Here is a 57,671-nt window from a genome sequence, read left to right as displayed (position 1 = left end):
GGCTAATTTCTACATCTGGCACCTGTATTCAGGAAAAGGTTTTCCTGACCCGCGTATTCGCTACTACATGTACCGTCAAACGCTGACCAACACCACGACAACGAATGAATTGAGCTGTATCAATAATCAAAAGCCTGCTCATTATGCAAATGACATGGTATACTGTGTGCCTACATCGGTTGGCTACTGGGGACGCGATCACCTGAGCAACGAGGGTATTCCGCCAGATGGATTGCGTCGTACCGCATGGGGACTATACCCAATTGGTGGATTATATGATAACGATGCCGGCAGACCGGTAACCCAGGGCGGTGGAGCAGGCGGAGCTGGAATTCATCCAATCATGATGTCATCTTTTGTAGACTTTATGCTAGCCGAATCTGCTCTGACGATTAATACAACCGGAGCGCCTCGTGCCTTGCTGGAATCGGGGATCAGGAAATCGATGGCGGATGTTCGCAGCTTTGCTACAGCAACCATTGAAAATGCTTCCATCACTGCTTTTGAAACAAATAAAGCTATTGTGTGGTCCCAGGAAGTGGAAAAATATGTAACCAAAGTTTTGGAGCTTTATGATGCTGCGGCAACCAATGATGCCAAACTGGATGTGATCGCAAGAGAATACTGGTTGGCGCTTTATGGAAATGGCATTGAAGCTTACAATATGTACCGCAGAACGGGTAAGCCATCCAAAATGCAGCCTGCTTTGGAAGTGAATCCTGGTGCATTTGTTCGCTCACTTTACTATCCGGCAGCTGTTGTAAACCGTAATAATGCAGTTGTTCAGAAACCAAGTATTGCACAACCTGTATTCTGGGACAACAACCCTGCAACCCTGACTTTTTAAACCTGTTTAACATAGATCATTATGAAAAAGATAATCATAGCATTCATGTTACTGGGTGTGTTATCCTGCAAAACGGAGCTGATTGACAAAATAGACGTTTTTGCGCTTGAAACCGGTGCCTACATGCGCACCGTAGCACCCTGGCCATTAAACATTGCCAATGGTATTGTATATTCCAAAGCAGCATTAGGCGACGGAAATGTGAAAATGACGATTGAAGCGGTGGATCCTAAACAAGGCACTTTATTCACTTCTTACGACCTCACGGTGCGTTTTGTGGACAATTCAACTGCCAACGGTAATATGTCGAAACCTTACACAGCTTTGGAATCCCTTCCTGCATCAAGCTTCACCAAGGATGCGACGACGGGTTATCCAAGAAGAGAGATGACCCTGCCTGCGAGCACAATCCTGACTAAACTAGGGCTAACGGCAGCCGACGTATCTGCGGGAGACTACTTTGAAGTTCACGCAGTGATGCAATTGTCCGATGGCCGAAGCTTTACCGATGTCAATTCCGGAGGAGAAATTAAAGGTGGTGCTTATTATAAATCACCATTTTTCTACCGCATCACCGTAAATCCCTGACCTTATAATACCTCATACTCGTATTTATTAAATCGCCCTGGTTTTTTACCGGGGCATTTTTTTTGTGTTGGAATAAATAAACTTCACTCAAACCGCACCTGAGCGCCTTTCAACTCCTCATGCGAACTGATTGCAACAGCGGTGTACAATGCCACAATGGCCAGAAGAAACAGCAGATTAACAAACCAGCGATTGATGTTAAGTCCCCGATTTGTAAAAACAGGTTGGAATTTTCGGATCAGAAAATAAATTGCAATGATGTTGACAATGTAGAGGTATTGTTCCAGTCTGTAAATACTCAGAAATGCACCGGTGATCAAAATGCTCAAAAATGCATATAGGCTCAGGTGACCGAACAAAAAGTTGTGTATGTTACTGTAAGTAAGATTAACAGGTTTGTTTTTCTGTTTGAAATAAAAATAATAGAACCAGAATCCGGCGGAGATAGGAACAGCAAACAATGCAATCCATTGTACATTTTTGGTGACCGAAATGGCATCAATTGTTGGGCTAATTGCCGTGAGCATTTCGAAAATACGCTTTGTTTCAAAAGTCTGATCCCAGACAATAAATGGAATGATCAGTACCAGAATGGCAAGCGGAGCAATGAGTTTATTTCGGTTGATAGTCGCTTCGGATTTTGGCCAGTTGGATGTGAAAGTGCCATAAGCCATGCCTGCTCCTCCAAAGAAGCCAATGGAATATTCCATCACATTCCAGAAATTGAAGTGGATACCCGAAACATTTCCCATTACCTGCAAAAAGTTTCCAAACGAGAAACCGAAACCACCGCCTAATCCTGCAAAAATGGCTACACGGATGGCGCTATATTGTTGGTTTCGGATCATGAACCAAAACAGCGCGATCATCATCCCAAAACATGCCGCCCATGCTTCGGAGCGGGGAGGCGTCATGAGCCAGCCGAATTCTTCGATTAGCAGGTAATAAAAAATAACAGCAGATGCGGTCATTTCAGTCAGCAAACGGTGCCATTTCACCGGTTTCGTGGGTGTCTCAGCGAGCATCAGCCCAAACATTCCGCCTCCCAGTAAACCGAATAACCCGCCGATTACAAACAACATTAAACAGCCATAATACACATTGCCAAAATCGGAACCACGACCATAACCCACCACGATACCGTAACTGATGATCCCGCCAATTCCCCAGCCTGCCGCCGAAGCAAGAGCGAGTTGCAATGTCTTAGAATACCAGTCGGGGCGCTTTGCCAGGAGAACAATGCTAACGGCAATAATGCTTCCCGCCCAGGCAGCTCCCTGCTCATGCCCGAACTGGCCACGAATAGCCCATGCTGTACCGAACGATGCTCCGGCGATGATGAGGGAATAAATCAATTGTCTGTTCATAGTGAAAAGGGATTTGATGTATTACTTTTTGAGTACAAAATCGGACTATATTGGTAGCTCTCAGGCAGTAGTCTTATTTCAAATTTTCCAGTAATAACATTTAGAGAAAACACGTGAACCACAAATAGCAATGATTCAAAAACTCGCAATAAACGGAGGAGAGAAGAGTGTTAACAAAAGCTTTCCCTGGCCAATACACGAAGAAACCGAAGCAGATGCAGTTGCTGAAATTGTGCGTAGCGGAAAGTGGGGAAATCCGGATTGTGGAGATGAGGTAGAGAAATTTGAGAAGGAATTTGCAGCTTTTTGTGGTTCAAAATATGCAATCACCTGCGTAAACGGTTCCGTGTCGCTTCGACTCGCACTGATCGCCTGCGGTGTGAAGCCGGGTGATGAAGTTATCGTCCCACCTTATACGTTTATTACAACCGCCTCTTCCGTTATTGAATGCAACTGTGTTCCGGTTTTTGTTGATATTGATCCAGAGACTTATAACATAGACCCCAAAGCAATAGAAGCAGCGATTACGGTACGGACCAAGGCGATTATTCCCGTACATTTTGGTGGACTTGCCTGTGACATGGATGCAATTTTGGACATTGCCAAAAGATATAATTTACGTGTCATTGAGGATGCTGCACATGCGCATGGAGCAGAATACAAAGGCAAAAAACTTGGTTCAATAGGAGATGTGGGTAGTTTCAGTTTTCAGTCATCCAAAAATCTCACTGCCGGTGAAGGTGGTGTTGTCATTACGGATGACGATGAACTGTATGCCATGATGCGTTCGCTGAGAAATGTCGGGAGAATAGAAGGCGGACAGTGGTATGATCATTACAATCCGGGTTGCAATTACCGAATTACACAAATGCAGGCCGTTTTACTCTCTTGTCAGCTGAAACGTTTGGCTGAACAGACGAAAAGAAGGAATGAAAATGGGTTATATTTGAATACGTTACTTGCGGAAATAGATGGAATTATGCCATTGAAACGAGGTGAAGAAATCACCATGCATAGTTATCATATCTATATTTTTAAATACGATGCATCCAAATTCGGCGACCTGACCAAAGATCAGTTTGCTGAGCTATTGGCCGCCGAGGGAGTGCCCTGTTTCAAGGGCTATCCGCATCCGTTATACAAACAGCCCCTTTTTCAAAACAAAAACTTCATGTGTTACGCCATTCCCGAAACGGTTGACTACACCTCGGTGAACTGCCCCGTAGCGGAACAGGCATGTGCAACTGATGCTGTATGGATTTTACAGCATGCCATGCTAGGCGAGCCGGGAGATATGGTAGCGTTTGCGGGGGCGATACGGAAGATTCAGGAAGCTTCAATATAACCTTAGATCTTTGCCCTTCAGCCTCTAAACACCAAACTGCGTTAAATGATGGTTCAGGTGTTTGTAAAACATGTTATTCCATTCTGTTGCGTTTAGCGGACCGAAGGAGTGAGACTCTTTGCCATCGAAATGTTTTTCGCCCAATGCCTGTGTACGGCTGATGTATTCCGTCAGTCTGGCTTTTTCTTTATCAAAATCCCGTGCGTCGGACACCAGAAAAGCGGGAGCAGTACGTGAATTCCGGCTATAAGGAGTCTCGCTGGTAACTGTATTTTTAATGAAAGATTTTAGAATGAACTTCATCAGGAAATTGGGCTTTGGGTGAATGTCTTCATAAATCATTTCGTATGTAACGTTGCAATGGGCCAGCATTTGTGAAACACTCATTTTACCCCATGCAGGTTGTGTTTCTTGGTTTAACTTGTTAATCCGGCTTATTACTTCGTCGGAAACGGGTTTGGTGAAAATGTTGGCAAGTGCCATAGGAGTGTTTAGTTATTGTTGATATAAGTGGAAATATTACTCTTTAAATTTAAAGAAATATTTATCTAAAATAAACTTTCACTAATTATTGAAAGTTTAAAAACTTGTTTACATTTGTCTATGGAATTGAACGAAGCAAAGCAAAAATTCATAGAGGCCTGGGGCAAATTGGGGTCGGAGTGGGGGATAAACCGCACGATGGCTCAGATCCACGCTTTGCTGCTCATTTCACCGGATGCTCTGACAACCGAGGAGATCATGGAAACGCTGAGTATTTCCCGAGGAAACGCGAACATGACACTCCGGGATTTGATCGGCTGGGGGTTGATTGAAAAACAACATCGGGCCGGAGAGCGGAAAGAATATTTTTATGCTGATAAGGATACGTGGAATATTGCCCGACAAGTAGCAAAAGAAAGGCGTAAGCGAGAACTGGATCCTGTATTAAAGGTTTTGGATGAAATAAGCAAGGTGGAAGGAGATCTCAAAGATCCTGAATTTGCGACGTTTTATAAATCTGTGACGGATATTAACAAGCTAGCCAAAAATGTAGATAAAACGCTTGATACGATGCTGAAAGCTGAGGAAAGCTGGTTTTGGGGATCCATTTTTAAAATGTTTAAATAGGACCTATTTTTTTATTTAAAAGTTTCATTATTTTCTGAAAGTTCAATAACTGAAATCATGAAAATGTTAAAAGATCATCAGATACTTTTTGATGCCGAATGCCCTATGTGCAAACTGTACACGAAAGCGATTGTAAACGCCGGAATTTTGGATGGCGATGGCCGGATTGCTTACCAGGAAGTAACAGAGCAAGCATGCCCGATGGTGGATTGGCAACGGGCAGTAAACGAAATTGCGTTGATCAATCACCAAACCGGAGAAGTTACGTATGGAATTGAGAGCCTGTTTAAAGTGATGTCTGCGGTTGTACCCGGTTTGCATTTTCTGTTTTCCTTTAAACCGTTTGTCTGGCTCATGGCGAAAGTGTATGCTTTCATTTCCTACAACCGAAGGGTAATCATTCCTCCTCATACCAACTCAGACCATTTTCAACTCCAACCCACATTTCGATTGTACTATCGTATAGCCTATATCGTTTTCACCTGGTTCGTTGTCGGATTCATACTTTCGGCCTATGCGCCACTGTTGACCGGAGTAATTCCGGAGGGTGAAAGTTATCGTGAATATATCATTTGTGGTGGCCAGATACTGTTTCAGGGATTGGTGATTTTAGTAGTAAACAAAGAGAAAATTTGGAGTTATCTGGGCAACATGATGACGATCTCTTTGGCCGGTGGATTGCTTTTGCTACCCGTTATCTGGATGTCGAACTGGCTTACAATTGATCCGCTAATTTGTACGATCTGGTTTATAATCGTAGCTGGTTTGATGCTTTTGGAACACATCAGAAGATGCAGACTATTGGAAGTTGGGTGGGTTTTGAGTGCTGGCTGGGTTGCATATCGCTTGTTGATTTTAGTGGTGCTTTATCTTAGAATACTATGAAATACGGAAAAATAATTCTGGCAGGAGGTAACGGATACCTCGGTCGGGTACTGGCTGATTATTACAGGAATATTGCAGATGAGATTATCATATTGAGCCGGAAAAGCTTTGCAACTCAGGGGAATGTGAAGGTTAAATTGTGGGACGGTTGCACGGAGGCTGACTGGGTCGAAACGCTTGAAAACGCAGACCTGCTTGTTAATCTTTGTGGCAAAAATGTGAACTGCCGATACAACGAAGCCAATCGGAAAGAAATCGTTAATTCAAGAGTTGTACCTACACGACAGCTTGGTCAAGCCCTTCAAAAACTAAACAATCCGCCCAGACTCTGGATTAATATCACATCTGCAACCATTTACAGACATGCGGAGGATAGAGCTCAGGATGAAGAAACGGGAGATATCGGGTATGGCTTTTCTATTGATGTATGCAGGATTTGGGAAAAGACGTTTTTTGAAACCGATACGCCAAATACCAGAAAAATTGCCTTGCGAATGGGCATCGTGCTGGGAAGATCTGACGGCGCCTTTCCTCGTTTTCTCAATCTGGTGCGGTTTGGATTGGGAGGACATCAGGGAGATGGTGAACAATATGTTTCCTGGATTCACGAACAGGACGCGGCCAAATGTACAGAATGGCTTCTGGATCACGAAAGTATGGATGGTGTGATCAATTGCACGGCGCCTCATCCCTTGAAAAATAGAGATTTTATGAAATCAATTCGGGCCGCATATGGAGTTCCTTTTGGATTGCCTTCGCCTGCCTGGTTGTTGGAAATAGGCGCAAAAATAATCGGTACCGAAACCGAACTGATTCTGAAAAGCAGATGGGTTGTTCCGACCCGACTTCTGGCTAGTGGATTTAATTTTCAGTTTGCAAAAGCGGAGCATGCAGTAAAGGATATTTTAAGCTTACGGATCTGATGGACATCTATCAATATCTCCCCGAGTGCCTCTTTCTAGCCGGATTGGCTCAGTTGGTCCTGGCAGCGGGAAGTCTCGCTATTCCCAAAGTATTGGGCTGGAAACTGGAATTAGCCAAGGTGCAGCCCTTGATCCGGCAAATGTTCTGGACTTATGCAGCATATATTCTGGTGATCAATATCTGTTTTGGTATGCTCACTATTTTCGGTATAAATGAGTTAACCGACAGCTCGTTTCTGGCAAAGGTTGTCACGGGTTTTATAGCGGTTTACTGGATTTCGAGAGTACTGGTGCAGTTCTTCTATTTTGACCGTTCCGGATTTCCTTCCGGAGTTTTAAACCGATTGGCAGAAGTTGTACTCACTGTGTTGTTCATAGTTCTGAGTGTGATTTACAGTCTGACGTTTTACCTGAATTACATCTGATGATGGACAATCTGATTTATCTGGCAATTGTAAATCTGCTGATAACCTGTATCGGATATTGGTTTGTCGGCAAAAAAATGATCTTTCCAAGCTGGTTGTTGTGCTTGCTCAGCGTACTGCTTATTCACTATATATTTCTGGCCGAAATACCGATAATCCGCATGTTTGCACTCATCAGTACTGCATTTACCGGAATGAAAGTCATTACAACCACGACTGTTTACAGAGACAAATTATCAATTCTGACTTTTACACAATGGCTCTATTTTGTTTTCGCATGGGCTGGAATGAGGGCTGAAATTTTCGAACAGCCAGGATCCCAACCATTACCAGGCGCAAAACGGATGATTTTGAACGGACTGTCCAAAATTGTGATCGGGCTATTGTTGATTTTCGCTTCTCACCAATTGATTATGGTTGAGATGAATACCCAAATGCAATATATTCTGATCACATCGTTGTTGCTGATTGCATTCAGCCTGATCCTGCATTTCGGTTTGTTGGCCATTTGCGCGGGAATCTGGCGATACTTCGGTGTGGACGCCTATTATTTATTTAAAGAACCATTCAAATCCAAAACACTCAATGAGTTTTGGAGTAAGCGATGGAATATTGCATTTAGTGAAATGACATCCATCGCTGTATTTCGTCCCTTAAAACAAAAAATAAACAATCCGGCTGCATTTTTGATCGCTTTTATTTTCTCAGGATTTTTACATGAACTCGCAATCAGTGTCCCCGTTAATAGCGGATATGGGTTGCCGATGACCTATTTCATTGTTCAGGGATTGGCGGTACTCTTGGAAAAATTATTACTCCGAAATAACCTTCGCATTCTGAACCATGCTGTTCTCAGTAAGATATGGCTTTTATTTTGGCTCGTTACGCCGCTGCTGCTTCTTTTCCATAAAACATTCGTGACGGAGATCATCTGGCCGCTTGCCGGTTTGCATTGAATTTACAATCCGTCCGAAGCCTGTTTTAGTTTTGCTGATAACAGATCGTAATCCACTTCCATGCCTTGTTTTATAGCTGCCGTTTTCCGATCCGGACTAGTTGTCGAATTGAAAAAACCCTTAATATCTTCCAATTCAGTAGCGTTGAAAACCATGAAAGAAACTTTATCTTTTGCAGCATGGATGACAGCCGCATAATGCCCGTCTTTGAGATAATGTGGTTTGCCATACTGTATCCGCTCCTGAATCGAAGGAATCGTTTCAAAGATCATTTTTCGCAGTTTTTCACTGATGGCAATTTGCCAGTCGGGTAGTTTTTGGATGTATTGAGTTACTTCTTCGTTCATTGCTGTGGTTGTTTAAAAATGTGATTTTTGAAAAATATATTCAGCAATTTCATTTGGTAAACACTTTTAGCCACAATGACTCAAAGCCACCAAGATGTTTGGGAATATCAGTTTGTGTTTTTTTAATGTGCAAATGTCCTTCGATTCATTCAGATTTACGGGTGGAAGTTATGACAAATTAGGGGTGTGGTTGGGACAAACGAATCTTTTACTTCTTATCGAATTTTGTTTTAATAAGCCCGCTTGAAAAAATGTATAAGGTTTTTATCTTAACTTTTTTTGTTGGGATTGGAACGCCGCCGATATGAGAACCCTCGGAAACAGGATCATGTACAAAATGAATGTTTAGAGAATCCTGCGAATCTGTGCCAAGATGCCACTCCTTAAAACCACGGTCATATAATGAATTTACCGCGTTTTTATTGTTGGCCATTAAATCCTGCTCCGACTTGGGCCAGAATCCATTTTTGGCTTTGTATTCCATCACCACTTTACTGAATTCGTAAGTAGGCTGCACCTTCTTTTTAAGTTTCCTGGTATTTAACGGAGGAAACTTGGCTCCCAGTTTATCCAAACAGGAAATTTGGGAGAAACTGAGAATTAAGAACATCATAGAAATTGTTAATCTTTTGATCATCATGGTTGTCAATATAGCAATTGCCAATTTTCTAACGCTTACAATTAGCTTCCAGTGCTTTCGTAAATGTTGGTTTTATGGGATTACCACCAAGTTTTGAGCATATTTCGTAAAATTTCCAGGCATTGTCGCAGTCTTTAATATTATAATATGCCACTGCAAGTTTATAAGTTGTATTCTGATTTGTGCTGTCTATCGCGTAGGACTCGGAGAATAGGTTAATAGCCGTTTTGATGGCACCCGAGTCATTCTTGTCATAGTAGTTACCCATGTAAATTGTAGCTTTGTCAGTCAGTAGACGCGGATTTGTAGGATTTAACAAAAGACCCTCATTATATTGTTCTAATGCTTTTTGGTAATCATTGAAATGAAAGTAGACAGAGCCCCATCCCCAAAATACATCTTCGTTGTTTGGATCAAGTAGCCATGCTTGGTTGAACCTATACATGGCTGTCTTGATTTCTCCACGGTTTAAATATTCAAAACCAATTTCAATTAATACTTCGGATGCTTTACGTCTTGTTCCTTCCTGAGCGATGTAATTATCTATCAATTCCTGATCGGCTGCCTTTTGCTTATCAGTCTTTGCTTGGTGGCCGTATTTAGGCAGTAATCTTATGTTCGTTTTTGCTTCCTTTTTCCATTCTGGATACTTTATTGTTTGAGAAAAAGAGATAGTTGCCCAAAGAGAAAAAGCAGCTATTAAAAAAGATTTCATGTTGCTGGGGGAGGTATATATTAAAGTAAAATGAATCGGGTTAAGAAAATCCGTCTCTTGTTTAAAGTATTTTCAGTATCAGGTCCGCTTCGTAACTTTCCTCTTTTGTACACCAAATTGGAATGGCGTCTATTGCGCTTTTGACTCTTGACTTTTGTTTATCACTAAGACTAATAGTCGAGTTTATGTTCCTAATTTCAAAAATTCCGCTATCATTTAATTTAAGATTTATAATTAACTCACCTGATTTAAGTTCCTTTCTGATTCCTTGAAAATCAACACAATAAGAAAAGTAGTCATTGAATGACTCGGGCATAAAGAATTTTGGTGGGTCGATAGTTTGCCAGTTAAGAGAAAGCGAATATTTGGACCGGTATGTTTTGGTTATAGCGTTCGATGACATACCGATCAAACTCACACTGCCGGGAGATATCAGATCCATAATTCCCAGTTCATAGACTCTATCCAAATCAAATTCGTCCGGCATTTGGCTTACAAGTTTATCAATTAACTTCAATGTTGCATTTCCCCGGTCAGTGAATATTTTGGAGGAAGCCTTGCCAAAATGGTGAATTCCATTTTGTGTTCTTACCGTTAACACAACAGTTGGATTGTCTGCGGGATATTGGTAAATGAAGGCATCTATGAAAAGCAGATCTGCGTTATTACCTTTCTGAGAATAAACCCTGTTGATACCCATCCGTTTAAGCTCATCATGAATAAGGGATTCTGCGCTCAGAGGATCAACGTTTGAAGTAACTAAACTTTCACCCCTGAGCACATTTACTTTAATAATTGCTTTTCTTTCTTTTGCATATATGTTAATATGAATAAGACTTATAATTACGAAGAGGCCAAGTTTTTGAATAATTTTCATAACTATTATTGTGGTAGTTTAGCCAAACGTAACAAGAATTGCTTATCCTATCTTTAAAATAATGCTAATATTCATCTCGTACCTACTAATGCAACTTGATTTATGTAGATAAAAGAAAAACCTCACTTCACCTCAATCCTCACTCCCTCACTGTGCGCTGTGAACTCCGGCGCATACATACACTGCACGGTGGTGATTCCATTGCTAAAATTACCTTCATGCGTTACGAAAAGCGGGTATTCAAATACGTAAGTTCCTTTTCGCAATGTGCTGAAAAAGAAATTGGTAGCTGCATCTTTTGTGCTTTCGTAATACCCAAGTCCGCCCTGCCATTTGTATCCACTCAATACATTCACTGGTTCCAGAGACGACGCCCGCATGTCTTTCATGTGCACATATTCCATTTCTCTGTCCACACGAAGCACGATTCTTACCTTTATTTTATCTCCAACCTTCAATGCTGTGCTTTTTTCAACAGGCGTAAGTACCGGACCAGTATCCGAATTTTTCTCTACAAATAACTTTTTCTCAATCTTTAGAGGCGTTTCAGCAAAAGTGATTTTGTCCAGATCTTCAAAATATTGCCAGTAAACTGCTCCCCAGCTGGTATTTAATTTGCCTTTATCAACTGAAGCAAGGTTTACTTTGATATTTCCCATCGCTGGTGTCACGTCTTCCGCTTTAATCGTCTTCTTGAAATAACCCGTTCCTGCCTGCTGTTTTTCATCTGTGGATTTTACCGTCGTAGTGCCAAGTTGTATGGTCGTCTCAGGGCTTGCCGAAAGCCATTCTGTTCCCTGTAACAGTAGCGCATAACACGCTTCCGCAGTTGCTTTTGTACTTTCCCAGCGATTGGTCTGTTTGTTTTTCAGTAGCCAGGTTCGCAAATCGTCTACCGTTTTGGTATCATTGCCAGCTTCCTGGAATGCTTCAATCAGCAAAGCCTGGCGTTCGATCGGGTTTTCGTGCCACCACCAGCTTTGTGCGCTTTTCCAGTACATACCCAACTCTGGATTGCGAACCGCAGTTTCACTTAGTGATTTCAAAATCGCTTTGGGCGTAGCAATGTCCTTCGCACGGTGTGAGGCAAGGGCGATCATTCCCTGCATGTACTTATTCTGCCAGGTCCACGTTTTTCGTGAACGTTCGGTGAAAAAATCAACTGCCTTTTGCGATGCTGTCGCTATTTTGTAATCAGGGAAAAAGCTGCGCATATACAGGTACTGGATTGCCGTAGAGCCAGGAGCATAATCCTTTAAGTTTGCTTTGTTCCTGATCAACTCGTCATAATCATTTTTGATTTTCAGGTCCAGATAGGGGATGGCTTTGTCCAGTATTTGTTTCAGAGCGATCGACTGATCTTTTGTTACCGCTTTTAGTTTTTGCAAATGACCTATTCCCGAAACAATGTATTGCGTCATATAACGATCATCCGGTCCGCCTTTAAACCATACAAAACCGCCATTCGAACTTTGCATTTGCTTCACTTTTTCAAGATTCACATTCATTTCTTTACCCATCCGCACAAGATCAAATAGCATCGCAACATTCCGCTTTTGTTCTGCTTCCGATTTGCCCTGCAAAACCCAGGGAGTTTCTTCCAGTAAGACTGATTTCAACTCCTCATTTTTTTGAAGGTTGCTAAGCAACGCCGTAGTGTCTGCGGTTCGCCAGCTTTCGAAAACTTTTGCAATTCTTGGCGAACTGTTAGCGATGTTGGAGGCAAGCGCATTTGCATAATACCTGTTCCAGGTTTGTTCTGCACAATCGTATGGATATTCCATCAGATAAGGCAGTGACTGGATGGCATACCAAACCGGATTACTGGTATATTCAATCGTCAGGGAATGATTGGTCAGTGTAGCTGATTTTTCGGAATTGATCAGTTTCTCGAATTTGAAGGACTTGCTTTCCGTTCCCCGCATGGTCAATGGCAAACTTTCTGTAACCAGCATTCTGTTTGGGAGTATCGGTAAAATATTCTCCTCTCCATCCGACACTGCACCCGCTTTGGCGGTAATGCGCCAGGTAATGGTTTTGGTAAAATTCTTCGGAATTGCAATCGGGAATTTCACCGTGGCACTCTGTTTTGCCTGGGTCGTAAAAGGTACATCTTTGACAGAATTGCCAAACAGGTCATCAATTGGAGAATTGGTTTCCGTATCAAACAATTGGAATGTAACTGTTCCGCTTAGCGGCTTGTCAGTAAGGTTTGCGATTTTAGAGCTGAACTCAATTTTATCACCTTCCCTCAAAAACCTTGGCGCATTGGGTTGCACCATCAGGTCTTTTTGCGTCACAATCTCTTTGCTGCTGTAACCAAATGCAAGCTCCTTGGTATGTGCCAAAGCCTGGAATTTCCAACGTGTCAAAGCTTCCGGCATCGTGAATGAAAACTCAATTTCTCCGGCTTCATTCGTATGCAAATCGGGTAACCAGAACGCCGTTTCATTAAAGTTCTTACGGATTTGAGGAGTTTTGATTGTTGGATCCGATTGATCTGTTTCAGGAGCTTCTTCATTTTTTATTACACCTACGGCACCGGTCATCATTTTCTTTGCCTGTTGTCCGTAACCCACCACTACCACTTCATTCAGTGCCGCTTCATCTCTTCCTAAGCCAGCCGGAGCAGCTGCGGATTCCACGATCGTACCTTTTGATACGCCGCTTGCCCGACCTCGCATCTGTAAGTTGACATAATTACTTTCCGGCTGTATCAGCTGGTCATATATTTTGTCGTAGTTTTTGTATTTAAAACTTTCCATTGGAAACTGGTTTCCAAATTTGTTTCCAAAATTTGCGTTTGTACTCCATGGATTAGCATTGTTGTAGGTAGACCAAACCGCCGGCTTATTCCACTTGTGTTCATAAAATTGATCAAGAGAAGCGTCGTACATGCTGGCAAGCATTTCGGCGGCCACTTTGTCTTTTTTGTATCCACTGATCTTGACCTTCCACTTTTCATCACTTCCTGGAAGCGTTTTGTCTCTGAAAGTTGCGTATTCAATTTTCAGATCTTTATTCGTCCATGGTACGTCAATTACATCACTGAATTCATAGGTGCGATTATGCTTTACGAATATGTAAGTAACGCCGTATCCGCCTCTGTCCGCTTCTTTCGCTGTATGTTCAAAACTGCGTTTTTCGTTGTTAAGCTTTAAATAAGAATATTCCGGATTGAGTTCTTTCGACTTTTTGATGACGCCATGTACCACAAAAAGATTATCCGCCGAGGAGCCCAGTTTTACCGTTGTTTTCTGTCCGGGTTCAATAGGACGGCTTCCTTCGCTCCATAAATATTTAGTATTTGCAAGTTGTTTACTGTTCGGGTCGGTGAGTTCGATATTGGTCAAAAGTTTTACTTCTGCACCGTTTTTGTCTTTGGTCAGTATTTCTATCTGATAAAAACCCGGGGTCAGTTTACTATCTAAGTTAAACTTTTTACCCAGCGTCACGGAGTCACTTTTTTCAAAGACCAATTTTTCAACTGCCCAAGTAGCAGGATCCGTTTCGTTGTCATATTCATCAAACGGGAAGTTTTTGATATACTCCGCTTTGGTCAGCACAAACTGATCCGGACGAGCCCAGTAACGCTTACGAATCAATCGCTGTTCGGCTCTGAGCTTATTGATCTTAACAGAAACGTAAGCCGGAGCAAATTCTCCGTTTGTGTTTTCTGGTCTGATATCAAGCGTTTTCAGACTGTCTGCGGCAAGTGTTTTTGGTAAATCAAGTTGTAATAAAATGGACTTGTAGCTAACCGAAACCGACTTTTCTGCACTTCTTGTTTCCCCGTTCAAATCCGTCACATCCGCATAAACGGTGTAGTTAAATACAGGATCCAGTTTTTTGTCAATCGTCAGGTCTGGAATGGCAGGGAATGTGATTTTGAATTTGCCATTTACATCTGTGGTGATTTCGCCATGTGCTATTTCCATTGGCGACTGCTGCGGGAAATATCCTCTTTTGAACAACCATGGATATAAAAATCTTGGCGTACGTACCACACGGTATTTCACAGTAGCTCCACTGATCGTGTTCCCGGCATAAGCATTCGCATTCCCGCTGATCTGAATACTATCGTTGACCTGATACGTGTTTTTTACAGGCTCGTAGTCGACATAAAATTTGGGACGTTTGTATTCTTCCACCCGGAAGCTAAAATGGTGCCTCTGGTCAACCACGATAACAAACTCTCCATTGAGCACCCCTTGTGGTAACTGGAATTTATCCGAAAAAGTACCGTATTCATTGGAAATTAATGATGCTTTCGAAACTTCTTCTCCATTGGTATTTTGAAGAATAATACTCAGCTTTTTATCGCCAATAACTTGATCTTTTCCGGCTACAATACCTTTGTAATGGACAGTTTGTCCTGGTCGGTAAATGCTTCTGTCCGTGAAAACAAAAACTCTGTCTTCGTTTGTCTCCGTTTCAGGATCATAGCTGTAATACCTGTATAAGATCTCGTCGTTGAAAAGTCTGTCCTTTTTATGACTAATCTCAATGCGGAAATTTTGATTTCGCTTTTGATCAGTTCCGTCATCTTTTTTGAAATAGCCATTCTTATCGGCGACGTAAGCGCTGCCCTTCTGAAACGTATATTTATAGGTTGCGTTATTGTATGTCTGATCCCAAAACTGAACGGTTGCTCCTGACAACGGTTGTCCGCTGGTTCTATCCAATACAAAATAATAATTTCCGCGGTTGATGTAGCTGATGTTGGATACATGGAACAATGTAGATCCGATTCTCGACTTGCTATCATTGAAGTTTTCCGAGGTGCTTCCTACCAAAAAGTACTCACCAATCGGTAGCGCATCCACTTTTATTTCTACTTCGTGTTTCTGATGGTCTTTCGTATCTGGTAAAGTCTGTTGCCAGTTGCGTACGGCAGGAGCGCTGGTCAGTAGAGAACGGAAAGTGTTGTTACGATCATTTTGAAGCTCTGTTTTTAACTTATCAGTGGCTTTGACCAATCGGAAAAAGACCTTGCCGGTATTGGAGTATTCAACAAAAACGCGAAACGGAGTGTCCGGCACATTTACTTTTTCCACCTGAAAACTGAATGTTTTTTCCTGGATGATGTGCAGCATGTTGTACGCGTTCGAACCGCCTTCGGTATTTGGATTTTCCTTCACAACCTTTTCGAAAATGGTGGTTGCTTTCAACCTGCCAAGACGATTGCTGGTATCGGCGTGCACGTCATATTTTCTTCCTTTTTCCTCATGCCACAAACCAGTCAGGTACCAGGCCTGTGCAGCAGCGGGAGTAGAAGCATACTGTTCAGCCAAATGATTCATTGACATGAAATACAATTGGTCTGCATCCGGGTGTACCGACTTTCCCTTCACAAATTGCAATCGGCTTATATCCGCGTCAATCAATGCATCCGGTTCTTTATCTTCGGCATGGAAAGCGAGCAGTTTTTGATAGATGATCAATGCTTTGTATTCCAGAGACGCCGAATCTTTGGTTTCAAATTTGCGATGGACAAAATCTGCTACGGGATCAAATGCCGATGCGGTGTTTATTTCAAATGCGTAGGCTGGTTTTTTAATATCACGTTCATTTGAGGAGAAATATTCCAAAGCTTTAAAGGCAAGCAGATCAAATAGTGTTGGCCTCAACTTCCTGACATTCCCTTTCGTAATTATCGCATCGTAAGTGTCCAGTTTCGTTTGCTTTAACAGCTTTTCATCCTGTAATGAGCGCAGGTACAGCTGCCCGATTTTGGCATGAAAATCTTCTGCTCCCCAGGTTTTGAGATCATCTTTTTTGAAATCAACTGTTTGGGTACGTTGGTATAGTTTCCAGCGATTATTTTGGTAGAATTGATAGTAAGAAGTAGCAAGCAGGCTGGTCAATATCGATTTTGCAGGTTCGGCGCTCTCCTGTATTTCCTTTTCAAGTTCCAGAATGGATAAGGCGGCATTATCTTCCCTATTTTGGTTTTGAAGGTTCGCCATGTAGACAGTTGCCTTGATCAGCTGCGCCTGATCATTCTCCTTTTTGGCAGATTGATATATTTTTTTAACCTCTTCCAGTGCTGATGCGGGAAGGTTTTTACTTAAATGGTCTTCTACCAGTTTCCATTGTTTACTATACGGAGTAGCCAAATTCTGAGCATTTATATTGGTTGATATGAAGTGAAGCAGTAAGAAAATTGCCAGGGCAACGTAAAGTGGTCTTAATTTCATGGTTTATGGATGATGTATCTGTTGGGTTGAAGAGTCTTTTCTGAACCAAATGGTTGAAATATAGTGAAAATAAATACAGGATATTTTCAACCTGCTGACTGTGAGAAACGAATATTAAACAGAAATTAATAAATATTAAAAGTAAAAAAGTAACCCGTTGCCGCTTTGTTCAATAAGACCTATCTTTAAATAGCACATTTGTAAAATATAATTTATACAAATACTAATTGAACAGAATTTAGTTTTAAATCTTTATGCGTACAATATTGTTGATCGGGGTGGTCATTCTTGCGTTGGTACTTGGTAAACTTTATGTTTTTCCAAAATCCGAGGCAGGTAAGGCCGAAGGTAGTGCGGGTGGAACCGGTAAGGTAAAGGCGGCGAGTGGCATACCTGTCGATGTATACGTTGTAGGGCGGGAGTCGCTTGAAAACCAGATTTTTGCTTCCGGTACGGTTTTGCCCAACGAAGAGGTAAATCTGATGGCAGAGATTTCCGGGCGGCTTGTCAAGCTTGATATTCAGGAAGGTGCATATGTTCAAAAAGGCCAGCTCATTGCAAAAATTAACGATCGTGAGCTGAAAGCGCAGCTACAAAAAATAGAATACAACCAGGAATTGGCGAGGAAAGTAGAGGAGCGTCAGAAAAAGCTGCTCAATGTGGAAGCCATTAATCTGGAAGAATATGATATTACCAATAACAACATTCGTGTGCTGGATGCTGATAAGGAAGTAATTCAATCACAGCTTGAAAAAACGGAGATTCGGGCGCCATTTGGTGGACGTATTGGTCTCAAAAATATAAGTGTGGGAGCCTTTGTCGCACCCGGAACACCCATAGCGACACTTGTTCAAAGCAACCCTGTAAAAATTGATTTTGCAGTTCCTGAAAAATATTCACCGAATATCAGGAATGGAAATGTCGTAAAATTCAATCTTGACAATGACCCGGCAACTTACAATGCGCGAGTGATTGCCATTGATCCGAAGGTGGATGAAAATCTAAGAACCTTGCGTGTGCGAGCAAGTGCTCCAAATCCTGCCGGCAGATTTATTCCGGGAATGTTTGTCAAAATTATGGCAAATCTGGAAGCGAATAATTCGGCTATGATGATCCCGACAGAAGCGATTGTTCCTGTTCTGAAAGGGAAAAAAGTATACATCGTGAAAAACGGTAAAGCCACAGAAGTAATGGTGCAAACCGGCGTACGTACGGATAAAAAAATACAGATTATGGACGGTTTGCAGCCAGGTGACTCTCTTATTGTCTCAGGTATTATAGCGCTGAAACACAATGCCGCAGTCAGCGTAAATTAGTTAAGGGCAATTTCTTAACTTCTCCTAACTACTTAACTTCTCCTTTACGGAATGAGCATTTCAACACTTTCTATAAAGCGCCCGGTACTTGCCATTGTGATGAACCTGCTCATCATTTTATTTGGCTTTTTGGGTTACACATATTTGGGAATGAGGGAGTTTCCCTCTATTGACCCTCCGGTGGTTTCCATCCGAACCAGTTATGCCGGTGCGAATGCAGACATCATCGAATCCCAGATTACGGAACCTCTTGAAAAGCAATTAAATAGTATTGAGGGCATCAAGTCCATCAATTCTACCAGCAGCCAGGGAGCCAGTCAAATCACTGTTGAGTTTGATATCGGTGTAGATATGGAGAGGGCGGCGAATGATGTGAGGGACAAGGTAGGTTCAGCTTCCCGGTCGCTTCCACTTGATATTGACGGACCTCCGGCAGTAAGTAAAGCGGACGCCAATTCGGAGCCAATTATTGTGCTCACCTTTAAAAGTGATTCCCGTTCCCACCTGGAAGTAAGTGATTACGCCGAAAATGTAATTGCGCAACGCTTGCAAACCATTGAGGGTGTAAGTGAGATCAGGATATTCGGACAAAAAAAATATTCCATGCGGATATGGATGGATCCGGTAAAAATGGCATCACTGGGTATTACTTCACAGGATGTGAAGGCGGCTTTGGACAAAGAAAATATAGAGTTGCCAAGTGGTAAACTAGCCGGAGACAACACTGAATTGACGGTAAAAACAATGGGCCGTTTCCGTAGTGAGGAGGATTTCAATGAAATGATCGTTAAAAATTCCACTACCCAGACTATTCATTTGAAGGATATCGGTTTTGCGCAGTTGGGTCCTGAAAATGAAGAAACGATCCTGAGACTTGATAATGTTCCGATGATTGGACTCGCCATTTCGCCAATGCCGGGTGCCAATTACATCAACATTGCGGAGGAGGTGAACAAGCGGATGGCAGATATTAAGAAGGAGCTGCCCAAAGATTACGAGCTTGACACACTTATCGACAACACGATTTTCGTGGAGCGATCCATTGAGGAAGTAGGAGAAACCCTGCTCATTGCAATTGTACTGGTGGTTTTGATCATTTACCTGTTTTTCCGGGATTGGCTCATCGCATTCCGACCTTTGATAGATATTCCGGTTTCGTTAATCGGGACGTTTTTTGTGATGTACATTATGGGTTTTTCTATCAATGTGCTTACGTTATTGGCGATCGTGCTTGCGACGGGATTGGTGGTGGATGACGGGATTGTGGTTACGGAGAATATTTTCAAGAAAATAGAGCAGGGAATGAAACCCGTGGAGGCGGCAATTAAAGGGTCGAACGAGATTATTTTTGCAGTTCTTTCCACTTCAATAACGCTGGCCTCCGTATTTCTTCCGGTGATATTCATGCAAGGATTTGTCGGGAAACTTTTCAGGGAATTCGGGATTGTGATTTCAGCTGCCGTATTGATTTCGGCATTTGTATCTCTTACACTTACACCAATGCTGAATGCTTATCTGGTTCGTAAAACACATAAGAAAAGCTGGTTTTATGAAAAGACCGAACCGTTTTTTGAGAGGATAACGGATAATTACGGCCAGGCACTTGCCCGGTTTCTTAAAATGCGCTGGGTTGCTTTTCCACTGGTAGGGATCACGCTGGGCATGATTTACTTTTTTGGCAAAGATTTGCAATCCGAACTTGCACCGCTGGACGACCGTAACTGGTTCCGCATTAATATGACCGCTCCCGAAGGTTCTTCATTCGAATTTACGGACCGATATGTACAAAGTGTTGGTAATATGCTCATGGACTCGATGCCAGGGAAAAAGGGATTGATGCTGATCACTTCGCCGGGAAATTCGGGGCTTGGTGCGGCGAATACGGGTAGCGGTCGTATTGCTTTGGTTGACAAAAAGAACCGTAAAGAAACCCAACAGGAGATAGCCGATTACATAAACGGGAAACTGAAACAGATGCCCGATGCCAAATCATTTGTCGTTCAGCAGCAAACCATTTCAGTCGACTCTCGTGGCGGTCTTCCAATCCAATATGTAATTCAGGCTCCGGACTTTGAAAAGCTGAGAGAGTATCTGCCCAAATTCATGGAAGAAGCTGCAAATGATCCTACGTTTGCCATTACAGATGTGAACCTGAAATTTAGCAAACCCGAATTACAGATATCCATTGATCGTGAGAAAGCGAAATCGTTGGGTGTATCTGTACAGGATGTGGCGCAAACCATGCAGCTGGCATTTGCAGGGCAGCGATTTGGATATTTTACCATGAATGGACGGCAGTATCAGGTGATAGGACAGTATGATAGAATAAACAGGGATGAACCGCTGGATTTGAAGAGTATGTTTGTGCGAACGAGCAACGGTAGCCTGGTTCAGCTTGACAATATCGTGAAAGCAGAAGAAGAGAGTAGTCCGCCGCAGCTATTTCATTACAACCGTTACATGAGTGCCACTGTTCAGGCAGCGCTTGCTCCCGGTAAAACGATTGGAGACGGAATTGCAGCTATGGACAGAATCAGAGATAAGTTGAAAGATGAATCGATACAAACTGCGTTGAGTGGTTCTTCAAGGGATTATGCAGAAAGTTCGTCGAACACGATGTTCTCTTTCTTTTTGGCCTTGATATTGATTTACTTCATTTTAGCGGCTCAGTTTGAGAGTTTTATTGATCCGTTTATCATCATGATCACAGTGCCGCTTGCTATTGGGGGCGCAGTGTTTTCACTCTGGTTTTTCGATCAAACCCTCAATATTTTCAGTCAGATCGGTATGATTATGCTTATAGGACTTGTGACGAAGAACGGTATTCTGATTGTGGAGTTTGCCAACCAGCTTCGTGAGAAAGGGCTCGGTATTAGGGAAGCCGTTCTTGAAGCGGCTACTCTCCGTTTCAGACCTATCCTAATGACCAGTTTAGCTACTATTTTGGGAGCATTGCCCATTGCCATGGCGCTTGGCTCGGCAGGGAGAAGCCGAATGTCCATGGGAATTGTCATTATGGGTGGATTACTTTTTTCTCTCGTACTAACACTCTATGTGATTCCTGCCATCTACACTTTCCTGTCAAGAGAAAAGAATTTTGACAACATGAGAATGATTGAGCAAATTGAGCGTGAAAGCGAGTTCGAAGAACATGATCACGTCTAATTCTCTGTGATGAGAAATTTATAACTTCTGCAAAATGGAGTAACGAATATTATTGAAGAACAGAATCCAGCGGTTCGGCGACCAGTGAGACTGCTGGTTGTTGCTTTACGCCCATACTTCTCAGCATACGAACGTGTGAACCCAGCGCATTGAAAAAATCCTTCTTGGCATTGTACTCGTATCCAAACTCCGCAGCGGTAGCACGCACAATAGGCGAGAGCGCATGGTAGTGGATATGAGAAATGGAAGGGAAAAGGTGGTGTTCAATCTGATAATCCAATCCGCCAATATACCAGGACAGGAAACGATTTTTACCTGCAAAATTGGAGGTCGTCTGAAGTTGATGCACAGCCCAGGCATTCTCAATGCATCCGGATTGATCTGGTTCTGGTTGGTCAGTGCCTTCCACAACATGCGCCATTTGAAATACTGTGCTCAGGATAATTCCTGCGGTGCAATGCATGGCCAAAAATCCAAGGAACCATTGTCCGAATGTAATGGGCAGGAAATACATCGGAATTGCCAATATAAAAACCACGTAAGCCAGTTTGCTGATAATCAAACGAATCAATTCTTTTCTTGGGAAAGGTTTCGTCATTCCCGATTCAGACATTTTATTAAAAAGAGAGATTTCTTTAAAGTCCTTCCATAGGAAAGAAATGGTCATAAGACTATACAAAAAGAAAGCATAAATGTGCTGAAAGCGGTGTATGGATTTGTACTTTTCCTGAAAAGACAGACGAAGCAGAAATTTTCCTGTGATGTCTTCGTCAACCTCGTGAATGTTGGTATAGGTATGGTGTAGTCTGTTGTGTTGTACCTCCCAGTTGTATGCATTGCCACCCAACAAATATATAGAAGCACCAAAGAGTTTATTCAGGATTTTTGAGGTTGCCAGAGAGCCATGAATTGCATCGTGCATAACAGACATACCCACGCCTGCAACGCCAAGTCCCATCACTACGCACATTCCCAGCATTGCCAGGTTAGAAAAGTTACCTGAAAGAATTAAGCTGTATGGAATCAGATACAGGCTGAGCATGAAACATGCTTTATATATTATGCCGGATCCTCCTGATTTACAAATTTCGTTTGATGAAAAATACTGGTCAACGCGTTGGCGGAGAACCGGGAAAAAAGTTGATTTTTCTACGTTTGAAAATTTAATCTTCTGGTACTGCATAAATAGAGAAGGCAAATGTATGAAGCCTGTAAGAAGATTTTCTCCTTTCAACCTATAGGAAACGGTGCGGACTCCACATTATTAGTCAAAAGTATGTAATAATTTAATCCAGTCAGAAACTTCTTTCAGAACATGCCACTAATTCACAATAATATTATGTGAATCTCAAAATTACTATAAAAAAATAGGTCGACTCGCGAGCCGACCTATTTTTTTATAGTAATCTGCTTTTGAATTAAAGCGCAAATTTCGATTTGATCTGATCAGCAAAGTCTAGTTTTTCCCAAGTGAACAATTCCACTTCAACTTCTTTTTCTTCACCGTTAGCTGCTTTGAATGATTTTTTTACAATCTCATTTTTACGTCCCATGTGGCCATAAGCAGCTGTTTCAGAATAGATAGGATTACGAAGTTTCAGACGTTGTTCGATGGCATATGGACGCATGTCAAAAATTTCGCCAATTTTTTCAGCAATAACACCGTCGTGATCAGCCACTTTCGCAGTTCCGTATGTGTTTACGTAAAGTCCGCAAGGTTTAGCAACACCAATGGCGTAAGAAACCTGAACAAGTACTTCGTCGCAGAGGCCGGAAGCAACCATGTTTTTAGCAATGTGACGGGTTGCATAAGCAGCAGATCTGTCCACTTTGGAAGGATCTTTACCCGAAAATGCGCCACCACCATGTGCTCCTTTTCCACCGTAAGTATCAACGATGATCTTACGACCAGTAAGGCCGGTATCTCCGTGCGGTCCACCGATTACAAATTTTCCGGTTGGGTTGATGTGGTGCGTAATCTCGCCTGTGAAGAGTTTCTGAAGCTCTGGTGTAAGTTTCGCCTTTACACGTGGTATTACAATATTTATAACGTCTTCTTTGATTTTAGCTAGCATCTTATCCTCTGAATCAAAATCATCATGTTGTGTAGAAACAACAATTGTATCAATTCTAAGAGGTACGTTTTCGTCACTATATTCAATGGTAACCTGAGATTTGGCATCAGGACGCAAATAGGAAATTAGCTCAGGCTCATTGTTCCTGATGCTTGACATTTCCTGAAGAATTTTGTGAGCCAGATCCAGTGCAAGCGGCATGTAATTTTCCGTCTCACGGGTTGCGTAACCGAACATCATTCCCTGATCTCCCGCTCCCTGTGCATTTGCCTTATCTTCGAAGCTTTCGCTGGCACCGGCACGGTCAACACCCTGGTTGATGTCCGCACTCTGGTCGTGAATAGCTGAAAGAATACCACAAGAATTGGCTTCAAACATATATTCACTTTTTGTATACCCTATTTTCCTGATTACCTCCCTTGTGATCTTTTGAACATCCAGGTAAGTATTTGTTTTTACTTCACCTGCAAGCACAACCTGACCGGTTGTTACAAGCGTTTCGCATGCAACTTTACTATCTGTATCCCATGCTAAGAAGTTGTCAATCAGGGCATCTGATATCTGGTCTGCTACTTTATCGGGATGTCCTTCAGATACGGACTCCGAGGTAAATAAATATGGCATAAAACTTTATTTTTGAAATGTAGTGTTCTGTTTGAATATCTTTCTGAGTCCAACAGATGAGGTCACAAAATTGAACTTTTTTAAGAGATTAACCAAATTTTCTATTTGGAAAAAATGATGGCTAATCTATTTAGGTAAGCTATATAGTCAATTGTAACATCATAAAGCCCCGCGCTCTTTTAAAGGCAGGGCTTTATGGTAAAATAGCTCAAATGTCAAATAGGTACATTTACGTGACGTTCGGCATGATAGCTGGATCGTACCAACGGGCCTGATTCTACATATTTCAAGCCTCTTTTTAATCCTTCTTCCCGGTAGTTGTCGAACATCTCAGGAGTGATCCATTCTATTACCTCGTGGTGCATTTTGGTTGGTTGCAAATACTGTCCCAATGTAAGTATATCAAGACCGTTTTCTGCCAGATCATCCATAGCCTTGTGAACTTCATCTTGCGTTTCACCTAAACCAAGCATGATACCAGATTTGGTGCGTTGGCCAAAATCCTTCGTTCTTTTTATCTGTTCAAGGCTTCTTGCATACTTCGCTTGTGGGCGAACAGCCCTGTACAAGCGTTCAACCGTTTCCATGTTATGTGAAACAACTTCCTGGCCTGCTTCAATCATGTGAATGAGCGCGTCCCAGTTGTTCTTCACATCAGGGATAAGCGTTTCGATGGTTGTTGCAGGCGTATTTTCCTTTACCTGAACTACGGTTTGATACCATATTTCAGCACCACGATCTTTCAACTCATCGCGGTTTACGGAAGTAATTACTGCATGCTTTACCTGCATTAATTTGATAGCCTCAGCAACACGTCTGGGCTCGTCTGCATCATATTCATTAGGACGACCGGTAGCCACCGCGCAAAAGCTACAGCTACGTGTACATACATTCCCAAGGATCATGAATGTTGCCGTGCCCGCACCCCAGCATTCTCCCATATTGGGGCAGCTGCCGCTTTCACAAATCGTGTGCAGCTTGTAATTATCCACCAATTGGCGGACTTTGCGGAATTCGGGACCTGCGGGAAGTTTTACTCTGAGCCAGTCGGGCCGCTTTTTGCGCTCCGATGGAATAACTGGTAATTCAATCATACTTTAATAAATACAGACAATCAGCTAAGTAGCCAAGTATCGGTTAATGACATTATTATCTTTTTTTGCTTCCGAAATAAAGCGTTAGATATCCCGATGTGAAAAAACTGCGATTTTCAGCAAATAACATAATATTCGTTTTTCTGGTAAATGCTTCTGCAAGGAAACCGATTTCTACACCGGTAACACTTTCGCGGAAAGCACTTAATTCGAAAGTTAGAGCAGTTTTTATATGAACACCAGGGACGATTTTTGTCTTTCCAAAGCCCTGAAAGAAACTACCTCCGCCTATTGCATCTTGGTACGGATTAGACATCGTTGCATCCAGCGCTCTGTTTTCAGTTCTGCCGTCAGAGTTTCTGAACTGAACCATATAAGGCTTTTCTAGCCCAATTGTTGGACCGGCAGCTACAATCGCACTTATTGAAATTCCTTCATCCTCGTGTCTGTTAAACAAAGCAAGTTCTCTGCCATATTCCGGTCTTAGGGAAAAAAGATAGTTTCTCTTTCCGTATACGAATCTCGAACCTGTGTTAAAGTTTTGCTCTGCAAGTTCTTTAGGATGTTTTACGTTTACTAACTCCACAGCAAGGTATCTGTACTGATTTTTACCCCAAAGCTTAGAAGAAATTGCAGAAGACTGCCTGAATACCACACCTCCCAAAATCCCAGAGTTGGTATTCGTTGTGAGACCTGCTGATGTGAAAGTCTTGTATGTATCCTCATTTTCTTCAACTTTGGCCCGGCGTTGAGCGAACAAATCCGTCGAAGCGACGATCAGAACAAATGCAGAAAGTAAAAGTTTGACACGAATCATATTAGGTATGTATATCGCTGTGGCTACAATCAGAACTGTGGTATGAGGGGTGAAGATACTAATTATTGATATATCCTCAGTGCCCCGACTGCAGTTTAACGGTTTTTTGTACATTTATGTTCTTTATCCTATTAATAAATATTGATGCAGTGCTCTCAGTGCTGCAATTTTACAATTACTCATGAAACCGGATGAAATACTAACCGGTTTTTAGCACAACTTAATTCACAAACATTGACGGCATTTGCTTATCAAATATTTATAATAGCTTTTCAGTTCCTGATGCGTTTTGCTGGTTTGTTCAGTCATAAAATCAAATTGGGGGTCGAAGGCAGAAAAAGTTTACTGGCCGATTTGGATGTTTCATTTCCAAAGCTGGTAAATGGCAGACCGGTTGCTTGGTTTCATGCAGCATCGTTAGGTGAGTTTGAACAAGGCCGCCCAGTCATAGAAGCATTCAGGGAGCGTTATCCTGACTATTTCATTTTCCTGACATTCTTCTCTCCCTCTGGCTACGAAATCAGAAAAAACTATGCAGGCGCCGATCACATCTGTTATCTTCCTATTGATACAAAAACCAATGCTGCCGAATTTATCCGGATCGTAAAACCCAGGATTGTCTTTTTTATCAAATATGAATTCTGGTTCAATTATCTCCGTGAACTCAGGAAATCGGGAGCATTTATCTATTCATTTTCTACGATTTTCAGACCTGGACAAGTTTTCTTTAAGTGGTATGGCAGTTTTTACAGGAAATTGCTAACGTACTTCGACCACATCTTTGTGCAAAATGAAGAGTCGCTGCAATTACTCAAAAGTATACATATTGACCATTGCTCGCTTGCAGGAGATACCCGTTTCGACAGAGTAAGCGCAATCGCATCCTCTGTCAAGGATCTTCCGCTGGTTGCTGCTTTTAAAGGTGATCGTGTGTGTATGGTGGCTGGATCTGTTTGGGAAGCCGATATGGAAGTACTTATTCCAGCAGTGAATGCGTTGAAAAAACCTGTAAAAATGATCATAGCTCCGCATGAAATCAAAAGTGAAGAGATTGAATCCTGGCGAGGTAAATTATCCGGCTCATCGGTACTTTATTCAGAATTTGTAAAAGGCAATAACCAGGAAGCGGATTATCTTTTTATTGACAACATAGGGATGTTGTCGTCGCTGTACCGGTATGGCGATATGGCTTATATAGGTGGATCATTTGGATCCGGGCTTCATAACATACTGGAAGCCGCTACATTTGGATTGCCGGTAACATTTGGAGATAAAGGATACAGGAAGTTTCAGGAAGCAAAAGATCTTATAGAGGAAGGTGGCGCGGTTGCCGTTTCGAATGTGGAAAACCTTATAAGATTAATTCAAAAATGGTGTGATCCTGTGGTGAGAACTCAAACGGGCGAAATCAGTAAAGCTTATGTGGCGCGACAAATAGGTGCAACTAATATTGTGTTGGCAACCGTGCAAGAAAAATTGGGCTGATGGCGGAGCTTCTAACTTCGCCATCAGTTTATTTTAATTTGAAAATTCCCTTGCAATCAGATGCTCGAATAAGTGAGCCTGTGTTCCCAGAAGTCGGGCGCTTGCGCCCAATTTCGAAATATGTATGGAAAGCGAGTTTTTGAAATCAGACAGACAATATTTATTAATTGCCTGTTCAATAGGATTGGAAATAAATGGCCCGGCTTCTGCTAGCATTCCGCCTACAATAATGACCTCCGGATTGAATAAATGAACTGCCGTAGCCAGCCCTTTACCAAGTTCGGTACCAACCGTGCTAAGCAAATCAATAGAGTACTCATCTCCTGCATGTACCGCTTCAATGATGTGTGAAGTGTCCAGCAGATCCAGATCGTTATTTACAATCTGAGATAAAATGGTGGCACGACCATTTTGGATTTCTTCCTTAGCCTGGCGGATGAGTGCCATAGCGGAGGAAATCGTGTCCAGACAGCCAATCTTCCCGCAGTGGCACAACAAGCCGTCGGGTTTTACCTGAATATGCCCAAGTTCACCAGCAAAACCGGATGTTCCGTTGAACAGCTCTCCATTAACGATAATACCCAAACCAACACCCCAATCTATATTGATTGTAAGAACGTGCGATTTATTCACTGCGAAACCAAAACGGTGTTCGCCGATGGTGGTTGCTTTTGTATCGTTAAACAAATACGTTGGCAAATTAAAATGTTTACCAATATAGGTAGACAGCGATACTCCGCCCTTCGTCAGATTTGGGTATGTCAGGTTGATTCCATGAGAAGTATTGATCAGTCCCGGCATGGCTACACCTATTCCCCAAAGGCTATCCAACGATATATTGTTAAAGCTTAGGAAGTCACTTGTGATATTGAAAAGCTCTTCCAAAAACGACAAAGAGTCATCCAGTCTTATATCAATTTTACGCTTTACTATTAGTTTATTGTGCAGGTTAAATATCACAAGTTGCGTGTCATGGCGATTGATGTCCATGATGAGAGTCAAGTACTTGTCAGGGTTCAAACCGTATAAAACAGGAGGACGCCCGGCGCGCGCAGGACCAGTTCCTGATTCTACGATCCATCCGTCACGTATGAGCTCATTCACTATACCAGTGGCCGACGGAATACTCGCATGGAACATTCGTGCCATCTTATTTATAGACGTGTCACCAGACTGATATAGGTGAAGTAACAAATTACTTCTGACACGATTTTTTCTAATATCTATTACGGAATTGGGCTCTTCAGCAACTAGGTTCATAACATGTAAAGCAATACATTTTCATTTACTAAATATACGGCTATTATTAATATTTCTTAATAATTATATAAAAATGTGAAAAAGTTATCAAAAAGATTGTATAATCTTATTTTAGGTATGTAATCATTTGGCTACTGAAGGAAGAAGGATTATTTATGTTAACTCCTCTGCAATTGAAGCTTTTGACTCTTATCACTACATTGACCTACAATAAAGACACTGTTACTGCTTAAACTACTAATTTTGCGCAGTGTGTTCTCCTTTTAATTTATACTGAAACACCTTAGGAAGGTAAACTTCTGTTATATTCGTTTATTGCATAAAATGTCTATTTTAAAGAATGGTATTAGAAAAAGGGCTAGTCCTGCGTTCAACAGGTTCCTGGTATGAGGTGAGGGATGTCCGCGACGCACATATCTGGCAATGCAGGCTTAAAGGGAAATTCAAGAATCTGGGACTAAAAGTGACCAACCCGCTCGCTGTGGGCGATTATGTGCGTTTTGAGGTAGAGAATGAAACGGAAAATTTCGGTATTATACATGAAATACTTCCAAGGGAAAATTATGTAGTCAGAAGTTCTGTGCACAAAACTGCTCACGCCCATCTTTTGGCCGCCAATGTTGATCAGGCTATACTTATCGCCACGCTGATTTTTCCACGTACTTCATTAGGATTTATAGACCGTTTTTTGGTCGCCATTGAATCGTTCAGGATTCCGGGTGTAATCGTGTTTAACAAACAGGATTTGTTGAATGAGGAAATAAAGGAATTTCAGGATCAACTCATGGAGTTGTATGAGGGGCTGGGCTATACCTGCATGGCTACCGACGCGCTGCATAACGAAGGAATCCAAGAGTTAAAGGATTTACTTAAAGGAAAGGTATCTCTGTTTTCAGGTCATTCCGGTGTAGGGAAATCTACGTTGGTAAATGCAATTTCTCCCGGTCTTTCAATTAAAACGCAGGAAGTATCCACATTTGCTAACAAGGGCGTTCACACCACTACATTTGCAGAAATGTTTGAGTTGGAAAAGGATACTTTTATTATTGATTCACCGGGAATTAAGGAGCTTGGCTTGGCTGACATGAAGCCGGAAGAAATAAGTCATTACTTTCCTGAAATGCGTGACTTGCTTAATCAGTGCCGGTTCAACAATTGTCAGCATATCAATGAACCTGGTTGTGCGGTTAAAGACGCAGTGCAGGATGGACAAATTGCCTTTAGCCGGTATGAAAGTTATCTGAGTATGGTCGGCGGCGGGGATAACAGGAAGTGAAATTAAAATGGAGTGTGGATCATAAATGAAGGCAGATGTTTCGGAATGTTGAACATATCGGGATTGCAGTGAAGGATCTGGCTCAGGCCGAGGATCTTTACTCAAAGCTTTTCAACATCTTACCATATAAGAGAGAAACGGTCGATTCGGAGTCAGTTTCTACCTCATTTTTCCAGATTAATGAAACCAAGATAGAACTTCTTGAAGCTACCAATCCTGACAGCGTAATTGCAAAGTTCATTGAGAAAAAAGGGGAGGGCTTTCATCACATTGCTTATGAGGTAGATGACATTGTAGCTGAAATGGGAAGGCTGCAAAAAGAAGGCTTTATACTATTGAACGACACTCCCAAAAGAGGAGCAGACAACAAACTGGTTTGCTTTCTACATCCTAAAACTACAAATGGCATATTGATTGAACTCTGTCAGGAGATCAATCAATAATGACCAAAGTTGTAAAGGATTAAAACGGAAGACCAACTGCAATGTTTAGCACCAGGTTTTCTTTTCTCCAGGTTTTGCTTCCAAAATTAATTTCCTTGAACACCCAGGGGTTTTTGTAAACAACAGGAGCGTCCGGATCCCATGGTGCGTCCGGATCCGTTTCTATTGGCGTATTGGTATACCACGGTTTGCGGAAAGGAATAGCCAAGTCGAGGCGGAAAATAAGGAATGAGAAATCAAGGCGTAAACCGATACCACCACCAACAGCGACCTGTTTCAGGAAGGTATTTTTATTGAAGACAGATTCTGCTCCATAGCCGTCACCTACGTCACCTTTGTAAGACCATATGTTACCTGCGTCTACAAAAATAGCTCCATTAATAATGTCTGTAAATTTCATTCGTACTTCTGAATTCAATTCGAGCCTGATATCACCAAATGAATTGTAGCCCAATAATCTAACTGACGTCGTGTCTGCATTGTAGGCTCCCGGTCCCAATGAACGTGCACGAAAGGCACGCAAACCTACGCTACCACCAGCGAAGTACTGTTTGAATTGTGGCAATGGCGTATTTCTTGAATTTCCATACGGAATTCCTACACCTCCCACAAAACGGTTGGCCCATTTAATTTTTGAATTGATGGTTCTGTAATACCGCACTTCGCCATCAAATTTGGCAAACTGAAGAATTGGTACACCTAAAAAGTTTTTTGCTTGCGTGATGGATTTAGAATCTTTTTTTCCAAATAAGCTTAACAAGTTTCCACCATAGTCTACTCCTCCAATAAGTATAAACTGATTTTCACTAAATGGTTTTGGTGTGGGTCGGAAGGAAACCGTATAATTGGACCCCATGATAAAATAGCTTGTTTCAACCAAAGTAAGATACCTTTTCTTTTCCAATTCGGGAATACTTGGATCTTCAAGGATCTGTACATATCTCTCAAGATTATTAACCTTTGGGGAGACATAGTTCAACGCAATAGGTGTTAAAGTATGTTCCAGCCTGGAGTTTTTGCTCCATACGTACGACCAGTCTGCCCGAATTGACGTTGTTGTGTAAAAGTCTTTTTGAACTCTATTTTCATAATTTAAAGCCAACACGGTTTTAGGTAGAATTTGGCTTTTCTCTGGACGTACTCTATAAAACGGAATAACAAAACGAGGAAAAGACAAACTTGCCTGGGCACCATATCTAACAAATTCGTTACCGACTCTGTTAGGATTTTCTACTTTGTTTCCACCTAACTGTACGTCGAAACCATAGTATGCACTAAGACTAAGAATTTCTGCGCCTCTGAGGAAATTACGGTTCTTCCAGTTTAGGTTTAGCTCCATCCCTCCAAGGTTATTGGATTTTGTACTGGCACTTACGCTGGTCTGTAATGACTTCTTTTTCATAGGAGCCAGATCGTAACGCACATCCAATAATGCCGAATCGGATCTGGGGACAAGCTCAAAAGTGTTTTTGACAAATTTGAAATTCTGAAAATTTACAAGTCTTGTTACAGATACATCCTGGGTTCTGTTGGTATACAAGTTCCCCTTTCGGAAACCAATTGCGTCATAAAAGATCCGTCGTTTGTAGAGCTCTCCGGGATCTGTTACCTGAATACCTCTGCGACGCGGTTGTCTTAGTGCCGTGCTATCTGCATCAGCGGTTTCTTTTGTTCCTGTATTAACAAAAATATTGTTGATGTAATACTGCTTCAATGCTGTTTGAGCCGTCTCCTTTTTTACTTCCAGGTAAATGTTTACCTGCTGCGGACCTAGTGTTGAATCCTGTCTGTCGATTGTGGAGTCGACCTTTGCAATAACGTAATCCGGGTTGAAATAATAATATCCCTTTCCTTTTAATTCCTGATCGATGCGGGAACGCTCCGCTGTAACCACATCCAGCCGGATGGGGTCTCCTTTTCTTAAATATGTGCTTTTTCTGGCGTTAACGAGATCTTTATTAAATCCGGAGCTATCGGGTACAACGTAATTAACCTGGTTGATAAAATATCTTGGCATTACATATGCTTCGTATTCAGCAGTGGCCGTTTTTTTCTTTGAAACTTTCAGTTTTCCTTTGGCTGAAGATCGGTAATAACCTTCGTTGTCCATGTAGCCCACCATATTGGCGGCATTGATGTCCAACAGGCGCTGTGTAGCAAAAACAGGTGGCTCGCCCAGTTTTTTTCTGAACCAGCTTTTCAACCCGCCTTCATCTTTAGGCTCACCAATAAAATAGTGGAACCAAACTTTCCAGGGAAAACCGAACAAGGTTTTGTTTGGAGTAGGTTTAATGATTGCTTCAAGTCCTTCTTCCAGCCCCGAAACATTGGGTTTGGAAATTGAATCGGGCTGTACCTTCACATTATTGCCAACATAGATACTTTGCCCTTCCGGTACATATTTTTGAACCGAACAGCTGCTCAACGCAATGCATATCACAAAGAAGGCTAATATACTAATTCTCATTTTTTTGCTTTTGGAAAATTTCACGGAACAAATCGTAGTCTGCCGTCACAATAAAACTAACTCCGGTTTCGATAATAAAACCTTCAAGAATGGACTGATATTGATTTTTTCGATAACCACGGAATAAATAGCGTCCGTCTTTACTTAGTGAATAATCAAGCGCAATGTTGTCGAATACCTGAGATGAACTTGGTGTCTGACTTTTGCTTTCGAGCTCAAAGTTTTTACCAACCGATATTTTAAGTCGGTCGCCCATAAATGCCTTGCTCAGTCCTACATTCAAATCCGTACGTGCACCGGCAGCCTGGTCCGTAGTCGAGTTAAGATCGAGATCCAGATTGACACCTTTTACCAGATCCGAAGCCAAATTATTCAGCTGATCGCTGAGAAGCTGACTCACACTCTGGCGGGCAATTGCCTCGGCACTGGAACCAATATTGAAGCCCGATGAGGTTTGCTCTGTGATAAATTTATTGGTGATAAGGAGTGCAAACGCCTGTTTGTTCATTTCAGACGGATTGTTTTTCATATCATTCCAGAACGTCTGATCCGAAAGGCTTTTTTGTACTGTTTGAGATACATCCTTCTGAGGTTGAACATTAAATGTGATGTTCGGAGCTGACAGGTTTCCGGTAATGATAATCTGCACTTCGATAGGGATTTTTCGGTCGCCTTTGTAATTGTTGTCTATTGAGCCCGGATCCACCATTACCTCGTAAACGGCAGTAATGTTCAGATCGGCTTTCATCGGATCTCCCGTCCAGATGAGGTTACTTCCTTTTCTTATTTCAAACTGTCTCTTAAGAATCTGAAGAGTCAGGTCGTAAGATCCTTCGGTCAGGTCATAAGCGCCAATCAAATAAAGCTGGCCATTGGGAGCAACACCTGTATTCAGCTTCGCATTTCCTTTTAGTTGAATATTGTCACCATTGAGCTCATCAATCACCACTTTAAAGTTCGACTTGTCGTCCACATCTATATCCAGAGATATTTCCGATGCGAAATCGACCATGATTTGCTGGGCGGCGGCGGAGTCTGCTTTTACAACTTGTGTGGAATCGCTCATGTCAACAAATTCGATCACACCTTTGCTTGCATCACCTGTTTCGGTGGCCTCATTCGTCATCACAAAGGTGATATCGCTTCCCGGATCCACCTTCACAGTTCCATCTACAACTGACTTGCTTCCTTTTCCTTTTACGGTCAAATTCGCATCAATGGTAGCTTTGCCATAAAACATTTCGTTTTGTTTCTGGGTGGAATTCAAAACAGTGAAATTCTTGGCACCAATGGTCAGATTGTAACCCACATCAGGCAAAGTGGCAATGTTCACATTCCCATTAATTTTCATCTGCTGTTTAAGCGAATCGGAAATAACAAAGTTGTTGAAATTTATGTTCTGCCCGTTGAACTGAATCTTTTGTTTGTCCAGAGAGTACCTTGCACCCAGTTGTGTTACGTTAAAAGCGACATTATCAAAGTCAACAGAACCATCCAGTTTCGGACTGTCAGTCGAACCGGTGATTTTAGTCTTTCCGCTGAGATTGCCTGTTGCTTTCTGCAATTCGCCAAAGCTGAAAGCCTCCACTGTTTCAGCGCTTAACTTCCGTAAATCCATGTTGAAGTTGAGGGCATTTTTTTCGTCTTTTAAATTATAGCTACCTCCCATACGCATGTCGTTTTTATCACTAACAAGCGACATGCCCACACGAATCAGGTTCTCAGTTTCATTGGTAGAGCGCAGACTCAGATTTCCGACTGGTATTTTCATTACAGCCAGATCGTCAATCGTCAGCTCTCCTGTATACACCGGAGAAACCATATAATTGCTCAGTAACACTTTGCCTTTGAGTAAGCCAGTTGCCATGGTAGAGTCGCGGGTAGCGATGGCAATCATAGGTCCGATGGCAATATTATTCATTTGAATATCCAGCGGGCTGTTTGGTTCGGGAGTTGTTGAGTTAATGATCAAAGACTGATTCCCGTCTTTAATCACCAGATTGCTAACAAAAACGCTATCTGTCGCATATTGCACATAGCCGGAAGTGTCTGTTTCCCAATTGCGATAATTGAGAAGCAATTTGTCGCGAAGGTTGAGGCGGTATCTGTTATCCGCAACCAGCAAGTCTCCTTTTAGCGAATGCTGTTCTACCAGAGCCGAATCTCTTACGGTAAAATCAAATTTGAGATCATTATTTACGATATCACTTTCAAGAGATGCATTCTGCATTCTGAATCCGCCGGTATTTACAAGTCCAATGGTGGAGTTTAGCACAGCATTCTGTTGCAGGTTACTGAATTTTACCCTTACGTTTTCTGTACGGATACTGTCATATTCTACAACGGGAATATGCAGGCTCGCTACAATCGAAGAATCTTGCTGGTTGTCGAGTTTTGCTTCAAAACGGATCGGCTTCATTTCTGTGAGCTGCGGAGCTACTATTTTGAAAACCGGGTGGTTGGTTACCGTCGCATCCAGCGTGAAATTGACAGGTTTCGTAACAGGTGTATAGGTGATTCCCGGTGCTTTGAAGTTTTTACTCACTTCGGTGAATAACGCATCCGCAAGTTCGGTATATACAAATTCACCTTCCATTTTCGCTTTCAGGAATGGCGAATCAATAATAGCCTGGCGTTGTCCACTCGAATCCGTAAGGCTCATATTGATATCCGAAACGCCAACTGGTTTGCCATGATGGGTCAGCACCAGATCGGCGATATTAACTGTACCCAATGGGTTTTCAGGATTTGTAGATGGCATATCCACTTTGATATCGCCTTTAATCTGCAAAGAATCCGCATAAAAATTCAGTGCAGTCAGATCAAGGTGATCGATGTTGACATCACCTTTTACAGATGGGAATTCTTTGGAAAGGTCGGCCTGTCCGTCAATGTTTACCTTTATATTGGCGTCATTCATTTTCGCCGAGATATCAGCCAGACCTCGGTCAACTTTTCCGTTTAATGTAAGATTTCTGTACACATAACCCTTAATATCTGCACTTTGAACCGTACCGTTCAAACTTGCCTGCATGCTTTTGGGATCGTATCCAACACCGCTTACATCTGTTGTGAGGGTAAGTTTGCCCATCTCTTCGGGCGGTTGCTTCATCAGTTTACCCAGGTCAAAATCCTGAAAACTTAATGTACCATTGTATTCTGCCTGAATACTGTCGGTGATGTTTTTCAGATTCCCGGCAAATGTACCAATGCCGAAAGAAGTATTGATGGTGGTATTCAGGGTAAGGTTGGCCATTGAACCATTCACTTTTCCTGATATTTTGATCTGTTCCGGTAATTCTATTGAGGCTGGTAATGCGCTGTCCGGAAGCATTTTTAGCAAGTCCTGCTTCGTGGACGACAGCTCGCCAATATTCATGTCCAATGCCAGTTTATCTGCATCAGGCAATCCTCGCACACGTCCGTCGAGGCTTAGCACGGTACCATCCAGCATGGTGAATTTTGTTTTGGAAATAAGCATATTGTCAACGGTCCCTGTTACCAATCCGCTTCCATTAAGTGCTCCGTTGGGTTCTTTATCAAATGGTGGCGTCGTTGCCAGATCGGGTACGAGCAACAACAGGTCGGCAAAAGCAACACGACTGTCGGTCAATTTGAGCCTGATGTTTACTTTGGCAATGTCTTTGGTTAGTTCATCCAGATTTTTGTACCGGAGTACAAGTTCATCCCGGAGGAGCGTATTTGGGGTTTTTAGGAATAAATTTTTCAGATAAGTTTGCTCATTTCCGTAAGCAAAGTTGGTGCGAAACTGATCTATTCTGAATCCGCTTTTATCTCTGAAAGAGCCGGATTTTAGCGCGCCTGCAATGTTTTCAGGCGAGAAGATGAACTCCTGTAAATCGATGTTAAGGTCTTTTATGTCTAAGTGACCATAATCAAGGCCTTTCGGTATTTTTGGAGAATTGAAATCGTCGTAACGCAAGTTGTTATTAACAAGCGCAATTTGGCCGATTTTTACATCCCAGCCAGAAGCTTCATCCGGAGATTTTGACGGGGTTTTTGCTACTTCTTCAGGAGTGGTTGTCGCTTTATCAATTTCTTTGCCCAATTTTTTAGCACCGTTGGTTGCCTTTTTAGCGAACTCAGCATAAGCAGTCATGTTTTCCAGATTGATGTGTTGGATGTCAACATGCTGGCTACCCATAAATATCTTGTTGATCTTTCCTTCCAGTTTGCCAACGGTTACACCATTTTTTAATCCGGAGGTTTCATCGGTGAACACCCAGTCGAACTGGCGAATGTCAATATCTCCCAATTTAAGATCCAGAGAGTCGGCAGGATTTGATGGTGTGGCAGTAGTGTCTGTTTTTAGTGCCGCATACATCCGGAGTTTGGCACCGCTGTTCAGCAGCATCACTTTCGTAGGATGGTATTGAGAAAGTGAAGGATTAAACTTGTCAAACTGAACCGAACCGGAATCGATTTTTGCTTCGGCATCCGTACCTATAACAGCATCTCGGTACGACAAACGGACATCTTTTAGCGCAATCCGATCCAGTCGCATTTCCATCGGTGCGGATGTGGTGTCGACAGGAGCGGGTTCTTCGGGACCGGCAAAGGCATCGACAATAAACTGAAAATTGAAAACGGTATCAGGTAGCGTACGATAAATATTTGCATTTATTCCTTCCAGCTCTACTTTGTTGATTCCTACATTGCCTTTTATCAGACTATACATGTCCAGATCTACATACAGCCTTTTTCCGTATAGCAGCGTATCACCTTTCTGGTCTGCGAAATAGACGCCTTCAAGCATAATCCAGTCGGGTACATCAAAGCGAACCTTTTCAATGTTGAGATTGGTCTTGAGCTTTTTTCTAAGGTATGAGTTAGCCTGGTCGGTCAGGAAATTTTGTCCGGTTGGAGTTTGAATGCCCCATATAAGAACACCTATCAGAATTAATATCGTCAGGAGAATGACCGCCAATACTTTCAATACCTTTTTCATTCCTATAAGTTAAGCCTGGTTCTAAGGTCAATCCAGGCAATTTGCAAACTCATTAATCTAAAAAAACTGGATAGTTATGATTAGATAACTATCCAGCATTAAACGCTTATATTTCTTAACTCTGAATTATCGCTTGAATACCTCGGGAGCGATAGTCTGATTTACATTCAGGCTTGATGTAACAGTTACAGGCTTTTTATCTCTGCTGTTAACTTGTACAATCTTTGTTGGGTAGCTAATTCCGTAAGGCGACTTCACATAGCTGGAATATGTTGATACTGTTTCAACTCCAGCTAATGTTTCACGCTGACGAACTAGTAAACCGGTTGTTGCATCAAAATAAAGATTGTATTTAATTCCTTTACCCTGCATTTCCACATGGTTGGTTGTAACACCATTTACTGCTTCTGTACCTACAGTTGTTGCAATCAGTCCTCTTTTTTGGTAATCAATGAACGGAGCAAGGTTTTCATAAATTTCATACCTCATGTTTTCCTGCTCTGCCTGGCTCAGGTCTTTCACATCAATTTTATTACCAATTGGAACCTTGATCCATCCTTCATTTGGCTTTACACCGTATTCGAAGTTACGTCTCATGATCACTTTGGATTTGTACATGGATTGTTCCGGAATAGATACCGAAACGTTTGCCTCAAATGGTGCAGCCGATGCAGATGCATAGCTTCTTTTCAGGCTGTAAGATTTTATGCCATCCCACAATGCTTTGCCACCAGTAGCTTTATAATAGTTGGCAAATATAGAATCCGCTGGTAGTTTTTGGGCAAAAGTAAGCGTGTGTATTAAAAGCAGTGCGATTGAGATACTTAAGATCTTTTTCATGTTGACTTTGTTTTTATTTTGATTTGTACAATAGTAATACGAATTACACAAGAGTAAGTAATTCTTACAACATTTTTTTAGAGTGTTCTTATTGTACAAAGTTTAAATCAAGCGCCACCGTTAACTTTTGTTAACTTCAAAATTAAAGTAAGCAATAATTATTCCAATACACCCAGAACAGATCGCAGAGGCGAAATATCTTTGCATAATGTAAAATCAGAATACATGAAGTTGTCCAAATGAGGCATGTACTGTAAAAGCAAGAGGGAAACATGAATCGAACCTTCATGTTTCCCTCTAAATATGATTAAACCTTGTTGATTAGGCACCACTGCCACTCCTGCTGGATATTTTACCAAACCTATAATTAAAGCTTAGGTTGATCAATCGGTTGGTTTGCTGCCACAAGGAATTCTGTGAATAAGTCTCTGTGGCTAGCTGGCTTTTATATGCTCGTGAGAGAAATATATCTTGTATGTTGAAAGAAACTGTTGCTTTTTTTTCCAATAAATCCTTTCTAATCCCCATATTGGCAACAAAGACTCCTTCCCTTGTTCCTTGCGCAATGGCTCTGGGGCCTTCATAATTGAGGTAGGCCGATGCTCTGAAATCCATGGGAAGCTTTATGAAGGCGTTCAGATTTCCTGAGTAACTCCAGGTGCGGTTGTCGATCTGCGCCATGGCAGACACCACCTCACTACGGAAAACCCGTCCGCTTCCATTTATCTTTAAAACTTCCCAAACCGTCTTGGAAAAGTCGGTTTCAAACCCATAGGCCATTTCTCTTCCTACGTTGTCGTACCGGCTTAGTGCAATGCCGTTTTCGTCAATGGTCCTGATCCGGGTAATGGCATTGTTGGAATAATCCATAAATAATGAAGGTCCCCAACCGCCGGAAGTTTCATAGCTGGAATAGCCTAATTCTGCCTTATGGGTGAATTCTGGTTTCAGGTCCGGATTACCTGTCTGAATATTACGAGGATCAGAAACGTCGGTAAATGGATTTAGCCAGTCGGCTTCAGGCCTTTGTACCCGACGGCTGTAATTCAGTTTTAATTGTGAAACGTCATTAAACTTTCGCGTAATGGCAAGCGAAGGAACCAATGTCAGGAAATGAACGCCAAACTGACGGTTGCTGCTGATCTGATTAATATCCTGATTGTAATCCGTCACACGCAAGCCAGCTCTGATTCCCCACATGTCCGTTTTCTTGCTGAATGTCATGAAACCGGTGTAGGTCTGATCTTTATAACCGAAAATGTTACTAATCCGGGGATCAAAAACAAATTCCTGATTTTCTGCATTGAGATTATAAAATGAATTGGTGTTGTCGCTGGTATTAAATCGTGACCGTATTCCAACTTCCAGCGTAGCCTTGGGGGTAATTGGCCAGGTGTAATCTGAATTTAAGAACAAAGATCTCCTGTTATTGTTTCGAAGGTTTTTCTGATGACGATCCAGACTGTCGATGTTGCTTTCCTGATCAAAAAAGGAATCATTACCCGATTCTCCCAGGGAATAGTTAGCTGTAAATGAAAACAGCTGATTCTCCTTATCAAACTTTTTCCGGTAGTCGAGACTCATATTCATGCTTTCGCCATTGCCATTGCCCCGATTAATTCTCGTGAATTCTTCTTTTATTGAACCGTCTCCGAAAGTGGTCTGGTTTAGTATATCACTTCTGTTTCCACTGTTATTGCGGGAATAATTTGCTCCAACTTCCAGGGTATTTTTCTCGTTGAAATCGTAATTTAAACCAAGTCTTCCAAAAATGTTTTTGTTGTTATTTTCACCTGTTCCTGTCTGTTGCAGGAACGTGGGCGTTTCGGATATGAAATTTTCGCGGTTCAGGCTTCTTTTGGAATACCTGTTTGTCGACTGCGCGTTTATCGAGGAAGTAAGTCCGAATTTACCGGCTTTGTAATTGACATTCCCTGACGCACTATTGTTCTTTTTGTTACCCAGACTAAGCCTTGCTCCTCCGTTTGTACCTCGTATTTTCACCTTTTTTGTAATGATATCGATAACTCCGGACGCGCCTTCGCCTTCATACTTGGCAGAAGGTGTTGTCATCACCTCAATTCTCTCGATCAGATTGGCAGGGAAAGATTGCAGGATAGTTGGCAAGTCGTTACCATAAAGATTGGAAGGTTTTCCATCAATAAGGACCACCACATTTCCTTTTCCACGCACCTGCGGATTGCCGTTTTCATCCAGAGATACCGCCGGAAGCTTTTCCATGAGATCGCTCACGCTGTTGCTCGAGGCAAGCAGGTCCTGACCAATACTTATGATTTTCTTGTCGATGTCATCCACGATCATGGATTTTTCGGCAGTGATGGTGACTTCGTTCAGTTTTTGCGCTTCCGCAACCATTACGAGCATACCTAAGTCAATCACATTTGCTTCTGTCGCAACGCTTACATTAGGAACAAAGAGGGTTTGATAGCCGATGTTCGTAACCCGAACAATGTAATTGCCGGGCGTTACATTGGGAATGCTAAATACCCCGTTTAAATCGGCAACACTGCCCACCGCAAGAGACGAATCTTTAGCCGCCAGCAAAGCAACCGTAGCAAAACTGACACCGGTATTGTTAGGAGCTTCAACAACTTTGCCGACAAGATTGCCACCAGCGATAGATGACTTTTTTTCGGCAGCGTAGGAGACAGATAGAGCGCTACCCAAAAGGAATAGCGTGACAAGAGGTACAAGAAAAGAGTTACTCTTCACAATCAGGATTTAGGTTATGTTAGGGATTAGGTATGCGGCTAGTATAGTGTAAGGCCAGTCCTTATTGTAGAATGTCCTTACAAATGCATTTTATGATTTTACCGTTATAGGTTGTAACGCACTTTCGATGCAATATAATACATAAAATTACAAGAAAATCAATATACGCAGTATTTTAGTTGGTAAAGTGAGGTTAGCTCGTACGTTTTGAGGAATATTATGGTAGTCTGCGGATTAGCACTTTTCCGGTCTGAGTAGGAGGGACAGATTTTTTGGAGCTGATAATGAAAAATGAGATTCTCTCCTGAAGGTTAATTTTTGCTATTTGATAAAGACAGAATAATTGAGAAAAATGCTGTTTGTGTTATATTTACGTTTATGATAATAAAGAAAACATGGACAAAGGGAAGAGAAAAATTCGGATTTATGAAGATATGAATGGTCCTTATCTGGAATCACTCAAGCAAGGATTAAGTGAATCACCAGAGGTACGTTATCGAAAGTTTTTTGAGGAAAAAATAAGATTCAATAAAATTATGGGCACTCAGAAAGATCCGAATGCCAGACGCACAATCGAGATAAAGGAAGCAACATGGATTTAGAAAATGATATTTTTCTTGATTTTACAAGATGTGCCGAAGTTAAGAAACTAGAGTATATGGTTATTGGCGGTTTTGCGATGTTTCTGAATGGGTTAAATCGTGCCACAAATGATATAGATATTTGGATGAAACCCACTGAGGAGAACGGACAAAGATTAATAGAAGTTTTGCTCTGTATGGGTTACGATGAAGAAGATTTGGGTAAGCTTATCATGATGAAATTTACTGAAAGTCAAGTGTTTGGGCTTAATAATGAATTAGATATACTAACATATGTGCATCACAAATTTGATTTTGATACTCTTTTCACACGCTCACGAAAATTTGAGAATGCTCAAAAGAGTACAATTCATTTTTTACATTTAAATGACCTGCGAGAGTTGAAGATTTTAGCCCGACGTCCACAGGATCTGCGCGATGTAGTTATGATAGATGATTTTTTGGAGATAAAAAACAAAGGTGAATCAGAAATTTGATCAAAAATAAAATCCCAATATCAACCCGTCCCTTTCTACAAACCTTCTATTTTTGCAACATGTATAAATTTCTTGTTGCACCTGTTCTTTTTCTCTTTGACGCAGAGCGCGTTCATTACTTCGTTTGTGAGGTTTTACACCTGGCGTTCAAGATTCCATTTGTTCCGCAGATTTTGCGTTCTCTGTATACCTTTGAGCATCCTGACCTCGTACAGGAAGTTGCTGGTCTGCGGTTTCGTAATCCGGTTGGACTTGCAGCAGGTTTCGATAAAAATGCTGAAATGGTGGATCAACTCGAAGCACTTGGATTTGGTTTTATTGAGATTGGAACGCTTACTCCAAAAGCCCAGCCGGGCAATCCACAACCACGTTTGTTCCGTCTAAAATCAGACAAGGCTCTGATAAACAGAATGGGCTTTAACAACAAAGGAGTTGAGGTAGCGGCAGCAAAACTTCGTCACAGAAAATCCAAAATACTGGTTGGTGGTAATATTGGGAAGAATAAAGATACCCCTAATGATCAGGCGCTTAGTGATTACCTGACCTGTTTCAGAGAACTTTTCGATGTAGTTGATTATTTCGTGGTCAATGTAAGTTCACCCAATACACCGGGACTGCGTGAATTGCAGGAAAAAGAGCCGCTAACGGCGCTCCTTGGTGAATTACAAAAACGCAATAAAGAGAAGTTTTCTCCGAAACCCATTTTCCTTAAAATAGCACCGGATCTTACGAATAGTCAGTTGGATGATATTGTTGAAATTGTGAAAACGAGCGGAATTGCCGGCGTAATTGCAACAAATACAACCATCAGTCGTGAAAATTTAAAGACTTCCGCATCAGAAATTGAAAGTATTGGGGCGGGAGGATTAAGCGGCGAACCACTCGCACATCGCTCGACGGAAGTAATTCGCTACCTTTGCGAGCGATCCGGAAACGCATTTCCTGTGATAGGCGTTGGAGGAATCTCAACACCCGCGCAAGCACTCGAAAAACGCAAAGCAGGAGCAAGCCTGGTGCAATTGTACACAGGTTTTATTTATGAGGGTCCTGGTCTTGCCAGCAGAATATGCAAAGCAATGGTCAGCCGATGATCGACCCATAACTTACCAATCCACTTCACACATTCCAAGCATAATTAGATGGCAGTTAATAAACCCCGGGGAAATACACAACGGCAGCAGGAAGAAAAAGCCACGGGTTCACGTCTCCGTTTTTCGGTTGATTGGGAAGGTATTTTTTCAAGTCCAAAAGGTACGCTTGCGTGGGGTATCTTTTTCATCGTTTTAGGTCTTATCATGGAGGTATCTTTTATCTCCTACATTTTTACCGGCATAAAGGATCAGAGTGTCGTCGATGGCCTGAGTCAGCAGTCGATCAGAGATGCAGGGCGACAAACGCGCAATGTACTCGGGGTGCTTGGGGCAACCATATCACACATTTTTGTTTACCGCTGGTTTGGAATCAGTGCCATTTTAATTCCGATCGTTTCCATTCTCGGCGGTTGGAAAATTGCCTTTAAAAGAGAACCGTACGTACTTAGTAAGATAACCAAAGAAGTAATTTTCTTCCTGATATGGGGTAGTACGCTCATGGGATATGTGATTCTGATGAGCAATCAGGAAAGCAGCCTGAGTTTTATTTCAGGAGGCCTGGGTTATGCCATCAACGTTATTCTGTTCGACTGGCTTAAATGGGGGAGCATCATACCGATACTTTTCGCCTTATTCCTCTTCGCTGTTTATTTCTATGATTTCAGAGATGCAATAGAAACCTGGCAGAGCAGAAACTTTAAACCCGAACCTTTGACTGATACTACTGCCAACGAAACGGACGGCGTTGCGTCGCCGGTTGAGGTGAAAGAAGTAGTGGAGGAAAGTAAATATGTGTCGGTAGTGGACGACACTTATGACGATGTTGAAGAAGATGAGGCAGAGTTAACGGAAGAACTGGAGGAAGCTGAGGCAGAGACACAGGAGGAGGCACAGCCCGAACCGGAACCGCAATTAATTATAGAGGAGCCAGTAATGGTGCCGATACCTGTGAGACCGGTAATTCCTGGTGAGTTGACGTTGGAAGTGGAGGAAACTGTAGTGACCGAAACGGAAGAGCTTGTAGAGGAAGATGTAAACGCGTCCATTTTACGTGAGTTCGGACAGTATGACCCTACACTTGATTTGCCTTCATATCAGTTTCCGGATGTATCACTGATGAATGAAGTCATCGAAAATGCGCACGAAAAAGTATCGCATGATGAACTTGAAGGAAATAAGAAGAGGATTGTAGAGACGCTCGGTAGCTATGGAATCAATATCTCCAAGATTAAAGCAACCATTGGGCCAACGGTGACGCTGTATGAGATCATTCCGGAAGCGGGCGTGCGTATCTCGAAAATCAAAAATCTTGAAGGAGATATCGCACTAAGTTTAGCTGCACTTGGAATTCGTATTATAGCACCAATGCCGGGACGCGGAACGATCGGTATTGAAGTGCCGAACAAGAACCGCGAGACCGTATTCATCAGGTCGGTATTAGCAAACGAGCGTTTCCAGAAGTCTACTTATGACCTTCCGGTGATTTTGGGAAAAACGATTTCGAACGAAATCCACATTGCAGATCTTGCCAAAATGCCTCACTTACTGATGGCCGGAGCTACCGGACAAGGAAAGTCTGTGGGATTGAACGTGATTCTGGCCTCGCTTATCTACAAGAAACACCCGGCCGAGCTGAAATTCGTATTGGTGGATCCGAAGAAAGTGGAACTTACACTGTTCAATAAGCTGGAAAGGCATTTTCTAGCCAAGTTGCCAAACTCTGGTGAAGCGATTATTACGGATACCAAAAAAGTAATTTTTACGCTGAATTCATTATGTATTGAAATGGATTCGCGATATGACTTGCTGAAAGAAGCATCAGTTAGAAACCTGAAAGAATACAACTCCAAGTTTGCGCAGCGCCGGTTGAGCCCCGAAAAGGGGCACCGATTCCTGCCGTATATTGTTCTGGTTATTGATGAGCTTGCCGACCTGATGATGACCGCAGGTAAGGAAGTGGAAACGCCGATTGCCCGTTTGGCCCAGCTTGCCCGTGCTGTCGGTATTCACCTGGTGGTTGCCACGCAGCGTCCTTCCGTAAAAGTTATTACGGGTTTGATCAAGGCCAACTTCCCTGCACGTCTGTCGTTCCGGGTTACTTCCAGTATAGATTCCCGTACCATTCTTGATGCCGGTGGTGCTGAGCAGTTGGTAGGCCAGGGAGATATGTTACTTTCAATTAATTCGGAAGTGATCCGTTTGCAATGTCCGTTTATCGACACCCGGGAAATTGAAGATGTCTGCGATTTCATTGGGTCTCAACGAGGTTACGCCGAAGCTTACGCACTTCCTGAATACGAAGGAGAAGATGGAGCAGAAGGCAAGAGCGAGGTGAATGTGGATGATTTTGACGGTTTGCTTCCCGAAGCAGCACGTTTGATCGTGACGCATCAGCAAGGCAGTACTTCTCTGATCCAGCGCAAAATGAAACTGGGTTACAACCGTGCCGGCCGTATCATGGACCAATTGGAATCGATTGGTGTGGTAGGACCGTTCACAGGTAGTAAAGCCAGAGATGTGATGTTTATGGATTTGGGCGGACTGGAAGATCACTTGCGTAGCATGGGCATCAACTAAGTTTTCCAACAACGTCTCTCCGTTTGTTCAGGGTATATATTAAACCATTCCTTTTCGGGTTGGTCTAAATTTTGTAGTAATCAGATTTTAAAAGCATTTATTTAAATAACCCGCTAAGAACCAAATTGTTCATTATGAAAAAAATAAAAATTTCGATATTTCTTCTGGTCTTTTCAGTTTTGAATATCGTAGCGTCCAATGATGCGGCAGCACAAGGAGATAAAAAATCGACTGCGATTCTGGATGCGATGAGTGCCAAATATCAGAAGATCAAGTCTTTCAAGGCGTTGTTTACCTATGCGCCGGAAGGTGGCAAGGCGCTGAAAGGTGATGTGACTGTGAAGGGTACCAAGTTTCGTCTTAAAATGGCTGGACAGGAAATATACAACGATGGTAAACTCATGGCGACGTACATTAAAGAAACCAACGAAGTGAATTTGCAGGATTTCGATCCTACGGCAACAGGCGACCTGGATCCGACCAAGATTTATTCAGCTTATAAAAAAGGATTTAAGTACGCTTTTCTGAAAGAGGAAAAAGTAGGAAGCCAGGTTGTGGAAGTGGTGGAATTGACTCCCACCAACAAAAATAGCCAGGTAAGTAAGGTGCAAATTCAGGTGAATAAAGCCGATAAATCTATTAATAACTGGAAGATTTTCCAGAAAAGTGGAGACAAGGTAACTTACAAACTGGACCAGTTTCAGCCGGATGTTAATGTGGCAGATACCTTTTTTACCTTCAATGCCAAACAATATCCAGGCGTGGAGGTTGTCGATTTGAGATAAAAGAATTTTTTAAAGATTATAAAAAAATGGGTGTCCGCGTTTGTCGCAGGCACCCATTTTTGGTTTTGATTCAACCATCATTTCTTCTCCTTCGCCTGTTTCAACGCCTGCGTTGTTGTGTAATATTTGGCGATCATGTTTGGTACTTCCCATTCAGGCAGTTTTCCGGCTTTCAGATATTCCATATACTTGTTGGCAACTTGTGCGAAATGCGCTTCGTGGCCATTATCGTATTTTGCAGGAATACTGATTTCCCAGCCAGCTTTGTTTTTCTTCAATTCAATGCCCGGGAATTTGTCCTGAACTGATTTAAAGCTTGCTGCTACCGCGTCTTCATAAACTTTGCCCTTTTCTTTTGTTTCAATGTACAGTACCGGTTTGTATTTCTGATCTTTCCCCTGGCGCACAATCAGGTTCGCTTTAGAGCCTTTCATGATCGAATAATGCGTGTCTCCGGTTCCTTCGGGAGCCTGAAAATTCCAGATCACGGAAACCTTCGCGTGCACACCTTTAAGTGTATAATTCAATTCTCCGTTGGAATATACGTTCAGTGTACTGTCTGTCACATCCTTTTTCAGGAAGTCAGGATAAGTATCACTTTTAGTCACCAGCTTAAACTGCGAGGGAGTGATTTTGGTAGCAGTACGTTTGGTAGAAAGCAGGTTTATGTCGTTTTTATAATCCAAAATGACATTTGGAAAGCAGCTCCACTGAACCAGGTCAACAAGGTGCGTGGTTACATCCACCATTCCTTCACCTTGCTGATTCACGTCAAAAAACCACGACGGACGAACCAGTGCTTCTCCTGAAATGTATTTGAAAAAGTGATGTACACTTTCTTTTACAACAGACGGATCCGTTGGTGTTCCTTTTTGCAGTTCTCCGAAAATATCCGGAAGTGCTGCCAGCTCGCGTTGCAATGTGTTGGTGATCTCGTAACGTTCCGTCATGATATCGTACAGCAGCACCTTGTTTTTCTCAGCACTGGTGAATGCTTCCTGTAATTTATCAAATCCGGCAGCGTCAATAGCCATCGGTTTGTCGGCCAGTACATTCAAACCTGCGTCCACCGATTTCTTGATAAAATCTGTCTTCTTTTGATTATTCCCCGCTAAAACAACGACGTTACCTTTTTTCTCAGATAACATTTTATCCAGGAAATCAGCACCTGTGTATACTTCCTCTTTCCAGCTGGTCGGTTCTTCGGCACGGGTGTTGTACTTGTCGATTTTGTCAAGATATGCCTTCACGTCCGGACCTTCGGAAGCGTAAACGTGCACCACGGAATCAACATCTGCATACATGGACTTTTGTACCAATGCAGCATGAAAATGCCCGGGTTCCACAACAATAAGGCTCAAAGGTTTTTTAGATTCCTGAGACTCTTCCTTCTTTTGACTACATCCCTGGTTCAATGCTAATATGCCTGTTACGGCGATCATAAACAGTTTTCCCTTCATTTGATTTTGATTAAAATTCAGCGGCTAAACGTTAATAACTGGCTGCGGTTACAATTTTACTCTATATTTTTTTGAGAAGATTGAGATTGTTTGACTTCAAATGGATTATCAACTTCTTTCAAAACGAGCCTGTATCCATCATACCCTATTATAAGACGCAACTTTCCCCAGTTTCCCTGAACTGTCCTTGTCAATAAACAAAACTGCATTGGGATGATTTCGCAGAATGGTTGAAGGAAATTCTTCACTGATGCTTTGCATAACCGTATTGAGTACTGCTTCCGCTTTTGTTGTACCCGGAACCATGCAATAAGCAAAACGCGCTTTCATTAAAGCGGTGATCGTGAGGGTGATTGCATCTGTGGGTACATCGTTCAGTGTTTCAAAACATTTATCGTTTACCTGCTGATTACGGCTTGCCAGATCCAGCTCAACTTTCTTGGCTAAAACAGGGTCGTTAAAATCGGCCACATGCGGATCATTAAAAGCAATATGCCCATTTTCTCCAATACCCAGACAAACGATATCAGCAGGAAATTTTTCCAACAAATCCTGATAGCGTTCACATTCCTGATCAATGTCGGTAGCGTTACCGTTTATATAGAAAATAGAACCGGGGTTCACGCTGTCGAATAATTTGACTTTGAGGAAATTGCCAAAATTCTGAGACGCCTCAGCAGAAAGACCAACATATTCGTCCATGTGAAAAGCATTGATCCTTTCCCATGCAATATCTTCCTCAGCTGCCAATGTTGCTAAAAACTCATTTTGTGAAGGTGCGGAAGCAAAAATAATATTTACCTGTTGCTGAACGTCAAGCAATTCACGGACTTTATCAGCCATCATTTTGGCGGCTGTTTCACCCAACTCCTGCCTTGTATCAAACGTGCGTATGAATAAATTATCGACTTTCATATCTGTATATTTAAGTGTGTAGTTCCAGGACGGATTCTACAAATGGATTAACGTTGGTTTTCAGGAGCGGCGTAAATAATACGTCCACCCACAATGGTTTTTTTTACATCAATATTCTGGTCAAAAATGACAATGTCGGCGTCTTTTCCTATGACGATGCTGCCTTTTTTGTTTTCCACATTCATGATCCTGGCAGGTGTAGCTGAAATCATTCTTATGGCATCAAGAAGCGAAACATCTGCCATTTGAATCATGGTTCTTACAAGCCGGTCGGCGGTGGAAACGCTTCCTGCAAATGAGCTGCGATCGGGTAATTTGGCTACGCCGTCTTCTACAATCACTTTCAAGCCTGTATGAAGCGGACCCAGCACACTTTCTCCTTCGGGCATTCCGGCGGCGCGCATGGCGTCGGTGATCAATGCAGTTTTGTCAGCACCTTTGATTTTGTAGATCAGTTTCAGCAGCGGGGCCGGGAGATGCACCCCATCAGCAATAATTTCGACATCCATATCCAGCAGAAATGCACTTTCAATCGTACCTGCAAAACGAAATGCATTGCGGCGAGTAACTCCCGACATGGCCGAATACAGGTGCGTGGCCAGTGTGTAACCATTTTCATAAGCTTCGAGAACTTCTTCATAAATGGCATCGGTATGGGCCACGGCAGCGATTATCCCTTTTTGCCGAAGCCGTTGCCCAAATTTGATAGCACCTGGCAGCTCAGGCGCCGCACTCCACCGCGCTATTGAATCAGAGTAAGCCAATATTTCTTCATATTCTGCCGGGTCAGGATTGCGGATGTAACGTGGATCCTGTGCGCCACGCTGGCTAAGTGCAAAGTAGGGCCCTTCCAGATGCATTCCTAAAAACTGTGCACCGTTGAGGTTATTCTGATGGGCCGTTTTGTAAATATCGAGCGTTTTCAGGAGATCCTCTTTTTCGCTGGTGAGCGTGGTAGGTACCATAGCCGTAGTGCCATAGCGAGCATGTGTTTCAGCAATTTTCAGGAAAGCTTCTTCGGTACCATCCATAAAGTCATATCCACCGCCTCCATGAATGTGCAGGTCGATGAAACCTGGTGATATGTAATTGCCTTTCGCATCGACAACTTCGGAATCCGGAAAGTCCATATCTCCTTGCTGTACGGCAATAATTTTTCCATTATCAACCAAAACGGTTCCATCGGGAATGTACCGATATGGGGTGATGATGGTGCCGTTCGTAATTTTAAGCTTCATAGGAGCTGACTTTTAGCTGCATTTTCGTTCAAAGTTTCACTTGTTAAAATCCCCATTTTCGTATTTTATGGCCTTTTACCGCATAGAAAACCAGGTAAAGATAACAGGGAAACAAAACCCAGTACGCCTGGCGGAGATCGTATTCATCAGCAAAGTGTCCATAGAAAAGTGGCATGATCGCGTTTCCGCATAGCCCCATGATCATAATGGAAGCGCCAAGTTTTGTAAAACGTCCGAGATCGTCCAGGGCTAGCGGCCATATTCCAGCCCATACGAGTGAATTGGCCAGACCAAGTAATACCACAAACCAGATTGAAATGTCTGTCTGATGCCCCAGAAAGGAAAAATCACCTTTTGCAAAAATGATTAGCAGGGTGAATATGGCACCAAGAATTGTACAAATTCTAAGTGCGTTAACCTGACTGATAAATTTGGGGATTACTGTAATTCCGATCAGATAACCGCAAATGGTACAGAATAACGTATATGATGGGAAAACCTTTGCTTCCAGTAAACTGATGTTCATGGAACCGGCATAGCCGATGATCGTATCAATGGCGATAACCTGCGTTCCAACGTGAAGGAAAATGGCCAGTGCCCCCAGTATCAGGTGCGGAAACTGAAAAATACTGGACTTGCCTGCATTCACTGTTGCCAGATTTTCATCTTCATGTTCGGTATCGATTTCGGGTAGGGGGGAGCGGTAAACTAAAATTCCCAGCACAAACAAAAAAATACCCAGCCCAATATACGGATTGATTACCCTTCTCACCAGTTCATCCAGCGCCAGGCTTCTCTCTGCATCCGACATGGTGCTTAGTTGTGCAAACAAATCCGTATCAGTAGGGCGGAGAATGACTGCGGCGAAAACAATAGGAGATAGGATTCCGGCTGCCTTGTTACAAATTCCCATAATACTGATGCGCTGAGCCGCCCGTTCCTTTGGACCCAAAATGGTAATGTAAGGATTGGCGGCGGTTTGCAAAATGGCTAATCCTATACCAATGGTAAACAAACCCAGGAGGAAAATCTCATAGGTACGGCTCAGCGCGGCCGGTACAAAAATGAAAGCGCCCAGCGCCATTGCCCAAAAACCTAACATCATGCCTTTTTTGAAACCAACCGCACGAAGCAGATAGGAAGAAGGCACGGACATTACGAAATAAGCTATGTAAAAAGCAAATGCGACCAGATAAGCCTGAAAGCTTGTCAGCTCGCAGGCGATCTTAAAATACGGGATCAATATGGCATTGACCCAGGAAACAAAACCAAAAATAAAAAACATTACGCCGATCAGAAAGATCGATAATAAAGTCTGAGATTTGGTCAGGCTTTCAACTTTTATAGCAGCTGTTGCTGTTTTCATCGTAAAAGTTTTAAGTAAGAAATATCATTTAGTAGTTGGAATGGCCTAAGAATGAAGCGGAATCCATGCTCCAAGCTCTAAACCGTAGGCTCCCAACCTTTTTGATATTCCCTTTTCCAGAGTTTTGCAGCAGCTTTATTATTTTTGATATGCCCGTTTTTGGGATCAATTTCCAGCGTTCCACCTGTACGAACGGCGATGTTACCAAGCTGACAAAGTAAGGTACTTTGGTGGCCGCCCACAATTTCAGCATTTAGCGCTGTTCCCTTTTTGATACCGTCAAAGAAATTCTGAATGTGGATTGCATCCAGAGCCTGCGAAGGGTTCATTTTATTACGTGGATCAATTACAAGATCATTTTTAACTTCCTTAACGAGCTTATTGTCCAGGTCAAAAATCTTGTACTCGTTTCCACTATCAATCTGAATTGCACCCTTTTCTCCGTAAAAAACGACTCCGACACTGCTGCCTTCAATAGTACGCCCGTTGCAGCTTCTGCCTTCCCATGTCATTCCGGTGTTGTTGTCGAAGTTCCAGTTGATTACCTGGGTATCTGGTGCTTCCCAGTCGTCCTTGTATCTGAATCTTCCTCCGGAAGATGTAACATTTGTAGGATACTCCACACCAAGCCCCCAGCGCATGAGGTCCACCATGTGAGTGCCGTTGTTGAGTGCTTCGCCTGTTCCCCAGTTCCATAACCAATGCCAGTTGTAATGGATCAGATTATCTTTAAAAGCGGTTCTGGGAGCTGGTCCCTGCCATAAATCGTAGTCGAGCCAGGATGGAACTGCTGTCTCTTTGCCAACGCCTATAGACGCCCGGTTGTTGGTATACCAGCCTTTCGCAAAATAGGGCCTGCCAATAGCTCCGCTGTGCACTTCTTTGATCGCAGCAGCTACATTCGGCCAGGAACGGCGCTGGTTGCCCATTTGGATCACATTTTTATACTTTTTAGCGGCTGCAATCAAAAGTTCTCCTTCATTCGGATTATGGCTGCATGGTTTTTCGAGATAAACATGTTTGCCGGCTTTGGATGCAAGAATGGCTGCCGGGGCATGCCAGTGATCCGGAGCAGCAATAACGAGTGCATCCATGTCTTTGCTTTCCAATGATTTTCTAAAATCAGGAATGTTGGCTGGCTTTGATTTTTGGATGGCTTCAACCGTACTGATACATTTTTCGGCAGCGCGGGAATCTACATCCGAAATGGAAATTACTTCACAATTGGGCTGTAAGGCATAATTGCTAGCCAGAGCCAGCCCACGGCTGTTTACGCCCATAATGCCAACACGTACTTTTTCATTGGCGCCGATGATCTTAGCATAACTTTTCGGACTAAATCCTGGAAGAATTCCGCCAAAAGTTAAAAGTGCCGAACCTGCAATTGTTTTCCTGATGAATTCGCGGCGGGAGTCGGCGTGCGCCTCATTTGGAGAAGTATTGTTGTTATTTTTCATGAGTTAAGAGTTTAGGAATATGTCTTTCTATTTTCTTACCTTATTCATCACACTTTCAAGTGTTACATTTTTTCCACCCTGGCGTTTGCTTTCGTCTGCTGCTTCCATAAAAGCGTATATTTCGATGGTTTCTTCCGGTGTGACTGGCGTGACGCCGGTCTGGAAGTATTTGATAATATCCTGCAAGAGTGGTTCATAACCAGCATAAGGTCCCAAAACTCTGTTGCCATCCTGCGTGAACACCGTGCCACCGTAGGCGTGTTTTCCGGTTCGGGTACCACGGAATGTTCCGGTACGGCCATCTGCCCATATTCCCACCACAATATCTGTATTCGGTGTGTTTACCCGGGTCACGCTTTGGCAGCCTGTGCCCATAACCGTATACAAGGTCTCGACACCGTGGATTCCATACCAGAAGAAATCAGGATGTGTTTTTTCTAAAACAGCGGGGCTAAATGTGTCGGCGCCGAGTACTTTGCTCTTTTCAATGGCTTCAACACCTTTAATGTAACGCAAAGAGGAAGCGGAGAAAATCGGTGTTTTATATTTTTCGGCAGCTTTGTAAATGGCAACAGCATCTGAAAGCGAAGCCGCAACGGGTTTGTCAACAAACACTCTTTTACCCGATTTTAATACTTCCGTCGCTTGTTCCAAATGCAGACGGCCATCGTTGGTTTCAAGTAAAACCACGTCCACTTTCGACAAAAGTTCTTTAATGGAAGTCGTGATTTCAACACCCAATTTCTTTACTTCTTCAATGTAGCCGGGGATTCTTTTCGCGCTCGATTCAATGTCTTTGCTCCCGTGGGGATAAGCTGCGACAACTTTGTATCCATCGTAAACCGGATTAGGGCTTTCAGAATTGAGAGCTTTGGTAAATTCCGTGGCGTGTGAAGTATCAAGTCCGATTATGCCAATCCGTTTTCCAGCCGGAACTTGTGCTTTCACCGAAAAATCATCTAAAAAACTGATTGCAACTCCTCCTGCAACGGTTGACGTAATAAACTTTCTTCTGCTCAGAATATTCATTTCAAATAATTAAAGGGATTAGGAATAGCAAGCTTAAAATGAAGTGTCGGGTACGTACCCGTAAATTTACCAATATTCTGTTCATATCATTGCATTTGAGGGAAAAGTTTACATTTAATTTTGTGTGAAATGATATTTGGAAAACTTTCCTAAGCAAAAGTTCTTTTGAGTGAATGACATGTTCCTATATCAGTTTTGATAAAATGCCTCATTCTCCTTGGTAATAATGTCAATAGGCATGAAGTGGACTTTTTCAACCAGCGAGCCAAGGACAAGGTTTTGATACAATGACATAATCCCGCGATAGCCCTGCTCTTCGGGTTTGTGACAAATCAGGAAATCGATAATGTTGCTTTTCAGGAAGTCGATATTTTCTTTTAAGAAGTCATATCCTACCAGCGCTATGTTGGTCAAGTTGTTTTCCTGTAAAAATCTGGCGACAGAGAAGACGCGCGAATTTGTAACAAAGATTGCTTCAATTTCCTGATGCTGGTGAATTACCTTCGTCAGATGCTTCGCTACCGATAATTGATCGGTGTCCTTTATATCAATCCTTATAATTTCATTGGCTTGGTCATGGTCTCTGAAATAGGAGCGGAATCCTTCTTCTATCTGGATGTAATTATAATTGTCGGTTTCTGTCGAAATATTAACCACCAATACCTTACGATCGCTTTTCAGGCGATAGGTCATTAATTTTGCGCCTACATAACCGCTCCGAAAAAGATGAGGTCCAATGTACGTAATGTTGGTTTGCTCAGGAACATTGCTATCAATAAACGTCACCGGCAGTTTAATTTTATGGCAGTCTCCGACAAACTGTGTGGCCTCTTCCACAAACGAAGGTGCCATCAAGACTCCGTTCACTCCCGAATCCAGTATGAGCTTAGCCTGCTTATGAAACGACTCTTTGTCATTCAGATCAAAGAAAAAGGTGTTTAACTTCACACCGTATTTTTTGATCTCACTTTCAGCCCGCCTGATACCCCGAAGCGGAGCATCCCAAAAATCGGTTTCCGGTGAAACACGTGGTATGAAAACGGCAATATTTATAGTCTTTTTAGAAGCCAGCCTGCTCGCCAGAATGTTTGGCTGATAGTCCAGTTCTTTAATAATATCATTGATTTTCTTCTTCGTTTTTTCTGAAACGCCCGTTCTATTATGCAGCACCCGATCCACGGTAGCAATAGACACTTTTGCTCGCCGGGCTATTTCTTTTACACCGAAGTATGTGTTTTCTTTTTCCATGAGGAACTACAATGTTTAATTAGTCAGAGTGCCGAAAGTATGCTGCTTCCTTTTAATAAGAGCAAATTTAAAAGGTTTTACTATCTCTGAGACTATTTCCAGACCTGGCTGGAAGATCAGACAACGCACTTAACTTTAAATTGATTCTGCCGTGGTTTTGGAAATTGCAGATTTGCTTTCATACATTTGTATATATAATCTATAAATTTAATAGTTTATTATTTTCTATATGAATTTAAACTATATGGCTCTGGCCGTTCCGTTCTTCCTGTTTTTTATAGGTTTGGAATATTATATGTCCAAACGGCTCGGAAAGCCGGTATTTAAATTTACCAGCTCCATTGTAAACATGAACATAGGTGTGGCCGAGCGTCTTATCGACATGTTCACAGCCGGGGCATTTTTCTTTTTCTACGATTATCTGCACAAGCACTATGCTATTTTTGACATAAAAGGCAGTCTGTTAATGTGGATAGCACTTATTCTGTCTACCGACCTGATCTGGTATTGGTACCACAGGTTTGGCCACGAGATCAATCTTTTTTGGGGATTTCATGTCGTCCATCACACCAGCGAGGAATTTAATTATACGGCTGGAACTCGCATCACCATTTTTCAGGCAGTGGTTCGGACGCTGTTCTGGTCGGTTTTGCCAATCATCGGTTTTCCTGCACCCATGATCACCACCATGCTGATTGTCCACGGTTTGTACCCGTTTTTCACACATACACAACTGATCGGGAAACTCGGAATTTTGGAATACATTATGGTAACGCCATCCCATCACCGGGTGCATCATGCTAGTAATGAACAGTATCTGGATAAGAATTTTGGAGATATGTTTATTATTTGGGATAAGCTTTTCGGGACTTTTGCAGAAGAAAAAGAAGAGCCCTCTTATGGACTTACCAAACCGTTGGAAAGCCATAGTTTTATGTGGCAGCACTTCCATTATCTCGTTGAACTTTGGTATGTGGTGAAGCAAAAAGAAGGAATTCGGGCAAAATTGGCGGTCATATTTGGGAAACCAGCAGATTTTGATCCCAATGCGAGAGATGTGGTGGAAAGCTGGTTTTTGTCGAAAAATAGGGTTAGGGCACGCACGCAAAAATTCAGATGGTATGTGGTCGGGCAGTTTTCGGTAACCGTGTTTGTTCTTTTCTTTCTTCTCTTGTTTGAACACCACATTGATATTGTATTACAGAGCCTTACAGGCGTTTTTGTCATCATAACGCTCATCAATTGCGGAGCCATTCTGGAACAGCGTCGCTGGGTATTTTATATGGAATTTGCAAGAGGCTGCGTATTGTTGCTCGCCACGCTGTACTATTTTCCATATCCTACCACGTTTGTACTTCTTTCGGGAATGGTCTTTGGCTCGTTAATATATTTCTCGACCTTGCAACGTCAATATCTCAATACAATTTATGGTAGGTAAAGTCGGTGTCAAGTTTTTGAATTTCTTTTCTTTCAGGTTTTTTGTCTTTTCGGTAAGCATTTTTCTTTTAGCTCCTGATGTTTGTGAAGCCCAGTCAAATAGACCCTCAAGTCACATTTTATATCAGGATCACTTTAACCAATCTCTGGATACCACACTCTGGAAAGTAGAAATGGTGCCAGGTGAAAACGCCAGCGTGG

The 57,671-nt window shown here is 42.3% G+C and carries 43 protein-coding genes (2 of these 43 running past the window's edge); 20 read left to right on the top strand and 23 right to left on the bottom strand.

The genetic code is table 11. The features are described 5' to 3' along the window. Nucleotides 1-847, top strand: the 3' portion of a protein-coding gene (locus LZG71_RS15960) for a SusD/RagB family nutrient-binding outer membrane lipoprotein (RefSeq protein WP_233821969.1). 794 nt of this gene lie to the left of the window's left edge; 847 of the gene's 1,641 nt are visible here — the last part of the coding sequence; its start codon lies beyond the left edge, outside the window; it ends in the stop codon at nucleotides 845-847. 21 nt (nucleotides 848-868) lie between these two features. Next, a complete protein-coding gene (locus tag LZG71_RS15955; RefSeq protein ID WP_233821968.1) occupies nucleotides 869-1,435 on the top strand; it encodes a hypothetical protein in 567 nt (188 codons plus the stop codon). A gap of 83 nt (nucleotides 1,436-1,518) precedes the next feature. On the opposite strand, the gene LZG71_RS15950 is transcribed toward LZG71_RS15955, so the two are convergent. Beyond that, nucleotides 1,519-2,802 (bottom strand): hypothetical protein, encoded by a 1,284-nt coding sequence (locus tag LZG71_RS15950; RefSeq protein WP_233821967.1) that lies wholly within the window; start codon nucleotides 2,800-2,802, stop codon nucleotides 1,519-1,521. A gap of 130 nt (nucleotides 2,803-2,932) precedes the next feature. On the opposite strand from LZG71_RS15950, the gene LZG71_RS15945 reads away from it, so the two are divergent. Continuing rightward, nucleotides 2,933-4,147, top strand: a complete 1,215-nt coding sequence (locus LZG71_RS15945) for a DegT/DnrJ/EryC1/StrS aminotransferase family protein (protein WP_233821966.1) — start codon at nucleotides 2,933-2,935, stop codon at nucleotides 4,145-4,147. 24 nt (nucleotides 4,148-4,171) lie between these two features. On the opposite strand, the gene LZG71_RS15940 is transcribed toward LZG71_RS15945, so the two are convergent. Next, entirely contained in the window at nucleotides 4,172-4,630 is a 459-nt protein-coding gene (locus LZG71_RS15940; RefSeq protein WP_233821965.1) for a DUF1569 domain-containing protein, read from the bottom strand. Nucleotides 4,631-4,750: 120 nt separating this feature from the next. Here LZG71_RS15940 and LZG71_RS15935 point away from each other — a divergent pair, with 120 nt between their 5' ends. Genes LZG71_RS15935 through LZG71_RS15915 form a run of 5 tightly spaced genes read left to right on the top strand, consistent with a single transcriptional unit; the run spans nucleotide 4,751 to nucleotide 8,446 of the window. Beyond that, nucleotides 4,751-5,257, top strand: coding sequence for a GbsR/MarR family transcriptional regulator (locus tag LZG71_RS15935; RefSeq protein ID WP_233821964.1), 507 nt, complete (start codon nucleotides 4,751-4,753; stop codon nucleotides 5,255-5,257). Between the two features lie 57 nt (nucleotides 5,258-5,314). After that, nucleotides 5,315-6,142 carry a DCC1-like thiol-disulfide oxidoreductase family protein gene (locus LZG71_RS15930; protein WP_233821963.1) on the top strand — a complete coding sequence of 276 codons (828 nt, stop codon included), beginning with the start codon at nucleotides 5,315-5,317 and terminating at the stop codon, nucleotides 6,140-6,142. Continuing rightward, nucleotides 6,139-7,065, top strand: a complete 927-nt coding sequence (locus LZG71_RS15925; RefSeq protein ID WP_233821962.1) for a TIGR01777 family oxidoreductase — start codon at nucleotides 6,139-6,141, stop codon at nucleotides 7,063-7,065. Before LZG71_RS15930 ends, LZG71_RS15925 begins: the two co-directional genes overlap by 4 nt. After that, on the top strand, nucleotides 7,065-7,490 hold the full coding sequence (locus LZG71_RS15920; protein WP_233821961.1) for a hypothetical protein: 426 nt from the start codon (nucleotides 7,065-7,067) through the stop codon (nucleotides 7,488-7,490). Before LZG71_RS15925 ends, LZG71_RS15920 begins: the two co-directional genes overlap by 1 nt. Next, nucleotides 7,490-8,446 (top strand): MBOAT family protein, encoded by a 957-nt coding sequence (locus LZG71_RS15915; RefSeq protein ID WP_233821960.1) that lies wholly within the window; start codon nucleotides 7,490-7,492, stop codon nucleotides 8,444-8,446. The genes LZG71_RS15920 and LZG71_RS15915 overlap by 1 nt, the downstream gene beginning before the upstream one ends. A 2-nt stretch (nucleotides 8,447-8,448) precedes the next feature. Here LZG71_RS15915 and LZG71_RS15910 read toward each other — a convergent pair whose 3' ends face one another. From LZG71_RS15910 to LZG71_RS15890, 5 genes are all read right to left on the bottom strand, one after another. Beyond that, nucleotides 8,449-8,793 carry a DUF1801 domain-containing protein gene (locus LZG71_RS15910; RefSeq protein WP_233821959.1) on the bottom strand — a complete coding sequence of 115 codons (345 nt, stop codon included), beginning with the start codon at nucleotides 8,791-8,793 and terminating at the stop codon, nucleotides 8,449-8,451. A 208-nt stretch (nucleotides 8,794-9,001) separates the two neighbouring features. Continuing rightward, nucleotides 9,002-9,406, bottom strand: a complete 405-nt coding sequence (locus tag LZG71_RS15905) for a hypothetical protein (RefSeq protein WP_233821958.1) — start codon at nucleotides 9,404-9,406, stop codon at nucleotides 9,002-9,004. A 55-nt stretch (nucleotides 9,407-9,461) separates the two neighbouring features. Continuing rightward, on the bottom strand, nucleotides 9,462-10,148 hold the full coding sequence (locus tag LZG71_RS15900) for a tetratricopeptide repeat protein (protein WP_233821957.1): 687 nt from the start codon (nucleotides 10,146-10,148) through the stop codon (nucleotides 9,462-9,464). 61 nt (nucleotides 10,149-10,209) lie between these two features. After that, entirely contained in the window at nucleotides 10,210-11,025 is an 816-nt protein-coding gene (locus LZG71_RS15895; protein WP_233821956.1) for a hypothetical protein, read from the bottom strand. A gap of 122 nt (nucleotides 11,026-11,147) precedes the next feature. Then, nucleotides 11,148-17,225: an alpha-2-macroglobulin gene (locus LZG71_RS15890; protein ID WP_233821955.1), complete on the bottom strand. Its 6,078-nt coding sequence runs from the start codon at nucleotides 17,223-17,225 to the stop codon at nucleotides 11,148-11,150. 254 nt (nucleotides 17,226-17,479) lie between these two features. On the opposite strand from LZG71_RS15890, the gene LZG71_RS15885 reads away from it, so the two are divergent. Together LZG71_RS15885 and LZG71_RS15880 are read left to right on the top strand one after the other, a co-directional pair. Beyond that, nucleotides 17,480-18,541, top strand: a complete 1,062-nt coding sequence (locus tag LZG71_RS15885; RefSeq protein ID WP_233821954.1) for an efflux RND transporter periplasmic adaptor subunit — start codon at nucleotides 17,480-17,482, stop codon at nucleotides 18,539-18,541. A 51-nt stretch (nucleotides 18,542-18,592) separates the two neighbouring features. After that, a complete protein-coding gene (locus LZG71_RS15880; protein WP_233821953.1) occupies nucleotides 18,593-21,706 on the top strand; it encodes an efflux RND transporter permease subunit in 3,114 nt (1,037 codons plus the stop codon). A 49-nt stretch (nucleotides 21,707-21,755) separates the two neighbouring features. Here the strand turns inward: LZG71_RS15880 and LZG71_RS15875 are convergent, their stop codons facing one another. The 4 genes from LZG71_RS15875 to LZG71_RS15860 all read right to left on the bottom strand — a co-directional run bounded on the left by LZG71_RS15875 (nucleotide 21,756) and on the right by LZG71_RS15860 (nucleotide 26,316). Next, on the bottom strand, nucleotides 21,756-22,748 hold the full coding sequence (locus tag LZG71_RS15875) for an acyl-CoA desaturase (protein WP_233821952.1): 993 nt from the start codon (nucleotides 22,746-22,748) through the stop codon (nucleotides 21,756-21,758). A 376-nt stretch (nucleotides 22,749-23,124) separates the two neighbouring features. Next, nucleotides 23,125-24,405 carry a methionine adenosyltransferase gene (metK, locus tag LZG71_RS15870; RefSeq protein WP_233821951.1) on the bottom strand — a complete coding sequence of 427 codons (1,281 nt, stop codon included), beginning with the start codon at nucleotides 24,403-24,405 and terminating at the stop codon, nucleotides 23,125-23,127. Between the two features lie 215 nt (nucleotides 24,406-24,620). After that, entirely contained in the window at nucleotides 24,621-25,499 is an 879-nt protein-coding gene (gene lipA / locus LZG71_RS15865) for a lipoyl synthase (protein ID WP_233821950.1), read from the bottom strand. Nucleotides 25,500-25,554: 55 nt separating this feature from the next. Further along, complete coding sequence (locus LZG71_RS15860) at nucleotides 25,555-26,316, bottom strand: hypothetical protein (RefSeq protein WP_233821949.1); 762 nt, start codon at nucleotides 26,314-26,316, stop codon at nucleotides 25,555-25,557. Nucleotides 26,317-26,550: 234 nt separating this feature from the next. Between LZG71_RS15860 and LZG71_RS15855 the strand changes: the two genes are divergently transcribed. Beyond that, the gene (locus LZG71_RS15855) at nucleotides 26,551-27,801 is read left to right on the top strand and encodes a 3-deoxy-D-manno-octulosonic acid transferase (RefSeq protein ID WP_233821948.1); all 1,251 of its coding nucleotides are present in this window, start codon (nucleotides 26,551-26,553) and stop codon (nucleotides 27,799-27,801) included. 33 nt (nucleotides 27,802-27,834) lie between these two features. Here the strand turns inward: LZG71_RS15855 and LZG71_RS15850 are convergent, their stop codons facing one another. Next, entirely contained in the window at nucleotides 27,835-29,061 is a 1,227-nt protein-coding gene (locus LZG71_RS15850; RefSeq protein WP_255713095.1) for an ROK family transcriptional regulator, read from the bottom strand. Between the two features lie 340 nt (nucleotides 29,062-29,401). Between LZG71_RS15850 and rsgA the strand changes: the two genes are divergently transcribed. Both rsgA and mce read left to right on the top strand, forming a co-directional pair. Further along, nucleotides 29,402-30,337, top strand: coding sequence for a ribosome small subunit-dependent GTPase A (rsgA, locus tag LZG71_RS15845; protein WP_233821946.1), 936 nt, complete (start codon nucleotides 29,402-29,404; stop codon nucleotides 30,335-30,337). A gap of 35 nt (nucleotides 30,338-30,372) precedes the next feature. Continuing rightward, nucleotides 30,373-30,780, top strand: coding sequence for a methylmalonyl-CoA epimerase (gene mce, locus LZG71_RS15840; RefSeq protein WP_233821944.1), 408 nt, complete (start codon nucleotides 30,373-30,375; stop codon nucleotides 30,778-30,780). Between the two features lie 19 nt (nucleotides 30,781-30,799). Here mce and LZG71_RS15835 read toward each other — a convergent pair whose 3' ends face one another. From LZG71_RS15835 to LZG71_RS15820, 4 genes are all read right to left on the bottom strand, one after another. Further along, entirely contained in the window at nucleotides 30,800-33,247 is a 2,448-nt protein-coding gene (locus LZG71_RS15835) for a BamA/TamA family outer membrane protein (protein WP_233821942.1), read from the bottom strand. Then, nucleotides 33,237-38,216 carry a translocation/assembly module TamB domain-containing protein gene (locus LZG71_RS15830; RefSeq protein WP_233821941.1) on the bottom strand — a complete coding sequence of 1,660 codons (4,980 nt, stop codon included), beginning with the start codon at nucleotides 38,214-38,216 and terminating at the stop codon, nucleotides 33,237-33,239. The genes LZG71_RS15835 and LZG71_RS15830 overlap by 11 nt, the downstream gene beginning before the upstream one ends. A 126-nt stretch (nucleotides 38,217-38,342) precedes the next feature. Next, nucleotides 38,343-39,056, bottom strand: coding sequence for a hypothetical protein (locus tag LZG71_RS15825; RefSeq protein WP_233821940.1), 714 nt, complete (start codon nucleotides 39,054-39,056; stop codon nucleotides 38,343-38,345). A 321-nt stretch (nucleotides 39,057-39,377) separates the two neighbouring features. After that, the gene (locus LZG71_RS15820; RefSeq protein ID WP_233821939.1) at nucleotides 39,378-41,789 is read right to left on the bottom strand and encodes a TonB-dependent receptor domain-containing protein; all 2,412 of its coding nucleotides are present in this window, start codon (nucleotides 41,787-41,789) and stop codon (nucleotides 39,378-39,380) included. 395 nt (nucleotides 41,790-42,184) lie between these two features. On the opposite strand from LZG71_RS15820, the gene LZG71_RS15815 reads away from it, so the two are divergent. From LZG71_RS15815 to LZG71_RS15795, 5 genes are all read left to right on the top strand, one after another. Continuing rightward, nucleotides 42,185-42,391, top strand: coding sequence for a hypothetical protein (locus LZG71_RS15815; RefSeq protein WP_233821938.1), 207 nt, complete (start codon nucleotides 42,185-42,187; stop codon nucleotides 42,389-42,391). After that, nucleotides 42,382-42,867: a DUF6036 family nucleotidyltransferase gene (locus LZG71_RS15810; protein ID WP_233821937.1), complete on the top strand. Its 486-nt coding sequence runs from the start codon at nucleotides 42,382-42,384 to the stop codon at nucleotides 42,865-42,867. The genes LZG71_RS15815 and LZG71_RS15810 overlap by 10 nt, the downstream gene beginning before the upstream one ends. A 59-nt stretch (nucleotides 42,868-42,926) precedes the next feature. Further along, a complete protein-coding gene (locus tag LZG71_RS15805) occupies nucleotides 42,927-43,958 on the top strand; it encodes a quinone-dependent dihydroorotate dehydrogenase (RefSeq protein WP_233821936.1) in 1,032 nt (343 codons plus the stop codon). Nucleotides 43,959-44,006: 48 nt separating this feature from the next. Then, nucleotides 44,007-46,535, top strand: a complete 2,529-nt coding sequence (locus tag LZG71_RS15800) for a DNA translocase FtsK (RefSeq protein WP_233821935.1) — start codon at nucleotides 44,007-44,009, stop codon at nucleotides 46,533-46,535. A gap of 134 nt (nucleotides 46,536-46,669) precedes the next feature. Beyond that, the gene (locus LZG71_RS15795) at nucleotides 46,670-47,320 is read left to right on the top strand and encodes an outer membrane lipoprotein carrier protein LolA (RefSeq protein ID WP_233821934.1); all 651 of its coding nucleotides are present in this window, start codon (nucleotides 46,670-46,672) and stop codon (nucleotides 47,318-47,320) included. Nucleotides 47,321-47,397: 77 nt separating this feature from the next. Here the strand turns inward: LZG71_RS15795 and LZG71_RS15790 are convergent, their stop codons facing one another. The 7 genes from LZG71_RS15790 to LZG71_RS15760 form a co-directional block, all read right to left on the bottom strand. Beyond that, the gene (locus LZG71_RS15790; RefSeq protein WP_233821933.1) at nucleotides 47,398-48,780 is read right to left on the bottom strand and encodes a putative oxidoreductase C-terminal domain-containing protein; all 1,383 of its coding nucleotides are present in this window, start codon (nucleotides 48,778-48,780) and stop codon (nucleotides 47,398-47,400) included. A gap of 138 nt (nucleotides 48,781-48,918) precedes the next feature. After that, a complete protein-coding gene (locus LZG71_RS15785; RefSeq protein WP_233821932.1) occupies nucleotides 48,919-49,695 on the bottom strand; it encodes a glucosamine-6-phosphate deaminase in 777 nt (258 codons plus the stop codon). A 47-nt stretch (nucleotides 49,696-49,742) separates the two neighbouring features. Beyond that, a complete protein-coding gene (gene nagA / locus LZG71_RS15780; protein WP_233821931.1) occupies nucleotides 49,743-50,933 on the bottom strand; it encodes an N-acetylglucosamine-6-phosphate deacetylase in 1,191 nt (396 codons plus the stop codon). A 43-nt stretch (nucleotides 50,934-50,976) separates the two neighbouring features. Next, the gene (locus tag LZG71_RS15775) at nucleotides 50,977-52,299 is read right to left on the bottom strand and encodes a sugar MFS transporter (RefSeq protein ID WP_233821930.1); all 1,323 of its coding nucleotides are present in this window, start codon (nucleotides 52,297-52,299) and stop codon (nucleotides 50,977-50,979) included. Nucleotides 52,300-52,376: 77 nt separating this feature from the next. Next, on the bottom strand, nucleotides 52,377-53,756 hold the full coding sequence (locus tag LZG71_RS15770; protein ID WP_233821929.1) for a Gfo/Idh/MocA family protein: 1,380 nt from the start codon (nucleotides 53,754-53,756) through the stop codon (nucleotides 52,377-52,379). Nucleotides 53,757-53,783: 27 nt separating this feature from the next. After that, nucleotides 53,784-54,785 (bottom strand): Gfo/Idh/MocA family protein, encoded by a 1,002-nt coding sequence (locus LZG71_RS15765; protein WP_233821928.1) that lies wholly within the window; start codon nucleotides 54,783-54,785, stop codon nucleotides 53,784-53,786. Between the two features lie 189 nt (nucleotides 54,786-54,974). After that, entirely contained in the window at nucleotides 54,975-56,033 is a 1,059-nt protein-coding gene (locus LZG71_RS15760) for a LacI family DNA-binding transcriptional regulator (RefSeq protein ID WP_233821927.1), read from the bottom strand. Nucleotides 56,034-56,262: 229 nt separating this feature from the next. Between LZG71_RS15760 and LZG71_RS15755 the strand changes: the two genes are divergently transcribed. Beyond that, nucleotides 56,263-57,471, top strand: a complete 1,209-nt coding sequence (locus tag LZG71_RS15755) for a sterol desaturase family protein (RefSeq protein WP_233821926.1) — start codon at nucleotides 56,263-56,265, stop codon at nucleotides 57,469-57,471. Continuing rightward, on the top strand, nucleotides 57,461-57,671 hold the 5' portion of the coding sequence (locus LZG71_RS15750; protein WP_233821925.1) for a DUF6250 domain-containing protein. It continues 521 nt past the right edge of the window; only the first 211 of its 732 coding nucleotides appear in the window; the start codon lies at nucleotides 57,461-57,463; the stop codon falls past the right edge of the window. Before LZG71_RS15755 ends, LZG71_RS15750 begins: the two co-directional genes overlap by 11 nt.

Origin of the sequence: Dyadobacter sp. CY312 (genome assembly GCF_021390535.1) — a bacterium.
Lineage (GTDB): Bacteria > Bacteroidota > Bacteroidia > Cytophagales > Spirosomataceae > Dyadobacter.
The sequence above is the reverse complement of the archived record's forward strand: the minus strand, read 5'-3'. Positions and strand labels throughout refer to the sequence as shown.

Bases quoted from the DNA above. Each gene is read 5' to 3' on its own strand.
- LZG71_RS15830 (WP_233821941.1), bottom strand. From the start codon at position 38,216: ATGAAAAAGGTATTGAAAGTATTGGCGGTCATTCTCCTGACGATATTA.
- LZG71_RS15900 (WP_233821957.1), bottom strand. From the start codon at position 10,148: ATGAAATCTTTTTTAATAGCTGCTTTTTCTCTTTGGGCAACTATCTCT.
- LZG71_RS15945 (WP_233821966.1), top strand. From the start codon at position 2,933: ATGATTCAAAAACTCGCAATAAACGGAGGAGAGAAGAGTGTTAACAAA.
- LZG71_RS15895 (WP_233821956.1), bottom strand. From the start codon at position 11,025: ATGAAAATTATTCAAAAACTTGGCCTCTTCGTAATTATAAGTCTTATT.
- LZG71_RS15875 (WP_233821952.1), bottom strand. From the start codon at position 22,748: ATGCTCAGCCTGTATCTGATTCCATACAGCTTAATTCTTTCAGGTAAC.
- LZG71_RS15910 (WP_233821959.1), bottom strand. From the start codon at position 8,793: ATGAACGAAGAAGTAACTCAATACATCCAAAAACTACCCGACTGGCAA.
- LZG71_RS15795 (WP_233821934.1), top strand. From the start codon at position 46,670: ATGAAAAAAATAAAAATTTCGATATTTCTTCTGGTCTTTTCAGTTTTG.
- LZG71_RS15880 (WP_233821953.1), top strand. From the start codon at position 18,593: ATGAGCATTTCAACACTTTCTATAAAGCGCCCGGTACTTGCCATTGTG.
- LZG71_RS15765 (WP_233821928.1), bottom strand. From the start codon at position 54,785: ATGAATATTCTGAGCAGAAGAAAGTTTATTACGTCAACCGTTGCAGGA.
- metK (WP_233821951.1), bottom strand. From the start codon at position 24,405: ATGCCATATTTATTTACCTCGGAGTCCGTATCTGAAGGACATCCCGAT.
- LZG71_RS15760 (WP_233821927.1), bottom strand. From the start codon at position 56,033: ATGGAAAAAGAAAACACATACTTCGGTGTAAAAGAAATAGCCCGGCGA.
- LZG71_RS15860 (WP_233821949.1), bottom strand. From the start codon at position 26,316: ATGATTCGTGTCAAACTTTTACTTTCTGCATTTGTTCTGATCGTCGCT.
- nagA (WP_233821931.1), bottom strand. From the start codon at position 50,933: ATGAAGCTTAAAATTACGAACGGCACCATCATCACCCCATATCGGTAC.
- LZG71_RS15770 (WP_233821929.1), bottom strand. From the start codon at position 53,756: ATGAAAAATAACAACAATACTTCTCCAAATGAGGCGCACGCCGACTCC.
- rsgA (WP_233821946.1), top strand. From the start codon at position 29,402: ATGGTATTAGAAAAAGGGCTAGTCCTGCGTTCAACAGGTTCCTGGTAT.
- LZG71_RS15815 (WP_233821938.1), top strand. From the start codon at position 42,185: ATGGACAAAGGGAAGAGAAAAATTCGGATTTATGAAGATATGAATGGT.
- LZG71_RS15935 (WP_233821964.1), top strand. From the start codon at position 4,751: ATGGAATTGAACGAAGCAAAGCAAAAATTCATAGAGGCCTGGGGCAAA.
- LZG71_RS15940 (WP_233821965.1), bottom strand. From the start codon at position 4,630: ATGGCACTTGCCAACATTTTCACCAAACCCGTTTCCGACGAAGTAATA.
- LZG71_RS15925 (WP_233821962.1), top strand. From the start codon at position 6,139: ATGAAATACGGAAAAATAATTCTGGCAGGAGGTAACGGATACCTCGGT.
- LZG71_RS15810 (WP_233821937.1), top strand. From the start codon at position 42,382: ATGGATTTAGAAAATGATATTTTTCTTGATTTTACAAGATGTGCCGAA.
- mce (WP_233821944.1), top strand. From the start codon at position 30,373: ATGTTTCGGAATGTTGAACATATCGGGATTGCAGTGAAGGATCTGGCT.
- LZG71_RS15955 (WP_233821968.1), top strand. From the start codon at position 869: ATGAAAAAGATAATCATAGCATTCATGTTACTGGGTGTGTTATCCTGC.
- LZG71_RS15785 (WP_233821932.1), bottom strand. From the start codon at position 49,695: ATGAAAGTCGATAATTTATTCATACGCACGTTTGATACAAGGCAGGAG.
- LZG71_RS15755 (WP_233821926.1), top strand. From the start codon at position 56,263: ATGAATTTAAACTATATGGCTCTGGCCGTTCCGTTCTTCCTGTTTTTT.
- LZG71_RS15905 (WP_233821958.1), bottom strand. From the start codon at position 9,406: ATGATGTTCTTAATTCTCAGTTTCTCCCAAATTTCCTGTTTGGATAAA.
- LZG71_RS15835 (WP_233821942.1), bottom strand. From the start codon at position 33,247: ATGAGAATTAGTATATTAGCCTTCTTTGTGATATGCATTGCGTTGAGC.
- LZG71_RS15850 (WP_255713095.1), bottom strand. From the start codon at position 29,061: ATGAACCTAGTTGCTGAAGAGCCCAATTCCGTAATAGATATTAGAAAA.
- LZG71_RS15775 (WP_233821930.1), bottom strand. From the start codon at position 52,299: ATGAAAACAGCAACAGCTGCTATAAAAGTTGAAAGCCTGACCAAATCT.
- LZG71_RS15890 (WP_233821955.1), bottom strand. From the start codon at position 17,225: ATGAAATTAAGACCACTTTACGTTGCCCTGGCAATTTTCTTACTGCTT.
- LZG71_RS15950 (WP_233821967.1), bottom strand. From the start codon at position 2,802: ATGAACAGACAATTGATTTATTCCCTCATCATCGCCGGAGCATCGTTC.
- LZG71_RS15805 (WP_233821936.1), top strand. From the start codon at position 42,927: ATGTATAAATTTCTTGTTGCACCTGTTCTTTTTCTCTTTGACGCAGAG.
- LZG71_RS15825 (WP_233821940.1), bottom strand. From the start codon at position 39,056: ATGAAAAAGATCTTAAGTATCTCAATCGCACTGCTTTTAATACACACG.
- LZG71_RS15885 (WP_233821954.1), top strand. From the start codon at position 17,480: ATGCGTACAATATTGTTGATCGGGGTGGTCATTCTTGCGTTGGTACTT.
- LZG71_RS15800 (WP_233821935.1), top strand. From the start codon at position 44,007: ATGGCAGTTAATAAACCCCGGGGAAATACACAACGGCAGCAGGAAGAA.
- LZG71_RS15790 (WP_233821933.1), bottom strand. From the start codon at position 48,780: ATGAAGGGAAAACTGTTTATGATCGCCGTAACAGGCATATTAGCATTG.
- LZG71_RS15915 (WP_233821960.1), top strand. From the start codon at position 7,490: ATGATGGACAATCTGATTTATCTGGCAATTGTAAATCTGCTGATAACC.
- LZG71_RS15920 (WP_233821961.1), top strand. From the start codon at position 7,065: ATGGACATCTATCAATATCTCCCCGAGTGCCTCTTTCTAGCCGGATTG.
- lipA (WP_233821950.1), bottom strand. From the start codon at position 25,499: ATGATTGAATTACCAGTTATTCCATCGGAGCGCAAAAAGCGGCCCGAC.
- LZG71_RS15930 (WP_233821963.1), top strand. From the start codon at position 5,315: ATGAAAATGTTAAAAGATCATCAGATACTTTTTGATGCCGAATGCCCT.